The 55,450-nt window shown below is 65.0% G+C and carries 58 protein-coding genes and 1 pseudogene (2 of these 59 running past the window's edge); 5 read left to right on the top strand and 54 right to left on the bottom strand.

From position 1 onward, the window contains the following. Positions 1-660, bottom strand: partial view of a methyl-accepting chemotaxis protein gene (locus tag GV001_RS20355; RefSeq protein ID WP_372238583.1) — the 5' portion only. The gene continues 120 nt to the left of window position 1, outside the view; 660 of the gene's 780 nt are visible here — the first part of the coding sequence; it begins with the start codon at positions 658-660; its stop codon lies beyond the left edge, outside the window. A gap of 78 nt (positions 661-738) precedes the next feature. After that, positions 739-1,515, bottom strand: a pseudogene (locus GV001_RS20350) (MCP four helix bundle domain-containing protein); the annotation flags it as partial. Between the two features lie 137 nt (positions 1,516-1,652). Between GV001_RS20350 and GV001_RS09580 the strand changes: the two are divergent. After that, positions 1,653-2,285, top strand: coding sequence for a hypothetical protein (locus tag GV001_RS09580; protein ID WP_160079399.1), 633 nt, complete (start codon positions 1,653-1,655; stop codon positions 2,283-2,285). A 134-nt stretch (positions 2,286-2,419) separates the two neighbouring features. Continuing rightward, positions 2,420-2,704, top strand: coding sequence for an HU family DNA-binding protein (locus GV001_RS09575; protein WP_160079398.1), 285 nt, complete (start codon positions 2,420-2,422; stop codon positions 2,702-2,704). A 39-nt stretch (positions 2,705-2,743) separates the two neighbouring features. On the opposite strand, the gene GV001_RS09570 is transcribed toward GV001_RS09575, so the two are convergent. From GV001_RS09570 to GV001_RS09505, 14 genes are all read right to left on the bottom strand, one after another. Beyond that, positions 2,744-3,757 carry a lipopolysaccharide assembly protein LapB gene (locus tag GV001_RS09570; RefSeq protein WP_256664990.1) on the bottom strand — a complete coding sequence of 338 codons (1,014 nt, stop codon included), beginning with the start codon at positions 3,755-3,757 and terminating at the stop codon, positions 2,744-2,746. A 28-nt stretch (positions 3,758-3,785) separates the two neighbouring features. After that, positions 3,786-4,754 carry a type II secretion system F family protein gene (locus tag GV001_RS09565; RefSeq protein WP_160079396.1) on the bottom strand — a complete coding sequence of 323 codons (969 nt, stop codon included), beginning with the start codon at positions 4,752-4,754 and terminating at the stop codon, positions 3,786-3,788. Positions 4,755-4,766: 12 nt separating this feature from the next. Continuing rightward, positions 4,767-5,753, bottom strand: a complete 987-nt coding sequence (locus tag GV001_RS09560) for a type II secretion system F family protein (protein ID WP_160079395.1) — start codon at positions 5,751-5,753, stop codon at positions 4,767-4,769. Next, entirely contained in the window at positions 5,750-7,177 is a 1,428-nt protein-coding gene (locus tag GV001_RS09555; RefSeq protein WP_160079394.1) for a CpaF family protein, read from the bottom strand. Before GV001_RS09555 ends, GV001_RS09560 begins: the two co-directional genes overlap by 4 nt. Before the next feature lie 3 nt (positions 7,178-7,180). Continuing rightward, entirely contained in the window at positions 7,181-8,401 is a 1,221-nt protein-coding gene (locus GV001_RS09550; RefSeq protein WP_160079393.1) for an AAA family ATPase, read from the bottom strand. Next, positions 8,395-8,889 carry a TadE/TadG family type IV pilus assembly protein gene (locus GV001_RS09545; protein WP_160079392.1) on the bottom strand — a complete coding sequence of 165 codons (495 nt, stop codon included), beginning with the start codon at positions 8,887-8,889 and terminating at the stop codon, positions 8,395-8,397. Before GV001_RS09545 ends, GV001_RS09550 begins: the two co-directional genes overlap by 7 nt. Then, entirely contained in the window at positions 8,889-9,362 is a 474-nt protein-coding gene (locus tag GV001_RS09540; RefSeq protein WP_178091818.1) for a TadE/TadG family type IV pilus assembly protein, read from the bottom strand. The genes GV001_RS09545 and GV001_RS09540 overlap by 1 nt, the downstream gene beginning before the upstream one ends. Before the next feature lie 10 nt (positions 9,363-9,372). Then, positions 9,373-10,644 (bottom strand): Tad domain-containing protein, encoded by a 1,272-nt coding sequence (locus GV001_RS09535; RefSeq protein ID WP_160079391.1) that lies wholly within the window; start codon positions 10,642-10,644, stop codon positions 9,373-9,375. Positions 10,645-10,657: 13 nt separating this feature from the next. Beyond that, a complete protein-coding gene (locus GV001_RS09530) occupies positions 10,658-10,876 on the bottom strand; it encodes a hypothetical protein (RefSeq protein ID WP_256664893.1) in 219 nt (72 codons plus the stop codon). A gap of 64 nt (positions 10,877-10,940) precedes the next feature. Then, on the bottom strand, positions 10,941-12,410 hold the full coding sequence (locus GV001_RS09525) for a type II and III secretion system protein family protein (protein WP_160079389.1): 1,470 nt from the start codon (positions 12,408-12,410) through the stop codon (positions 10,941-10,943). Between the two features lie 70 nt (positions 12,411-12,480). Further along, positions 12,481-13,281 (bottom strand): Flp pilus assembly protein CpaB, encoded by an 801-nt coding sequence (gene cpaB / locus GV001_RS09520; protein ID WP_160079388.1) that lies wholly within the window; start codon positions 13,279-13,281, stop codon positions 12,481-12,483. A gap of 12 nt (positions 13,282-13,293) precedes the next feature. Then, the gene (locus GV001_RS09515; RefSeq protein ID WP_160079387.1) at positions 13,294-14,616 is read right to left on the bottom strand and encodes an AAA family ATPase; all 1,323 of its coding nucleotides are present in this window, start codon (positions 14,614-14,616) and stop codon (positions 13,294-13,296) included. 2 nt (positions 14,617-14,618) lie between these two features. Continuing rightward, on the bottom strand, positions 14,619-15,146 hold the full coding sequence (locus GV001_RS09510; RefSeq protein ID WP_160079386.1) for a prepilin peptidase: 528 nt from the start codon (positions 15,144-15,146) through the stop codon (positions 14,619-14,621). Positions 15,147-15,190: 44 nt separating this feature from the next. After that, positions 15,191-15,391, bottom strand: a complete 201-nt coding sequence (locus GV001_RS09505) for a Flp family type IVb pilin (RefSeq protein ID WP_160079385.1) — start codon at positions 15,389-15,391, stop codon at positions 15,191-15,193. Between the two features lie 415 nt (positions 15,392-15,806). On the opposite strand from GV001_RS09505, the gene GV001_RS09500 reads away from it, so the two are divergent. Beyond that, the gene (locus GV001_RS09500; protein ID WP_160079384.1) at positions 15,807-16,682 is read left to right on the top strand and encodes a response regulator transcription factor; all 876 of its coding nucleotides are present in this window, start codon (positions 15,807-15,809) and stop codon (positions 16,680-16,682) included. Positions 16,683-16,815: 133 nt separating this feature from the next. On the opposite strand, the gene ligA is transcribed toward GV001_RS09500, so the two are convergent. The 14 genes from ligA to ccmA all read right to left on the bottom strand — a co-directional run bounded on the left by ligA (position 16,816) and on the right by ccmA (position 32,199). Next, positions 16,816-19,197, bottom strand: coding sequence for an NAD-dependent DNA ligase LigA (gene ligA / locus GV001_RS09495; RefSeq protein ID WP_160079383.1), 2,382 nt, complete (start codon positions 19,195-19,197; stop codon positions 16,816-16,818). A gap of 62 nt (positions 19,198-19,259) precedes the next feature. Then, the gene (zipA, locus tag GV001_RS09490) at positions 19,260-20,072 is read right to left on the bottom strand and encodes a cell division protein ZipA (RefSeq protein WP_160079382.1); all 813 of its coding nucleotides are present in this window, start codon (positions 20,070-20,072) and stop codon (positions 19,260-19,262) included. Positions 20,073-20,253: 181 nt separating this feature from the next. Further along, positions 20,254-23,742, bottom strand: coding sequence for a chromosome segregation protein SMC (gene smc / locus GV001_RS09485; protein ID WP_160079381.1), 3,489 nt, complete (start codon positions 23,740-23,742; stop codon positions 20,254-20,256). Between the two features lie 307 nt (positions 23,743-24,049). Then, positions 24,050-24,751 carry a hypothetical protein gene (locus GV001_RS20010; RefSeq protein ID WP_178091817.1) on the bottom strand — a complete coding sequence of 234 codons (702 nt, stop codon included), beginning with the start codon at positions 24,749-24,751 and terminating at the stop codon, positions 24,050-24,052. A gap of 70 nt (positions 24,752-24,821) precedes the next feature. Then, entirely contained in the window at positions 24,822-25,151 is a 330-nt protein-coding gene (locus GV001_RS09475; RefSeq protein WP_372238521.1) for a hypothetical protein, read from the bottom strand. Further along, complete coding sequence (gene ccmI, locus GV001_RS09470; protein WP_160079380.1) at positions 25,148-26,347, bottom strand: c-type cytochrome biogenesis protein CcmI; 1,200 nt, start codon at positions 26,345-26,347, stop codon at positions 25,148-25,150. The genes GV001_RS09475 and ccmI overlap by 4 nt, the downstream gene beginning before the upstream one ends. Further along, on the bottom strand, positions 26,344-26,826 hold the full coding sequence (locus tag GV001_RS09465) for a cytochrome c-type biogenesis protein (RefSeq protein ID WP_160079379.1): 483 nt from the start codon (positions 26,824-26,826) through the stop codon (positions 26,344-26,346). Before GV001_RS09465 ends, ccmI begins: the two co-directional genes overlap by 4 nt. Continuing rightward, positions 26,823-27,356, bottom strand: a complete 534-nt coding sequence (locus GV001_RS09460; protein WP_160079378.1) for a DsbE family thiol:disulfide interchange protein — start codon at positions 27,354-27,356, stop codon at positions 26,823-26,825. The genes GV001_RS09465 and GV001_RS09460 overlap by 4 nt, the downstream gene beginning before the upstream one ends. Further along, the gene (locus tag GV001_RS09455) at positions 27,353-29,326 is read right to left on the bottom strand and encodes a heme lyase CcmF/NrfE family subunit (RefSeq protein WP_178091851.1); all 1,974 of its coding nucleotides are present in this window, start codon (positions 29,324-29,326) and stop codon (positions 27,353-27,355) included. Before GV001_RS09455 ends, GV001_RS09460 begins: the two co-directional genes overlap by 4 nt. Before the next feature lie 17 nt (positions 29,327-29,343). Beyond that, the gene (ccmE, locus tag GV001_RS09450) at positions 29,344-29,796 is read right to left on the bottom strand and encodes a cytochrome c maturation protein CcmE (RefSeq protein WP_021205092.1); all 453 of its coding nucleotides are present in this window, start codon (positions 29,794-29,796) and stop codon (positions 29,344-29,346) included. Continuing rightward, positions 29,793-29,969, bottom strand: coding sequence for a heme exporter protein CcmD (gene ccmD / locus GV001_RS09445; protein ID WP_160079376.1), 177 nt, complete (start codon positions 29,967-29,969; stop codon positions 29,793-29,795). Before ccmD ends, ccmE begins: the two co-directional genes overlap by 4 nt. After that, positions 29,966-30,721: a heme ABC transporter permease gene (locus GV001_RS09440; protein WP_021205094.1), complete on the bottom strand. Its 756-nt coding sequence runs from the start codon at positions 30,719-30,721 to the stop codon at positions 29,966-29,968. Before GV001_RS09440 ends, ccmD begins: the two co-directional genes overlap by 4 nt. A 159-nt stretch (positions 30,722-30,880) precedes the next feature. Continuing rightward, a complete protein-coding gene (gene ccmB, locus GV001_RS09435; RefSeq protein ID WP_160079375.1) occupies positions 30,881-31,552 on the bottom strand; it encodes a heme exporter protein CcmB in 672 nt (223 codons plus the stop codon). Further along, positions 31,549-32,199: a cytochrome c biogenesis heme-transporting ATPase CcmA gene (gene ccmA, locus GV001_RS09430; protein WP_160079374.1), complete on the bottom strand. Its 651-nt coding sequence runs from the start codon at positions 32,197-32,199 to the stop codon at positions 31,549-31,551. Before ccmA ends, ccmB begins: the two co-directional genes overlap by 4 nt. A 135-nt stretch (positions 32,200-32,334) precedes the next feature. Between ccmA and GV001_RS09425 the strand changes: the two genes are divergently transcribed. Both GV001_RS09425 and GV001_RS09420 read left to right on the top strand, forming a co-directional pair. Further along, positions 32,335-33,879: a flagellar hook-length control protein FliK gene (locus GV001_RS09425; RefSeq protein WP_160079373.1), complete on the top strand. Its 1,545-nt coding sequence runs from the start codon at positions 32,335-32,337 to the stop codon at positions 33,877-33,879. Next, a complete protein-coding gene (locus tag GV001_RS09420) occupies positions 33,876-34,202 on the top strand; it encodes an EscU/YscU/HrcU family type III secretion system export apparatus switch protein (protein ID WP_160079372.1) in 327 nt (108 codons plus the stop codon). Before GV001_RS09425 ends, GV001_RS09420 begins: the two co-directional genes overlap by 4 nt. Here GV001_RS09420 and GV001_RS09415 read toward each other — a convergent pair. From GV001_RS09415 to GV001_RS09300, 24 genes are all read right to left on the bottom strand, one after another. Next, complete coding sequence (locus tag GV001_RS09415) at positions 34,183-34,623, bottom strand: rhodanese-like domain-containing protein (protein WP_160079371.1); 441 nt, start codon at positions 34,621-34,623, stop codon at positions 34,183-34,185. The genes GV001_RS09420 and GV001_RS09415 overlap by 20 nt on opposite strands. A gap of 127 nt (positions 34,624-34,750) precedes the next feature. Continuing rightward, positions 34,751-35,155 carry a DUF2802 domain-containing protein gene (locus tag GV001_RS09410; RefSeq protein WP_160079370.1) on the bottom strand — a complete coding sequence of 135 codons (405 nt, stop codon included), beginning with the start codon at positions 35,153-35,155 and terminating at the stop codon, positions 34,751-34,753. Between the two features lie 3 nt (positions 35,156-35,158). After that, a complete protein-coding gene (locus tag GV001_RS09405; RefSeq protein WP_160079369.1) occupies positions 35,159-35,638 on the bottom strand; it encodes a chemotaxis protein CheW in 480 nt (159 codons plus the stop codon). Positions 35,639-35,733: 95 nt separating this feature from the next. After that, positions 35,734-36,573 carry a CheW domain-containing protein gene (locus GV001_RS09400; RefSeq protein WP_160079368.1) on the bottom strand — a complete coding sequence of 280 codons (840 nt, stop codon included), beginning with the start codon at positions 36,571-36,573 and terminating at the stop codon, positions 35,734-35,736. An 87-nt stretch (positions 36,574-36,660) separates the two neighbouring features. Next, a complete protein-coding gene (locus tag GV001_RS09395) occupies positions 36,661-37,449 on the bottom strand; it encodes a ParA family protein (RefSeq protein ID WP_160079367.1) in 789 nt (262 codons plus the stop codon). 52 nt (positions 37,450-37,501) lie between these two features. Then, positions 37,502-38,380 (bottom strand): flagellar motor protein MotD, encoded by an 879-nt coding sequence (gene motD / locus GV001_RS09390; protein WP_160079366.1) that lies wholly within the window; start codon positions 38,378-38,380, stop codon positions 37,502-37,504. 16 nt (positions 38,381-38,396) lie between these two features. Continuing rightward, a complete protein-coding gene (locus tag GV001_RS09385; protein WP_160079365.1) occupies positions 38,397-39,137 on the bottom strand; it encodes a flagellar motor protein in 741 nt (246 codons plus the stop codon). Continuing rightward, complete coding sequence (locus tag GV001_RS09380) at positions 39,137-40,258, bottom strand: chemotaxis response regulator protein-glutamate methylesterase (RefSeq protein WP_160079364.1); 1,122 nt, start codon at positions 40,256-40,258, stop codon at positions 39,137-39,139. The genes GV001_RS09385 and GV001_RS09380 overlap by 1 nt, the downstream gene beginning before the upstream one ends. Positions 40,259-40,298: 40 nt before the next feature. Further along, positions 40,299-42,512, bottom strand: a complete 2,214-nt coding sequence (locus tag GV001_RS09375) for a chemotaxis protein CheA (protein WP_160079363.1) — start codon at positions 42,510-42,512, stop codon at positions 40,299-40,301. 29 nt (positions 42,513-42,541) lie between these two features. Next, positions 42,542-43,330: a protein phosphatase CheZ gene (locus tag GV001_RS09370; protein ID WP_160079362.1), complete on the bottom strand. Its 789-nt coding sequence runs from the start codon at positions 43,328-43,330 to the stop codon at positions 42,542-42,544. Positions 43,331-43,349: 19 nt separating this feature from the next. Continuing rightward, positions 43,350-43,724, bottom strand: a complete 375-nt coding sequence (locus GV001_RS09365) for a chemotaxis response regulator CheY (RefSeq protein WP_178091816.1) — start codon at positions 43,722-43,724, stop codon at positions 43,350-43,352. An 81-nt stretch (positions 43,725-43,805) separates the two neighbouring features. Beyond that, the gene (gene fliA / locus GV001_RS09360) at positions 43,806-44,552 is read right to left on the bottom strand and encodes an RNA polymerase sigma factor FliA (RefSeq protein ID WP_160079361.1); all 747 of its coding nucleotides are present in this window, start codon (positions 44,550-44,552) and stop codon (positions 43,806-43,808) included. Next, a complete protein-coding gene (fleN, locus tag GV001_RS09355; protein WP_178091815.1) occupies positions 44,549-45,382 on the bottom strand; it encodes a flagellar synthesis regulator FleN in 834 nt (277 codons plus the stop codon). The genes fliA and fleN overlap by 4 nt, the downstream gene beginning before the upstream one ends. Before the next feature lie 96 nt (positions 45,383-45,478). Then, positions 45,479-46,804, bottom strand: a complete 1,326-nt coding sequence (gene flhF / locus GV001_RS09350) for a flagellar biosynthesis protein FlhF (RefSeq protein WP_160079360.1) — start codon at positions 46,802-46,804, stop codon at positions 45,479-45,481. A 12-nt stretch (positions 46,805-46,816) separates the two neighbouring features. Further along, entirely contained in the window at positions 46,817-48,940 is a 2,124-nt protein-coding gene (gene flhA, locus GV001_RS09345; protein ID WP_160083264.1) for a flagellar biosynthesis protein FlhA, read from the bottom strand. 137 nt (positions 48,941-49,077) lie between these two features. After that, positions 49,078-50,214 carry a flagellar biosynthesis protein FlhB gene (gene flhB / locus GV001_RS09340; protein ID WP_160079359.1) on the bottom strand — a complete coding sequence of 379 codons (1,137 nt, stop codon included), beginning with the start codon at positions 50,212-50,214 and terminating at the stop codon, positions 49,078-49,080. A 9-nt stretch (positions 50,215-50,223) separates the two neighbouring features. Beyond that, positions 50,224-51,000: a flagellar biosynthetic protein FliR gene (gene fliR, locus GV001_RS09335; RefSeq protein WP_160079358.1), complete on the bottom strand. Its 777-nt coding sequence runs from the start codon at positions 50,998-51,000 to the stop codon at positions 50,224-50,226. Next, a complete protein-coding gene (gene fliQ / locus GV001_RS09330; protein WP_160079357.1) occupies positions 51,000-51,269 on the bottom strand; it encodes a flagellar biosynthesis protein FliQ in 270 nt (89 codons plus the stop codon). The genes fliR and fliQ overlap by 1 nt, the downstream gene beginning before the upstream one ends. A 10-nt stretch (positions 51,270-51,279) precedes the next feature. Continuing rightward, complete coding sequence (fliP, locus tag GV001_RS09325) at positions 51,280-52,035, bottom strand: flagellar type III secretion system pore protein FliP (protein WP_160079356.1); 756 nt, start codon at positions 52,033-52,035, stop codon at positions 51,280-51,282. After that, the gene (fliO, locus tag GV001_RS09320) at positions 52,032-52,463 is read right to left on the bottom strand and encodes a flagellar biosynthetic protein FliO (protein WP_160079355.1); all 432 of its coding nucleotides are present in this window, start codon (positions 52,461-52,463) and stop codon (positions 52,032-52,034) included. The genes fliP and fliO overlap by 4 nt, the downstream gene beginning before the upstream one ends. A 7-nt stretch (positions 52,464-52,470) precedes the next feature. Continuing rightward, complete coding sequence (gene fliN, locus GV001_RS09315) at positions 52,471-52,944, bottom strand: flagellar motor switch protein FliN (RefSeq protein ID WP_160079354.1); 474 nt, start codon at positions 52,942-52,944, stop codon at positions 52,471-52,473. A gap of 61 nt (positions 52,945-53,005) precedes the next feature. Then, positions 53,006-53,977, bottom strand: a complete 972-nt coding sequence (gene fliM / locus GV001_RS09310; protein ID WP_160079353.1) for a flagellar motor switch protein FliM — start codon at positions 53,975-53,977, stop codon at positions 53,006-53,008. Positions 53,978-53,990: 13 nt separating this feature from the next. Further along, the gene (fliL, locus tag GV001_RS09305; protein ID WP_160079352.1) at positions 53,991-54,518 is read right to left on the bottom strand and encodes a flagellar basal body-associated protein FliL; all 528 of its coding nucleotides are present in this window, start codon (positions 54,516-54,518) and stop codon (positions 53,991-53,993) included. A gap of 213 nt (positions 54,519-54,731) precedes the next feature. After that, on the bottom strand, positions 54,732-55,450 hold the 3' portion of the coding sequence (locus tag GV001_RS09300; RefSeq protein WP_160079351.1) for a flagellar hook-length control protein FliK. It continues 595 nt past the right edge of the window; the window shows 719 of its 1,314 coding nt (coding positions 596-1,314); its start codon lies off the right edge, out of view — the gene reads right to left on this strand; the stop codon is at positions 54,732-54,734.

Below are 55,450 nucleotides of genomic sequence, written 5' to 3'. Positions count from 1 at the left end.
GCTGATGTTGCGCGCGATTTCCTCGGTCACGCTGCTCTGCTCTTCGCAGGCGGTGGCGATCTGCGCCGCCATGTCGTTGATCCGTGCCACCGAGTCGCCGGTGGCCGACAAGGCGCCATCGACACCGGCGGCACGCTCGACGCTGTCGCGGGCCTTCTCGCTGCCCGTGTGCATGGCCTTGACCGCATTCTGCACGCCGATCTGCAAGCGCTCGATCATCTGCTGGATGTCCTTGGTCGAGTCCTGGGTACGCGCGGCCAGCGCCCGCACCTCGTCGGCGACCACGGCAAAACCGCGGCCCTGCTCGCCCGCACGGGCCGCCTCGATCGCCGCATTCAAGGCCAGCAGGTTGGTCTGCTCGGCAATGCCCTTGATCACCGCGAGAACCGCACCGATGTTGGCCGTTTCCTGCTCCAGGGTCTGGATGGTGCTGGAAGCACTTTCCACCTCGTGGGCCAGCTGGCGGATGGCCTGGATGGTCGCACCGACCACCTGCGCCCCTTCGCGGGACTGGGTTTCGGCCGAGCGCGCCGCGTCCGCGGCCTGCTGCGCATTGCGCGCCACCTCATGCACGGCGCTGCTCATCTCGGTTGCCGCGGTGCTGACCTGATCCACCGCCGCGTGCTCGCTGCTGATCAGGCGATCATTGGCGGCGGCCATCCCGGCCAGGGTCTGCGCCGAATCGGCCACCTCGCCGGTGACCCGGCCGACCTCCTTGATCAGCGGCTGCAGCTTGTCGAGGAAGCGGTTGAAGGCATGGCTGAGCTTGCCCAGCTCATCGCGCGACAGCACATCCAGGCGCACCCGCAAGTCGCCGTCGCCGTCGGCAATCTGCTCGATGCGCTGCAACAGGTTATGCAAGGGGCGCGTCACCAGGATCGGGAATCCCAGCACCAGCACGACACAGACCGCCAGGCCGATGGCGATGGTCAGCCCTTGCTGCCAGCGCAGCTCCTCACCCAGGGCAATAGCCGCGGCGCCTTCGGCATTGGCCGCACCATCTTCCAGTTCGCCCAGCTTGTCGATCGAGTCGCGCATGGCTTCGAACTGCGCTTCGCTGTCGCCATAGCTGAGCGCCGAGGCCGCGGCCGGATCGCTGGCCAGCAACTGCAGAACCCGCCTGGAAGTCGCCTGCCATTGGCTAAAGCCACGGTCGAAATCGGCCACCAGCTTGAGCGCCTCGGCGCTGGGCTGCATTTCGGCGTACTTGTGCACTCGCTCGTAGGCCTGCTGGGCATTCTCGGCATGGGCGGCGCGCAGCGCAGCTGCATGTTCGCCGGCGCCCTCATCGAGCAGGCTGCGTTCGGCGACGAAGGCCTGGTACAGGTCACGGTCGGCATTCAGCAGCAGGCTGATGGCCGGCAGGGAACGATTGCTCAGGCGCGTGCTGGAATCGGCCACCTGGCTGATACCACGCATCCCCAGAAACCCCATGAGCACCAGCAGCACCGCCAGCAGGAGTATCGGCAGGGCAATCTTCCAGCGGAAGCCAAGGTCGGCGAAGAAACGCGGCATGGGGAAACTCCAGACAGGACGGCAACTTGTTGTTATGTCGGTAAGCATAGCCAGTTTCTTGAGCGCCCCGGCGCCCCGCCTGGCCGCGTCGGAGCGGCTCTGCTAGCCTGCGCGCCCCGGCACAGGAAAGGACTCGTATGCGCCGCTTGCCCTCTACATCAGCCTTGGCAGAGACCTGCGGCGATGAACGCCCGCTGAGCCGCACCTGGCTCTGGCACGGGCTCAGCCTGTTCAGCCTGCTGAGCTGTGCCGGCTGGGCGCTGCTCGGTGGTTTGTACACACTGCAGGTGCAGGATGTCGGCGGCACCCTGCTCGGCGGAATCGGCGGTGCCCTGGCGCTGCTGGCCTTGCTCGCAGCTCTGGCCGGCCTTGGCCTGGCCTGGCTGCTCGGCATGAGCGGGGCACGCCAAACCTGGGGGCTGACCTTCCTGCTGCTCGGCGGCCTGGCACTCAAGCAATGGCTGGGTTACCCGGCCGAGCATGTCGGCTACCTGATACTCTCGCCGAGCCGCGAGGAACTCAGTGGCTATGTGCTGATCTGTGCGATCGCCCTGTTCACCGCCGTGCTGCTTCCCAGGCGGCGGCTCGCCACGCCGGGCCGGCTGCGCTGGATGCTGGGTGCGGGCCTGGCGCTGAGCTGCCTGTACAGCCTGCTGCTGTTGCTCGGCCAGGTTCAGTCGAACAACCTGCCCTATTGCGCATTCGATGCCGACAGCGGCCAGCAGCTGACCATCTGCCTGGGTGATGAACCGCGCGTATTGATCGACTGAAACCGCGACACCCACTCGGCCCCTGCGGCAATCGGCCAATGCCGGCGTGACGATGCTTTGTGGTAGCGTGCCCGGCGAGTCACCCGTCAGCCAAGCTGCGCTGGCGGCCATTTCCCCTTTGCATGGAGTGCCCCATGGCCATTACCAAAGACCAGCTGATCGGCGATCTTGCCGAAGCCATTGACCTGCAGAAGAACGATGTGCGCGCCCTGCTCGAGCAGCTCGGCGAAATCGTCGCCGATGCCCTGGAGAACGACGGAGAAATCAGCCTGCCGGGTATCGGCAAGCTGAAAGTCAGCGAGCGTCCGGCACGCACCGGGCGCAACCCGCAAACGGGCAAGGCGATTCAGATCGCCGCGAAGAAAGTGGTCAAGCTGGTGCCCGCCAAAAGCCTGACCGACGCACTCAACCAGGCCTGATGCATCACGCCCCGGAGTCGCCACGTACTCCGGGGTTGCTCAGGGCCCTACCGTCACTTCGCCAGTGGGTACTACCGCGAACGCTTCGACCGCCGCCGCCCCCTGATTGACTCCATGCTCGCGAATGCGACGGATCTGCTCGATGCGCCGCAGGTTCTCCGAAGCCATCTCATAGTGCGCGGGCGATTGTTCGATCGCGCTGCGGAAGAACTGCTCGGCGACATCCAACTTGCCTTCGACCAGGCAGATATAGCCCACATCATTGCTCGCTTCCGCCCGGCTCTCGACCTGTTCGAAAGCCGACAAGGCGGCCTCGTAGCGCCCCATGCGCGCCAGCAACAGGCCATAGTTGCGCCACAGCGGCTGATAGCTGCTGTCGTAGCTCAAGCCAAGACGGTATTGCTGCTCGGCCTCCGCCCAAGCCCCGGTCAGGTAGAGGGAATAGGCCTTGCTGTTGGCCACCAGGGCCGAACGCGGGTCGATCTGCGCCGCCAGCCCATAGTAGGCCGCTGCCGTAGCGGCGTCGTTGCCCAGATCCGCCAGCACACCCATGCCGTTGTAGACCTTGAGCGGCGAAGCGGCATCCACCTTCAGCGCACCGACCTCGCTCCCGGTCGCATTGCCCAGACGCTTCTGGTCGGCGGCAATCGCCTTGCCCAGCAGCTCCCGGGCGCCATCCGGACGGCGCAAGGCCAGCTGCAGCAGGCCCATCTCGGTGAGCGCGGAGAGATTGTCCGGCTGATTCTTCAAGACATCGGCAAAGGCCATTTCAGCCAGGTGGTTGTTACCGCGGTCGCGATGAATACGGCCAACCGCAACCAGCGCCTCGTACTGTTCCGGATCCAGCTCGATGGCCCGCAGGTACTGGTACAACGCCTGATCCAGCGCCCCCGCCTGATAGGCCATGTCAGCCATGCGGATGGCCTGCTCGGGCGACTCGGCCTGCTCCTGTACCTGGTAGAGCACCGAGTTCTTGCCACCATAGATTGACGACTGGTCAACGCCACCTTGTTTCGAACCCATGTTCTGGCAACCGGAAACCGCAGCCAGCATGGCCAACAGCAGAATGTTCCTGTTCATTTCATAGTTTCCCGAAAGTCCTGAGGATCCCGACGATCACGGGGCCGATTGCCACGAGGAAGAAACTTGGCCAAAGGCAGAAAATCAGGGGAAATACCAGTTTAGTCCCCACTTTGGCAGCCTGCTCTTCCGCCGCCTGGGTACGCCGGTCGCGGAACTCTTCCGCATACACACGCAAGGTATCCGCCACGCTGGTGCCGAAACGGATGCTCTGTGCCAACAGACTGACCAGCCCTTGCACATCCTCCAGTCCGGTGCGTTCGGCCAGGTGCTTGAGCGCCTGGGTGCTGGGGATGCCGGCGCGGATTTCATTGTTGACCTGGGCCAGTTCCTCGGCCAGCTCCGGCTGGCTCACCAGCATCTCCTCGGCCACTCGCTCCATGGCTTGCGGCAAGGCCAGACCGGACTCCACACAGACCACCATCAGGTCCAGGGCATCCGGGAAAGCCCGCCGCAAACGCGTCATGCGCCCTTCCTTGCGTTTGTCCACATAGAGCGCGGGCAGCAGCCAGCCGATACCTGCAGCCACCGCAGCCATCATGAAACCGATGTTCAGGGACAGCTTAGGCAGAAACGGCAAGATGAGAAACACACTGGCCAGCGCCAGCAGAGGCAACAGCACGCGCACCGCCCAGTACACCTGCACCGCCGAAGGCGAACGATAGCCCGCATGGGTCAGCAGCTGGCGCGTTGGCGAGCTGCTCTGCCGATCATCCTTCACGAAGCGCTGACCGACCTGCTCCAGCAGCAGCTGCAGGTTGCCCGGCCCACCATAAGCGGCAGACGCGGCGCCGTGGCCGCGCTTGATCATGCCGAGGCGACGCTGCACCGGGTCCTGCAGGCCGATAACCAGCAGCGCCAGGGTTACCACCAGCAACACGGCACTCAAGGCGATGCCACCGACGAACAAGAGGCGGGCCAGTTCTTCGTTATCCACAACCCGATTGATCAAGCCGAGCAGATAGTCCATGACAACCTCCTTCTAGACATCGATCCGGATGATTTTGCGAATCCAGAAGATGCCCAGCAGCATGGCGATGAAGGCCGCGACCACCAGCTTGCGGCCGAATGGATCATTGACCAGCAGCGGGATATAGGTAGGCGATGTCACCACTATCGCGCCGGCCAGGACAAACGGGATGGCCACCAGCACCCAGGCCGACATGCGTCCTTCGGCGGACAGGGTCTTGACCTTGCGCTGGAAGCGGAAGCGACCGCGGATCAGACTGCCGATGCGCCCGAGCACCTCGGTCAGGTTGCCGCCGCTTTCGCGGTGAATCAGGATGGTGGTGACCAGCATCATCACCGTCATGCTCGGCATGCGTTCGAGCAGGCCGAGCATGGCACGGCGCACATCATTGCCGTAGTTGATGTCGGCAAAGGTCAGGCCGAACTCATGGGCCACCGGTCCCTGGTGTTCCTCGGCCACCAGGCGCAGGGTCTCGTTGAACGGATGCCCGGCGCGCAGGGCGCGCACCATGGCATCCAGCGCATCCGGCAGGCCCTCTTCGAAAGCAGCGAAGCGCTTGGCGCGGTCGCTGGAGATTTTCAGAAACGGAATGCAGAAGGCCATCGCGCCCAGGATCAGGGCGGCCCACCAGAGATTCAGCAGCAGCCACACCCCCGCGCCGGCGGACAACCCGAGCAGCAAGGCCAGAGCCACCACCCGATAGCTACGATACTCATGCCCGGCCTGCTCGATCATCTGCGCCAGCTTCTCGAACAAAGGCAGCTGCTCCAGGCTCGCCTCCAGCGGCGACAGGTGCTTGAGGTACTTCTGCCGCAGCACCGTCTGCATGTTCGGCAGGCTGTTGGCCCGTTCGAGCAGATGCAGGCGCGAACGGATGCGCTTGCGCATCTTGCCGGCCTCGCCGAATACCGGCACCACCACGCCCTGGCTGAGTAGGAACACGGCGGTGAAGACCATGCCGAGGAAGGCCAGGATGTATTCGCTGGGAATCTGGCTCATGACGGCAAGGCCTCCATCCAGTCCGGGCGGAACAGATTCAGCGGCAGATCGATACCACGCTTGGCCAAGGTGTCGCGAAACGCCGGCACCATGCCGGTGGGCCGGTAGTCGCCGAGCACTTCGCCATGCTCGCCGATGCCATGGCGCTCGAAGCCGAAGATCTCGGTCATGGTGATCACCTCGCCTTCCATACCATTGATCTCCTGCACGCTGACCAGGCGTCGCTTGCCGTCTTCCTGGCGCTCCAACTGGATCACCACGTCGATCGCCGAGGCCACCTGCTGGCGCATCGCCTTGATCGGGAAAGTCGCGCCGGTCATCGATACCATGTTCTCGATGCGGCCCAAAGCATCGCGCGGGGTGTTGGCGTGGATAGTGGTCAACGAACCGTCGTGCCCGGTGTTCATCGCGGTGAGCATGTCCAGCGCCTCGGCGCCGCGCACCTCACCGATGACGATGCGGTCCGGGCGCATGCGCAGGCTGTTGCGCACCAGCTCGCGCTGGTTCACTTCGCCGCGCCCCTCGATGTTCGACGGCCGGGTTTCCAGGCGCACCACATGCGGCTGCTGCAACTGCAGTTCGGCGGAGTCTTCGATGGTGACGATGCGTTCATTGTCCGGAATGAAGCTGGACAGCACATTGAGCATGGTGGTCTTGCCGCTGCCGGTGCCGCCGGACACCAGCACATTCAGGCGCCCGCGTACCACGGCCTTGAGCATCAGGGCCATGGCCGGCGTGAGCGTACCCATGCCGACCAGGCTCTCGGCATTGAGCAGATCCACCGCAAAACGGCGAATCGACAGGCTCGGGCCATCAATGGCCAAGGGCGGAATGATCGCATTGACCCGCGAACCGTCCTTCAACCGGGCATCCACCAGCGGCGAGGACTCATCGATGCGCCGTCCCAGGCTGGAAACGATGCGATCGATGATGTTCAGCAGGTGCTGGTCGTCGCGAAAGCGCACATCAGTGCGCTGCAGCTTGCCGAAGCGCTCGACATAGATCGAGGCGAAGCCGTTGACTAGGATGTCCGATACGCTGCGGTCGGCCAGCAGCGGCTCCAGCGGCCCCAGACCGAGCACCTCATCGGTGATCTGCTTGATGATCAGTTGCCGGCTCTGAGCCGACACCGGAGCGGAATGCTCGTCGAGCAGGCGCTGGCAGATCTCGCGAATCTGCCGGATCGCATCGCTTGGGTCCAGGGAGTCGAGCAGCGACAGGTCCATGACCTTGAGCAGTTGCTGGTAGACCTTCTCGCGCCACTCGCACTCCACGGGGTTGAGCTGGGTGCGGGTCTCATAGACCTCCGACGGCGTGGAAACCTCCCAGGCCATGACATGCGGCTCGGCCACCTCGGCGGCCGGCGCCTTGCTGGCAGCCGGCGCCGGCTGCAGGCGCAAGCGATTGCGGAATTCGCTCAACATGGCTCACCCCCTGAAAATGCGGCTGAAGGTACGTTTGAACAGGCCCCGCTCATCGGCTTCAGCACCCGCCAGCTCCTGTTTCAGCGTGCGCAGGGCCTGACTGATGGGCGCACGGGGCGCCAGCAGTTCCAGCGGCACGCCACTGTTCTGGCTCTCGCTGACGGCGGTGAAATCATTGGGCAGGCGCTGTATGTCGGGACAGCGCAGGGACTCGCCGATATCCTGCAAGCTGATCGGCGCGGCCTTGTTGTACCGATTGACCACGATGTGCAGACGATTGCTCTGTACGCCGAGGTCGTTGCGCAGGATATGCACCAGGCGACTGGCATCCTTGAGGTGGCTCAGGCTCTGCTGCAGCAGGATGTAGCAGTGGTCGGCCTGCTCCAGGGTGATGCCGGTCAGGTGATCGATCTGCCGAGGCAGATCCACCACCACCCAGTCGTAGCTGCTACGGGCCAGCTGCAGCAACGCCTCCAGCTGTTCCAGGCGCACGTCCTGGGCCAGGCACAGATCGTTGGTGCGCCCGCCCAGCACATGCAGGGTCGGGCTGAAGTGGCTGCAGAAACCGCGCAGGGCCACGCTGTCCATCTCGTCGATCTGCTGCATGACTTCGACATGGCTGTGGGCCGGGGCCATGTCCAGGCAATGGGCAACGCTACCGAACTGCAGGTCGAGGTCGAGCAGCAAGGTGCTGGCACCGCTGGCACTGAGCTGGTGGGCCAGGTTGCAGGCGAACATGGTGGCGCCCGAGCCGCCCTTGGCATTCATCACGGCAATCAGCTTGCCGGCACCAGCAGGGCCGGCATGGCTCTCGCGCAGCATGCGCTGCAGAGCCCCCAGCAACTCCGAGTCCACCACCGTGTCGGAGAGAAAATCACGCGCCCCGGCCTGCATGGCCATACGCATGCCTTCACGTTCCTCCAGTGGCCCGCATACCAGCAGTGGCGGGCGCTCATGCACCGGGTGCTGGAGCAGCGCCGAGAGCTCCTCACGCCACAAGTGGCTGACCCACAGCAGCAGGAAGTCCGGGAATTGCTCCAGGCCGTATAAAGGATCGGTGTGCCCATTGCTGACCAGGCGCGTAGTCACTTGCAAACCGGGCACTTGCTTGCAGATAGCCTGCAAACGCTGCAGGGCTGCTGCGTCGCGGCTGCTGATCAGAAGGTGCAAGCCTTGCTTGCCTGGAGTGCTGGACGGCGCGGGAGCTTCTCTTAGCTTTAACATGGTGTGGGTACCTCACTCTCGCCATCAGAGCCGAGACTTTCGCGGGGAATAGTCGACCTGAATACAGGCAGGGTGAACGCTCCGCGAAATCCAGGAATCAATAGTTCAAAGGGAAAATTCTCTACCCGCAGTTGCACATAGCGGATCGCACTGAAACCGCTGGCATTATCAAGATCGCCTGGGTTGGACACCGCCACGCCGTTCACGTCCAGGTAGACCAGGGTCAGGTCGGCGGTTTCCAGGCTACCGATCAACTGGCTGGCGCCTGCCTCGGTGGCCGCATTGAAAATCGCCCGGCGCAACACCACCGGATCCTGGATATTGCATACCGCTGCTAGGCGAGCGCCACGGCGCACCACCTCACCCAGGCCGTTGACCGTGAAATACAGCCGGCCCATCTCCAGCACACCGAACAGCAGGGTAAATAACAGCAGGCCGATGATGGCAAACTCGACCAGATACACCCCGCCCATGCGCTTTCTGTTCATCACAGAACCCTCATCACAATGGTCGCGACCAGGGGGAGATTCAGCGCAATCGCGTTACCGAAGAAGCCCGGCAGGCTACCGCCGCAACTGCCCGCACCGATCACCGGGCAGAAGGTGTAGGTGATGCTCACCTGCACATGCTCGGCGTCCGGCGTGGTCACCTGAACATTCTCAGGCGTCAGCCCAGGCACCACCGGCGTACCGGTAGCAGACGGCACGCCATAAACCGCAACATTCCTGATCTGCGCTTTCAACCCCTCACCCAGTTCGGTTTCGCCATTGTTCCAGGCTTCGCTGGCGGCATAACGGCTGGCATCGCGGCTGGCCTGCAGCAGGCTGTTGTACTGGAACAGCATGCGGCCGAACTCGGCGATGGCCAGCAACAGCAACAGCAACAACGGCAGGGCGATGGCGAACTCCACCATTGCCACGCCACGCTGAAACCTGAGCCGCCTGCCGCCATCTCTGCGCATCGCACACCTCCTAGGAGTCGTTGCTCGGGGTCTGAGCGTTATCGATATAGGTTTTGTAGAGTTGGATCGTCAGCTGATCAGACGACCCGCAATCCTCGACAAACTGGCCGAATACCTCCTTCACCGCGCCCTGCTCCACCTTCTGGAACAGATAGAAGCAACCCGTTCCAAGCACCGGCAGAGTAGTGGCCCCACTCCCCGCTGCCGAACAGTCTCCGATCACGACATTGAGAATGCGCCGCTCGCGCTTGCCCGTGCATGTTCCGGGGTTATTGGCGCAGGTTTCGCTGGCCTCCTGCCAATCCTTGATATCGACCAGATCCGCGGCACCGGCCCATAGGTCACCACGTTCACCACCATCGGAGACCCCCTCCCCCTGGTACGTCGGGGGATCGCCGGTCACCAGCGGCTCGCTGTAATTGGTGTACCAATCCGGCCGGCAAGCCTCACCGACAGGACCGCTGTACTGCCCCAAGCGGGTATTCAAGCCCTGGGCCACTGGGCCCCAACTCATACCGGGCTTGGTAACCACTGTCCCCCCCACGCACTGTTTGATTCCGTTGCAGAAAGCCTCGCGAATATCCGCAGCACCGGAAGCGCCGGGAAAATCCAACAACTGACAGTTGCCGGCGCTTGGGCTGCCGGGAGTACTGCACGTCAGCTTTACCAAATCACCAAATTCATACCCCCAGAAATTGCCATTCTCAGGATCGTGTTGAGCCTCATTGCCGCACACCATTATGGGCACGACCCCACACGGTGGCGGCCCGGCGGTAGCAATGGCCGCCACGGCCTTGTCGCCCATGCCACCATTGCCGAATGACTGGGCGAAACTCCAGAAGAAGCCGGTCAAGGAGTAACTCGGCACCGACACCCGGACAAAGCGGGCATCCACCGGTCCGGGGAAAGAGAACGGCCCATAGACGCTGTTCGACAGCTCCACGATGGCAAAGGCCCCAACCCCCTCGGTGCCGATGCCGCTGTCGAGTTCGCCGTTGCCGGCGGCATCGGCGTTCAGACGCAAAGTGTTCAGCGCCGCATCCCGAGCCTGAATGGAAGCACCACTGCTGCCCATCCCCAGCTGCAATGTCTTGGCGCCGCTCAACGCTGCGGCATCCACCGCATTCTGCAAGCGCGTCTTGTTGACCAGCATGTGGCCACCATCCAGCGCCAGAGCTGCCATCAACAGAATGGCAACCAGGGCAATGACGATCAGGACGATTACAGCTCCCCGCTGGCGTTGCGGCAGCGCGGTTGAGCGGCGCGGCTTGCGGAGGCTCATGATGCAGACTCCTCTAGTCGATATTGATCTGGATGGGCTGACCAATCTGGCTGGCATCGCCGGTCTTGCCGCGATAACCCTCCAGGGCCTTTTCCGTCACCGGCCCATCTACACCGGTTGGCGACACCTCGGTACCCGGGTTGGCAGCCAACTCCTTGTTGGCTATCTGCTCGTAGTTTGTGGCATAGATCGTCTGGCCCAGAGAGCCGACCCGTGCTTCTTCATAGGTCATGCAGCTACTCACGGCAGTGAGCACAAGGACCGGTAGAAATAGAGTTTTCATCGCATTGCCTTCCTTATCTGAGGTCGTGGCCGAAGCTGCTGCCGGTTACACCAAGGCTGACCGGCACGACACGCCCGGGCTGATCGCCCTTGGTCTTGCCCAGCAGGTAGAAATCCAGGTCACCGGGCTCGACGAATTTCTCCGTCGGCAGGCGCACCAGCTTGGCGTCCACGGGTTTGGCAATGTGCGGGGTGACCAGGATCACCAGTTCGGTCTCGCCCTTGATGAACTCCTGACTGCGGAACAGGTGTCCGATCACCGCGATATCGCCCAGGCCGGGGAAACGACTGACCAGATCGCGGGTGGTTTCGTTGATCAGGCCGGCGATGGCGATGGTCTGTCCGTCCGCCAGCTCTACGGTGGATTGGGCGCTGCGCTTGGTCAGCGAGGGAATGACTTGACCGACCCCATCACCCAAGGGGGTATCCAGACCGGTGTCCAGCACCAGGGCATTGGCGTTGGAAATCTCGCTGACTTCGACATTCAGGTTGAGGTTGATCCGCCCGGCATCCAGTACCACCGGCAGGAAGCGCACACCAACCCCGAACTCCTTGTATTCGATGGTGATGCCATCGTCCTCGGTGATGGGCACCGGGAACTCACCGCCAGAAATGAACTCCGCCTGCTGCCCGGTCAGGGTTACAAGAGTCGGCTCGGCCAACACCTTGGCCGAGCCATTGTCCTTGGCGGCGTCCAGCACCACATCGAAGAGAAAGCTGCCCGAGGCAAACTGAGCCAGAAAGCCCTTGCTGTCTCGCAACAGGCCGTTCTCGACCAGGGAAGAGCCGCCATTGAAGCTGCCGATTTCCCAATTGCCAGCGGAACCAATCGCCAGGAAATTCACGCCGAGGCGCTTGACCAGATTGCGCTGCATCTCCGCGACCTTGACCTCCAGCATCACCTGCTGGCCGCCACCGACGGTCAGCAGATTGATCACCTCCAGCGACTCGGTCGGCGCTGCCTCGGCGGCCTGGCCTTCGCCCTGGACGATGCTCGAAGTCTGCGCGGTGTAGGTCTTGGCCACCTTGACCGCGGTATCCATGGCCGCGGCGCTGCTCACCTGGCCACGCAGGACCAACGAGCCCTGGGCGCTGAATACCTCGATCGGCTCGTTGGGCAGCAGCTCGTGCAGCTTGGTCTTCAGGCCGCCAAGGTCATGCACCACCTCCAGATCGAGGCTGTCGATCAGCTTGTTACCGCCATCCCACAGCAACACATTGGTGCTGCCCAGGGAGCGGCCGAGCAGATAGAGCTGGGTCGGGCTGGTGATCAGGATGTCGGCGATTTCCGGGTTGCCGATCGAAATGCGCTTGACCGGGGCTCGCGTGCTGAGCACGCGAGACTTGTAGATCGGCACTTCGATGTTGCCGTTATTGGCCGCCGGCATGGCGGTCACCGCGGACTCCGCCGCCTGCGCCAGCGGCAGCGCCAGGCAGACACCGATTAACAGCAATGCTGAACTCATCACTCGAATGCTTCGCATGTCCCTCTCCTTGCTGAAAGGTCACCCGCTCCATGAGTCGGCGGGCTTGTCCTGGCGCCTGAGCCAGTGCCTAGAGCTGTACTTTCGCTACGTTCACATCGGTACCGCGAATGATGGTCACGCCACCGCCACCGCTGCTGCGGCGAACCACCGGAGGCTTCACGGGCTCAGGTGCCGGCGCTGGCTTTTCCACTACCGGTGCTTCCACCGGTTTCTTCTGATTGTCCAGCGGGTTGCGCAGCGCCAGTTGCAGGCGTCCCTCGGCCATGGCCTTGACCAGAATCTCGGCCTCCTTGGGCATCATTTCCAGGGTCACGGATCGCACCACCACCGGCTGGGTTTTGTCGGTACTGGCGGTCTGGTCGACGGCCAGCACGCGCAGATCCTCGAGGATGGTTTTCGATTCGGCTTGGTTACTACTACCTGTGCGCTTGGTTGCCAGCACGTCGACCCGGTTGCCCGGCAGCAGGAAGCCGGCTACCCCCACCACATCGTCGACCCGAACCGCGACGGCACGTTTTTCCGACTCGATCAGCGAAGCCAGGGTGCTGCCACCCAGGTGTTCGGCCATGCGTGCCCCACGAACGATGTCGCCGCGCAACATCTGAAAGGTGGCAATCTTGCCGATCACCTTCTCCGTTGCATCGAAGGCGTCGTCGGGCGCCGTCGCCTTGGGCATGCGCACCAGACTGACATGCTGCGCCTCGACCATGGTGCCGAAGGGAATTTCCACCGCGGCCACCACCACGTTCTGCGTGTTGTCGTCGGCGTTGGCATTGAGACGGCCGCTGAGCCAGTTGTTGGCCATCCAGGCGGCGCCCAGGCCCAAGGCCAGGGACAGCACTATCAGGGTGAGAGTACGAGAGCTCATGTCTGTATCTCCTTATCCAAGAAAGTCGAGCTGCACGAAGTAATTGCGCCAGGCCCACTCCAGTTCGCGCGGCGAGAGTGGGCCGGAGTCGTCGAGGTAGCGCTGACGGTCAAGCGCCATGCCCAGCAGGTCGCGGGGATGGCAAGGCACCAGGGGCATCCCCTCGGCCTCATACAGCCCCTGCAGCACATAGCGCAGCAGGACGGGATCGAAGGCGATCCCCAAACGCTCGCACTCCTGCCGCCAGATCCGCTCGTATTCCTCGGCTTTCAGGTACTTGAAGTGCAGCTTGTAGCCGATGCGCCGCAGGAAGGCCTCGTCGGCCAGCTCCAGCGGATTGAGGTTGGTGGAGAACACCAACACCAGATCGAACGGCAGCTCACAGTGCCGCCCACCACCGAGGTTGAGGAAGTCGCGGCGCTCCTCCATCGGCACGATCCAGCGGTTGAGCAGATCCGCCGGTGGCATGCGCTGACGGCCCATGTCGTCGATGATGAACATGCCATTGCTGGCCTTGAGCTGCAGGGGCGCCTGGTATTGGCGGCTGTAGGGGTCGTAGCGGATATCCAGCTGTTCCAGGCTCAGCTCACCGCCGGTAACCACGATCGGGCGCTTGCAGCACAGCAGGCGCCGGTCGATGCCTTCATCGAGCAGCAGATGGTTCTGCTGCAGATCTTCATCCAGGCGCTGATGCACCTGCGGGTCGTATATCTCGATCACCGACTCATTGATGGCGATGGCATAGGGCACCCAGATGGCCTCGGCGAACAGCCGGATCAGGCGGCTGCTGATATAGGTCTTGCCGGTACCGGCCGGCCCGTAAATCATGATGGCGCGGCCGGAGTTTAGCGCCACACCCAACTGGTCGAGCATGCCATCGGTCAGCACCACACTGCTGAATGCTGAGTGCATGTCGCGAGCGGTGATATTGCCGTGGTGGATGGTCTGGACTTTCAGTAGCGAGCGGTAGGCGCTGACCGGAAATGGTGCTGGGCCGAGGTAGCCGCTGCGTTCCAGGGCATCGCGCGCAGCCGTACGCCCCCGCTCGGTCAGGCCATAGCGCAATGCCTGCCCTCCCGTCTGCCCCAGCACTTCGACCCGGCCATGCTTGCGCAAAAACTGCAGCACCTCTTCCAGCACGGCCCCGGTCAGCGCCATACGCTCAACCAGCCTGGGCATATCCAGTACGCCGGCATCGTGCAGATGCTTGCAGAGCAAATCACCGAGGAAATTCTCGCTCAAACCGGTTTCACGGATGCTCTTCGGCTGAGGGGCCAGCCGCTGCACCGCCTCACGCTCGCTCGGGTAGGAGTTGCTATCGCTGATGGCGTACATGATTAGCCTCCCAAACTTCCAAACGGGTGCCAGAAGACAAACGCAAATGTGCCTAACATGATCGCCACCGCATAAGGAAATGGCTTAGCCGCTACCTCATCTGCTGCCGGAGGAAGATAAGAGCGGGCCCGCAACATCAGAAAATAACGCGATAAGGTTTGTAATGACTGACCGTGAACAAGAACAATCAAAAAGCCACAGAGCGCGCCAACCATCAAACTATAAGCAGCACTCCATATAGCGCCTTGTGCAGAGAGAAAACTCCCTACCATGGCCATCAGCTTTACATCGCCAGCAGCCATACCTCTGGCAATATAAAGCGGCAGAAAAACTGCCAGCCCCACCAACAAACCCAAACCACTGGTGGCTAGCCCAGCAAGGCCACTGCTGTAGACCTGGCTGGAAACACCTAAAGCCATACCCAACAAAACAAGAGAGTTAGGAATGCGGTGGCGGAAAATATCGCTCGCCACCGCAGCACTCAGCAGTCCAACTAACAAAGCAGAAAAAACCATCTGCTCCATGGACATAAATACCCCTACCTTAACATTGTCTATTAATCCGGGATGGCCGATTACGCTCCGCAACCCGCCGCTCCCATGACGCACTCCCCAAGCTCTGTGATTTGCGTAGCCACGTTATCCCCTAAAATAATAAACGCACCAACTGCGGCAAGTGTCACCAGCCCACCGGCTACGGCGTACTCGACGATAGTCAGCCCGTCTTCGTCTTTCAGAAACTTCACCACCGAAGTTTTGATAATTTCAAGTTTCATTTCGCCCACCTCACTCAACTAGTTGTTTGAAACAGTACTGCAACCAGGTTTCCCACCTAGCCTGTAACTCACCCTAGTAAGGCCCTGAAATATGGGTTAGGAGATTTTTGCCGAACGCTAGGATTTTTTTGCGCATGGCACGGCATGGCGGCCGGCGATGCGGCCGGCACCAGACAATAAGGAGGGGTTGCAAGGGCAGCTGAAAACGATTCGCAAGAGACAGACGGTCATCGACTGGCACATGCATGAACATGAGCCATACTCGCCTAAGTTACTTATGTATCAAGGAATTTACAGACTAGAGACGGCATAGACAAAAAGTGAATAAGCAATATGCACGTTGAGTATTGGAAATAGTGGCACCCTGACAATACTCATCACTTTAGAGAACAAGAACATGTGCCGAGATAAGTAGATGAAGTCTAACTCCGCCCCCCTCCAGCGAAAGCCATTGCTGCTATGGCTCGACCTTACCCATGATCGCTCGTCAGAGGAGCTGATCGCGCAGTTCCGCGCGACCTGCGATTGCCGGCTGGCCAGAGACTCCAGCCTGGCGGAGCGCGAACCCGGGCAGCAGCCGGACATGATCTGCATGCACTTCGACCGGCCGGACGCACTGGGCCTGAATCTGCTGCTCGAGGTCAAGCGCACCGCCCCCTCGATCCCCATCACCATGTTCACCGTGCAGCATTCCGAAGAGCTGGCTGTATGGGCCATGCGCGCAAAGGTCTGGGAATACATGGTGCTGCCACTGCCCGATAGCGAGAAAAAACGCTACCTGCATGCACTGGAGCAGCTCTGCCAGCTGCGCTGGAGTGAGGAGTTTCATACCAAGAAGCCGCTACTTGAACACGGCAACCGCCTGCCCGAGAGCATCCGCCTGACCAAGGAACACCAGAAGCATCAGGCGCTGCAGAAGGCACTGCAGCATATCGATCAGCACTTCCGTGAAAGCATCGACCAGAAGGACCTGGCCCAGCGCTGCGGCATGACCCCTTTTCGCTTCTGTCGCCTGTTCAAGGAGACGCTCGGCCAGGGCTTCATGGAGTACATCCTGCACAAACGCATGGATTTCGCCCGGGAGTTGCTGAGCAATAGCCAGATGCCGATAACCAACATCGGCTATGAAGCGGGCTTCAAAGACCCCTCCTACTTTGCGCGGGTCTTCAAGCAGCTGCTGGGCTGTACACCCAGCGAATACCGCAGCGAATGCCGGCCGGCGGCGATGCCCGGTGCAGCCGATGAGGGCATTGAGGAAATGGTGGGAGCCCGCAGCCATGCCCGGTATTGAGCGGAAGGCCAATACAGGCACGAGTGTCAAGGCTCGCTCACACGCTGCACTCAACAAGTAGAAGCGCCAACTGGCTAACCGGGCAACATGGATAGCAAGCTGACTGCCCTTGCACGCTGCGCTGCAAGCTCCGTTACAGCTGCCCCACCCCGTAATCGCTCAGCGCCGCAAGAAACTGCGTCTCATCCAGCACCCTGACCCCTAACTCGCTGGCCTTGGCCAGTTTGGAGCCGGCGCCCGGCCCGGCGACCACGCAGGTGGTCTTGGCCGAGACCGAACCGGCGACCTTGGCCCCGAGCCCCTCCAGCTTTTCCTTGGCGATATCGCGGCTCATCACTTCCAGGGTGCCGGTCAGCACCCAGGTCTGCCCGGCCAGCGGCAGGCCGGCGAGCTGTTTCTTCTCGCTGCCCCAGTGCATGCCGAACGCCAGCAGCTGCGCCTCGATGGCGCGGGCCCTGGCGACGTTACCTTCCACCGCGAAGAACTCGCGCAGCGACTGCTTGGCCTTCTCGTTGAGCCCCTTCATCACGCTCAGTTCCAGCCAGTCCTGGCTGAGGGCGATGACTGCGGCCAGGCTGCCGGCCTTGTCGGCCAGGTTGCGCGCCCCGGTGGCGGCAATGAACGGGATGTTCAAGCGATCGATGAACTCGCCCAGAGTGGCGCACGCGGCGAACTCGGCATGCAGCTCGCCCTCCTCCTGCAACTGCAGGCCGCGTTCCAGCAGCAGGGCGATGACGTTGCGGTTGTGCGCGTCCTCGAAGAAGCTGTGAATCTCGTGGGCCACTTCGCCGCCGACATCCGGCAGCCAGGTCAGCACTTCGGGCAGGGCCACCTGGATGCGCGCCAGCGAGCCCAGGGCGCGAGCCAATAGTTTGGCGGTTTCCTCGCCGACATCCGGAATGCCCAGGGCATAGATGAAGCGTGCCAGGGTTGGCCGCTTGCTCTCGGCGATCGCCGCCAGCAGGTTGCGCGTCGACAGGTCGGCAAAGCCCTCCAGAACCACTACCTGCTCGTAGGTCAGGGTGTAGAGGTCGGCCGGCGAGGCGACCAGGCCGCTATCCACCAGCTGTTCGACTATCTTGTCGCCCAGGCCTTCGATGTCCAGGGCGCGGCGCGACACATAGTGGATGATCGCCTGCTTGAGCTGGGCGCCGCAGGCCAGGCGGCCGACGCAGCGGTAGACCGAGCCCTCGCTGAAGGTCTCCCGGCCCTTGCTGCGCTTGACCAGCTGGGTGCGCTCCACCGCCGAGCCGCACACCGGGCACTGCTCGGGAATGTGCACCGGCCGCGCATCGGCCGGGCGGCGCTCGATGACCACCTGCATGACCTGCGGGATCACGTCGCCGGCGCGGCGGATGATCACCGTGTCGCCGATCATCAGCCCGAGGCGCTGCACCTCGTCCATGTTGTGCAGGGTCGCGTTGGACACCACCACCCCGGCCACCTTGACCGGTTTCAGCCGCGCCACCGGAGTCACCGCGCCGGTGCGGCCGACCTGGAACTCGACATCCAGCAGTTCGGTCAGCTCCTCGCTGGCCGGGAACTTGTGGGCGATGGCCCAGCGCGGCTCGCGGGCACGGAAGCCCAGTTCGCGCTGGTAGGCCAGGTCGTTGACCTTGAACACTACGCCGTCGATCTCGTAGGCCAGGCTGGCGCGCCGCTCACCGATATCGCGGTAGTAGGCCAGGCACTGGTCGGCGCCCTTGACCAGTTTCAGCTCGCGGCTGATGGGCAGACCCCAGACTTTCAGTTGCTGCAGGATGCCCACCTGGGTGGTCGGCAACTCGCCTTCGACCCGGCCGATGCCGTAGCAGCAGAACTCCAGCGGGCGGCTGGCGGTGATCCTGGGATCAAGCTGGCGCAGGCTGCCGGCCGCCGCGTTGCGCGGGTTGGCAAAGGGCTTGCCGCCGCTTTCCAGCTGGCGGGCGTTGAGCTGGTCAAACCCCTGTTTGGCCATAAACACTTCGCCACGCACCTCCAGCACGCTCGGCCAGCCCTCGCCCTGCAGCTTCAGCGGCAGGTTGCGGATGGTGCGCACATTGCTGCTGATGTCCTCGCCGGTGTTGCCATCGCCGCGGGTGGCGCCGCGTACCAGAAGGCCATTCTCGTACAGCAGGCTGACGGCCAGGCCGTCCAGTTTCGGTTCGCAGCAGTACTCGATCTCCGCACCGCCGCCGAACAGGTCGCCGGCCGGCAGGTCCAGCCCCTCGCGCACGCGGCGGTCGAAATCGAGCAGGTCGCTTTCCTCGAAGGCGTTACCCAGGCTGAGCATCGGCACTTCATGCTTGACCTCGCCGAAGGCGCTGAGCGCCGCGCCGCCGACGCGCTGGGTCGGCGAGTCGAGGGTGACCAGCTCGGGATGCTGGTCTTCCAGGGTCTTGAGCTCGTTGAACAGGCGGTCGTACTCGGCATCCGGGATGCTCGGCTCGTCCAGCACGTAGTAGCGGTGGCTGTGCAGATCCAGTTCGGCGCGCAGGGCGAGGATGCGGGCGGCGGCGAGGGTGGCGTCGGTCATGGCGGGCGGTCTCTCAAACGAAAAGAGCAGCCGGGGCTGCTCTTTCTGTGTCACGGCGGCGATTAGCGCTTGTGGGTCAGCTTCTTGCGCTCGAACTCGGCGATGCGCTGGCGGTAATGCTCGATGGTCTGCGCGGTCATCACGCTGCGCTGGTCATCCTTGAGCTCGCCGTTGAGTTCATGGGACAGCTTGCGCGCGGCGGCGACCATCACGTCGAAGGCCTGCTTCGGATGACGCGGCCCCGGCAGGCCGAGGAAGAAGCTCACCCCGCGGGTGCTGAACAGCTCGATGTCGTCCAGGTCGAAGGTGCCCGGCTTGACCGCGTTGGCCATGGAGAACAGCACTTCGCCGTTGCCGGCCATGCTTTCGTGACGGTGGAAGATGTCCATCTCGCCGAAACGCAGGCCGCTTTCCAGGATGTTCTGCAGCAGCGCCGGGCCATTGAACACTTCGCCTTCGCGGGCCACCACGTTGATCACCAGCACTTCCTCGACCGGCAAGGCTTCCTTGGCCGGGCTCGGCTCGGGTTCGGGGCCATCGTCGACCGGGTTGAGCAGGGTCGGCACCGGTTCTTCGGTATCCAGGTTGAGGTCGCCCTGCTGCGGTTCGATGTTGCGCCGGCGATTGAGCTCGGTGGCGCTCATCGACGGCATGTCTTCTTCGCTCAGGCCCGGCTCGCGCTTGCGGTCCAGCACCCGCGGCGGGCTGAGCAGATCCGGGTCGGAATCGTCGTCCGGCAGGTTGCTGAAGCTATGGTCCAGTTTGAACTTCAGTTTGCCCTTGCCGCCCCGCATGCGGCGCCAGCCGTCAAACAGAATGCCGGCGATAACGATGATGCCGATGACGATCAGCCATTCGCGCAGACCGATTTCCATGAAGTTTTCGAGCCCCTGAACCAGTAAATATGATGATGAAAAAGGGCTTCCTGCCCCTGAAAAACGCGGACAACTGTATGTTCTTACAGGTATTTTCCGCGTGTCACAAAATTGAGGCCTAAGCTAGCACGACGAACGGTAAATGTGCACCGTCAGCAGGCAATCTTGACCCAATAGACCGCTAAGCCTCGACCAGCGACAGCGCCTCCTCCACGTCCACCGCCACCAGGCGCGAACATCCCGGCTCGTGCATGGTAACCCCCATCAGCTGATCGGCCATTTCCATGGCGATCTTGTTGTGGGTGATGTAGATGAACTGCACCGTCTCCGACATTTCCTTGACCAGCCGCGCATAACGGCCGACGTTGGCGTCGTCGAGCGGCGCGTCCACCTCGTCGAGCATGCAGAACGGCGCCGGGTTGAGCTTGAAGATGGCGAACACCAGGGCCAGCGCGGTGAGCGCCTTTTCCCCACCGGAGAGCAGGTGGATGGTGCTGTTCTTCTTGCCCGGCGGCCGCGCCATGATCGCCACGCCGGTATCCAGCAGGTCCTCGCCGGTCAGTTCCAGGTAGGCATGCCCGCCGCCGAACACCTTGGGGAACAGCGCCTGCAGGCCGGCGTTGATCTGGTCGAAGGTGTCCTTGAAGCGGTTGCGGGTTTCCTTGTCGATCTTGCGGATGACGTTTTCCAGGGTCTCCAGCGCCTCGACCAGGTCGGCGTTCTGCGCATCCAGGTAGCGCTTGCGCTCGGACTGCTGCTGGTACTCGTCGATGGCCGCCAGATTGATCGGCCCGAGGCGCTGGATCCGCGCGGCGAGGCGCTCCAGCTCCTCTTCCCAGGCCTTCTCGCTGGCCTCAGGCGGTAGCGTGGCAAGCACGCCATGCAGGTCGTAGCCGTCTTCCAGCAGCTGATCCTGCAACGCCTTGCGCCGCACGCTGAGTTCCTGCCAACCCATGCGCTGCTGTTCCAGCTGGCTGCGCAGCAACTGCGACTGCTGCTCGGCCTGGCTGCGCCGTTTCTCGGCATCACGCAGCTCGCGGTCGGCGTCTTCCAGGGCCAGGCGCGCCAGCTTGAGTTCGTCCTCGACGCCCATGCGCTTGTCGAGCAGCTCTTCCAGTTTGATGCGCAGCTCTTCCAGCGGCGCCTCGCCCTCCTCCAGGTTGAGGCTGAGCTGCTCGCGGCGTTCGATGGCGCGCTCGAACTGCAGCTCCAGGCGTTCCAGGGCCTGGCGAGTGGATTCGTGCTGGGCGCGGATGCTGCCCAGGCGCACGGCCAGCTGGTGGGCATGGTCCTTGTGCGCCCGGGCTTCCTGGCGCATGCGGTCGAGGCGCTCGCGCAGCTGGTCGCGGCTGGCCAGCAGCTGTTCGCGCTGCTCGGTGTCGATGGCCATAGCATCCAGGGCTTCCTGCAGGATCAGGCGGGACTCGCCCAGCTGTTCCTGCTCCAGTTCGCGCTGCTCGGCCAGCTCGTGCAATTCGCCATCCAGACGGCGCCGACGCAGGCTCAGCTGCTCGGCCTTGGCCTGGCCGGCGGACAGTTGCGCCTTCAGCTCGCCCTGGCGGCGGGCCTGGTCCTGCACCAGGCGGCGCTGCTGCTCGCGGGCGTCTTCCTGCTGACGCTGGCCGGCCTGCAGCTGCCGCAGGCGCTCGTCCAGGTCGGCCAGGGCCGCTTCGCGTTCCTCGCGCTCCAGGCCCAGGCGCTCCAGCTCCTGGCCGCGGGCCAGCACGCCGCTCTCGGCGGCACTGGCGCGGCGCACCCGGAGGAAATGCCGGCCGACCCAGTAGCCGTCGCGGCTGACCAGCGACTCGCCCTCGCCCAGTTGCGCACGGTGCGCCAGGGCCTCATCGAGCGTCTCGACCGGGCGCACCTGGCCAAGCCAGGGCGCCAGGTCGAAGCCGGCTTCGACCTTGTCCAGCAGGCTGCCGGCCACTCGCGTACCGCCGGATTGCGGGCTGACCAGACGCAGCTCGCCCTGATCGAAGCCACTCAGGTCGAGCCCGGCGAAATCATCCAGCAACACCGCTTGCAGGTCGGCACCCAGCACGGTTTCCACCGCCAGCTCCCAGCCGGCTTCCACCCGCAAGCCTTCGACCAGGCGCGGACGGTTGCTCAGTTGCTGCTCGCGCAACCACTCGGCGGCGCCCTTGCCCGGGTTCAGCGCGGCCTGCTGCAGGGCCTCCAGGGAAACGATGCGGCCATTCAGGCGCTGCAGTTCGCCCTGGGCCTGCTGCTGCGCCTGGGTGGCCTGGCGCAGTTCGCCACGCAGCTGTTCTAGCCGCTCGACCAGGCCTTCTTCGACGGCGTGCAGCTCTTCGAGGTTCAGCTCGCTGGCGGCCAACTGCTCGGACAGTTCGAGGATCGCCGCATCTTCCGGATCGGCCGCCAGTTGCGCCAGCTCCTCGGTCAGCCGGCGCTGGCGCTCGGCCAGGCGCTCCAGGCTCTGTTCCAGTTGCTGGCTGCGCGACTGCTGCACTTCGGCCTGGCGACGCGGCTCGGCGCTGCGCTGGTTGAAGCCGTCCCACTGCTCCTGCCAGCCATGCATGGCGCCTTCGGCTTCTTCCAGGCCGGCGGCGGACTCCTCGGCCGCCGCCGCGGTCAGCTCCTGCTCGGGTTCGAGCATGGCCAGCTCTTCACCCAGGGTCGCCAGCAGGGTACGGTCGTGGCCCAGGTGCGACTCGGTCTCCAGGCGCGCGCGCTCAGCCTCGTTGAGGTCGTCCTGCAACTGGCGCAGGCGCTGCTGGCCGTGCTGGATGCTCTGCTCGACGCGGGCGATATCGCCGCCCACCGAGTAGAAGCGCCCCTGCACCTGGTTGAAGCGCTCGGACAGCTCATGGTGGCCGTCGCGCAGGCGCTCGATGCTGGCGTCGGCATTGCGCTGCTCGGCCACCAGGGCCTCGAAGGCCACCTCCTGATCGCCGATCACCCGCTCGCGGCTGCCGACCTGCTCGTTCAGCGCCTGCCAGCGCAGGGCCGACAGCTGGGCCTTGAGCTGGCGTTCCTCGGCCTTGTATTCCTGGTACTTCTCGGCGGACTGGGCCTGGCGGTGCAGGCGTTCGAGCTGACGCTCCAGCTCTTCGCGCAGGTCGGTCAGGCGCGCCAGGTTCTCGTGGGTACGGCGGATGCGGCTCTCGGTCTCGCGGCGGCGCTCCTTGTACTTGGAGATGCCGGCCGCTTCCTCGATGAAATTGCGCAAATCCTCCGGTTTCGCCTCGATCAGCTTGCTGATCATGCCTTGTTCGATGATCGAGTAGCTGCGCGGGCCCAGGCCGGTGCCGAGGAAGATGTCGGTGATATCGCGGCGGCGGCACTTCACGCCGTTGAGAAAATAGGTGTTCTGGCTGTCGCGGGTGACCCGGCGGCGGATGGAAATCTCGGCGAAGGCGGCATATTCGCCCGTCAGGCTGCCGTCGGAGTTGTCGAAGATCAGCTCGATGGAGGCCTGGGTCACCGGCTTGCGCGTGTTGGAGCCGTTGAAGATGACGTCGGTCATCGACTCACCGCGGAGGTTCTTCGCCGAACTTTCGCCCATCACCCAGCGTACGGCGTCGATGATATTGGACTTGCCGCAACCGTTGGGCCCGACCACCGCCGCCATGTTGCTCGGAAAACTGACGGTCGTGGGGTCTACGAAGGACTTGAAGCCGGCCAGCTTGATGCACTTCAGGCGCATGCCACGACCTTCGCCGGGACAAGCCCGGAAGACTGCAGAGCGCGGCTGTCCGCTGCCGTGAAGGTCATGTTTTTCCTTGGAATTCGGGGGTAAAACGCAAGATCGGCGGAGTTTACCACAGGGTATTTGCCGGCCAAGACTGCCGTTTGCCGGCCAGCGGTGCCAGCCCCTGCGAGGTACAAGCCCGCGCCAGACGCCCGGCTAGCGGAGCCCGGAGGCGGACCGGCGGTGAATAACGGCTTTTTCTGCGGTAGACCGGCAAACAGCGACGGCGATCCGTGGATCGCCGTCGACTCGTCCGAACGCGTCAGTACTGCGGCTTGCGCTGCCCCTGGGACTGAGCGCCCTGGCTTTGGCCCTGGCCCAGGCCTTTACCCGGCGCCTGGCCATGCACCTGCTTGGCCTGGCCTCCCTGGGCAGAGGATGGCGGGCCGTCCTTGCTGCCAGTCGACTGGGACTGGTAGTGCGGCTGACCTTGCTGACCCGATTGCTTGTTCTGACCTTGCTGACGTTGCTGGCCTTGGTAGTTCTGCTGACCTTGCTGACGCTGCTGGCCTTGGTAGTTCTGCCTGCCTTGCTGACGTTGCTGACCCTGGTAGTTCTGCTGGTCTTGCTGGTCTTGCTGGTCCCGGGGAGCGCGCCACTGTTCCTGGCCGGGGCCGGAATCATGGCGACCCGAGCCGCCCTGCCCGCCCTGGGAGCCGGAATGCGGATGTTCGCGGTACAGGCCCGGCGGCATGCTCCTGTGACCCTGCGGCCGCCAGGGACCGCCATGATGATCGCCCCAGTACCAGCCATGATCGTCCCAGCGGTAATAGATCCGATCGCGAAAATACAGGCGCGGATAGCCGATGCTCACATACACATCGAGGTCATCGTCCCAGCGCCACTGGCCATAGGGCGGCGGCACATGGTGCGGGTGGCGATAGCCATAGCCGTCCCCCAGGCTCAGGGTGCAGGCCGACAACGGCAACAGCAGGGCAAACAGCAGCAACGCACGCCGATACATGATGACGACCTCGATTGAAAGGCAACATGAAGTTGGACCGCGCGCCGGCGGCCAGGTTGCAGCCGCCCGGTCATGGGCGGGCGTAGCGCTGGCCCAGCCCCGCCGGCACGCCACTGCTGTCGGTCGCCTGCCAGGGCCCCTGCGGGTTGCTCGCCCAGCTCCAGCCGCCGCTCCAGCGGTAATAGGTGCGGTCGCGGTAGTACAGGTCGCGACCGCCTTTGAGCACATACACGCCCAGGCGGCCATCCCAGTAGCTGTTGCCCACCGGTGGCGGGGCGAAACGCGGATGGGTCTGCGCCGGCGCCGGCGCGGCGGGCGGCGACGGCGGGCGCGTGGCGTTCAGGCTGCAGCCGCCGAGCAACAACAGCACCAGCCAGGCATGGCGAACAGCGCCCATCATTTGGCCTGATCGGCGCTGTCGATGATCAGCTGCTGGCGCTCCAAGGTGCTGCTGGGGATCGGCTGGCCACGACCGATCCATTCCCCGGCCGTGGCATTGCCGGCGCGCGAGACACGCGCCACCAGTTGCACCTCGGGGAAGCTGGAGATCTTCAGCTGCGCCATCATCGCGTCGCTATCGCTCAGCTCGACCTCGACCGGCAGCTCGGCCACGGTCATGCGCTTGACCGCCAGCGGCATCGGCGGGCCCGAGGCCGCACGGGCGAAGACGAACACGCTGTCGCCCGGCTGCACCTTGCCCTGCAGGGCTGGCGCCAGCTCGACGCGCACCTTGAGCACCGGCATGGCCTTGGTCACGGCCTCGGGCACCGGCTGGCCCGCCGCCTGCAGGTTCTCGCGGGCCCGCTCGATGCCGACCTGGATCGAGGCGCGCGCCGGGTCTTGCGCCGGCATCTGGTCGACCAGGCGCTGCCAGTAGCCGATCGCCTCGGCGAAGCGCTCGCCTTCGAAGGCGGCGATACCGAGCAGGCCGAGGCTGGTGGCCTCCTGCGGGTCGGCCTTGAGCGCCTCGTCGGTCAGCGCCTGCAGCTGCGCCGACCACTGCTTGTTGCCGGCGAAGTACAGCGCCTGAGCCCACTGGCCGAGCAGCTCCGGCGGACGCCCGGCCAGCACGGCCGCGCGCTCGTAGGCGCTGGCCGCATCGCCGGCGCGTTCCTGGGCCATGTAGATGCGGCCGAGGAAATACCAGGACTCGGCCGACTGGGGATCGGCCTCGACGGCCCGCTCCAGCTTCGCGGTCATTTCGCCGATGCTCGGCTGGCGCTGGTCGCCCAGTTCGGCCAGCTGCTGGCTGGCGCCCCAGTGCAGGTACAGGCCCAGGCCGGCAAACGGCACCAGCAGGGCGGCGATCAGCGGCAGCGCCTTGCCCAGGCGCACCGCGCCAGCACGCTCGCTGCCTTCGGTATCGGCCAGCAGCTCGCGGGCGGCCTCGGCCTGCCCGGCCTGCAGCTGCTCGGCGGTCAGCACGCCGGCGGCCTGCTGGCCCTGCAGTTCGGCCAGGCGTTCCTGGTACAGGGCGACGTTGAGAGCGGTGCGATCCTCCTCGGCCTGGGCCTTGCGCCCACGCAATACCGGGATCAGCAGGAAAGCCAGGGCGACCAGCAACAGCAGGCCGGCAGCGAGCCAGAATTCGATCATTTGGGGTCCTGGGAATTTTGCTCAAGCAGCGTCTGCAGACGCTGGTTTTCACTGGCCGACAAGGCGACCTGCGCGGGATTGTTTTCCACCTTGCGCCGGCGCAGCACCAGCACCACGAGGCCCAGTGCGCCCAGGCCGAGCAAGGCGAACGGGCCGTACCAGAGCAGGTAGGTGCGGGTATCGACCGGTGGCTTGTAGAGCACGAAGTCGCCGTAGCGCAGCACCAGGAAGTCGACGATCTCGGCGTTGCTCTTGCCCTCTTCGAGCATGCGGAAGATTTCCCGGCGCAGGTCGGTGGCGATCGGCGCGTTGGAGTCGGCGATGTTCTGGTTCTGGCACTTGGGGCAGCGCAGCTCCGCGGTGAGGCTGCGGAAACGCTCGCGCTCGGCCTCGTCCTTGAACTGGTAGGTGTCGATGGCGGCTCGGGTTATGCCGACTAGGCTCAGGCCGAGCAGGCAGGCGATCAGCAGACGCTTCACGGCTTCTCCTCCAGCAGGGCCTGGTAGCGCGGCGCCAGCTCCTTGCGCCAGACGCCCTCGTCGATGGCGCCGACGTACTTGTGACGGATGATGCCCTGGGCGTCGATCAGGAAGGTTTCCGGAGCGCCGTAGACCCCCAGGTTGATGCCCAGCGAGCCCTGCGGGTCGGCCACGTTGACCTGATAGGGGTCGAGGTAGTCCTGCAGCCACTTACGCGCGGCCGCACCGTCATCCTTGTAGTTGACCCCGTGGATCACCACACCGGCCTTGGCCAGGCGATTGAGCATCTGGTGCTCGGCCTTGCAGGTCGGGCACCAGGTGGCCCAGACGTTGACCAGTGCCGGGCCCTTGAGATCCTTCTCGGTGATCAGGCGCTGCTCGTCCTTCAGATCCGGCAGGCTGAAGGCCGGCAGCGGCTTGTCGATCAACGCCGAGGGCAGCTCCTGCGGATTGAGGAACAGCCCGCGGTAGAGGAACAGCGCAATGCCGAGGAACAGCAGCAACGGCAACACCAGGATCAGACGCTTCATGCCGCCACTCCATTGAGGCCGAGGGCCTCACGCACGCGGGTCTTGACCTTGACCCGGTAGCGCGGATCGAAGGCCGCCAGCAGGCCGCCGAAGCCCATCATCAGGCCGCCGAACCAGATCCAGCGCACGTAGGGCTTGATGTGCACGCGCACGGCCCAGGCACCATCTTCCAGCGGCTCGCCGAGGGCCACATAGAGGTCGCGGGTGACACCGGCGTCGATGCCGGCCTCGGTCATCGGCATGTTCTGCACGCTGTACAGGCGCTTTTCCGGATGCAGCAGGGCGACTTCCTCGCCGTCTTCCAGCACGCGGATGCTGCCCTTGTCCGAGGTGAAGTTGGGCCCCTCGAAATGCTCGGCGCCCTCGAAGACGAAGCGGTAACCGCCCAGTTCCAGCGACTCGCCGGGGGCCAGGCGCAGGTCACGCTCGGCGCTGCCCTGGCTGACCAGCACCACGCCGATGGCACACACGGCAATGCCCAGGTGCGCCAGCTGCATGCCCCAGTAGCTGCTGTTGAGGCCCAGGATGCCCTTGACCAGGCCCTTGTGCCGGGTCTTGTCGAGCAGGTCGCGCACGCTGGCCAGCAGCACCCAGGCCGCCAGCAGGAATACCGCCAGCACCGCCCAGTTGAAGTCGCCGAACAGCCAGGTAGCCAGGCCACCCAGCGCGGCGCTGCCGAGCAGCACCGGGGTGAGCATGCCGAGCAGCCACTGCAGCGGCGTGTCCTTCCAGCGCACCAGCACGCCGACCGCCATCACCAGCATCAGCAGGGCCATCAGCGGCACGAACAGCGCGTTGAAATAGGGCGGGCCGACCGACAGCTTGGCGCCGCTCAGGGCATCCAGCACCAGCGGGTAGAGGGTGCCCAGCAGGATCATCGAGGCTGCCACCACCAGCACCAGGTTGTTGGCCAGCAGCAGGGTCTCGCGCGACCACAGGGCGAAGCCGACCTGGCTCTTGACCACCGGTGCGCGCACGGCGAACAGGGTCAGCGAGCCGCCGACCACCAGCAGCAGGAAGGCCAGGATGAACACCCCGCGCTCCGGATCGGTGGCGAAGGCATGCACCGAGGTCAGCACCCCGGAACGCACCAGGAAGGTCCCCAGCAGACTCAGAGAGAAGGCGGCGATGGCCAGCAGCACGGTCCAGCTCTTGAACACGCCGCGTTTCTCGGTCACGGCCAGCGAGTGGATCAGCGCGGTGCCGACCAGCCAGGGCATGAAGGAGGCGTTCTCCACCGGGTCCCAGAACCACCAGCCGCCCCAGCCCAGTTCGTAGTAGGCCCACCAGGAGCCCAGGGCGATGCCGATGCCGAGGAAGGCCCAGGCGATGATGGTCCACGGCCGCGACCAGCGCGCCCAAGCCGCGTCCAGCTTGCCGCCGAGCAGCGCGGCGATGGCGAAGGCGAAGGCCACGGAGAAGCCGACATAGCCCATGTACAGCATCGGCGGATGGACGATCAGGCCGATGTCCTGCAGCAGCGGGTTGAGGTCGCGGCCGTCCTGCGGCATGTCCGGCAGCAGGCGCTCGAAGGGGTTGGAGGTGACGATCAAAAACAGCAGGAAGCCGATGCTGATCATGCCCATCACCGCCAGCACGCGGGCCAGCATCACTTCCGGCAGCTGGCGGGAGAAGATCGACACGGCGAAGGTCCAGCCGCCGAGGATCAGTGCCCACAGCAGCAGCGAGCCCTCGTGGGCGCCCCACACGGCGCTGAACTTGTAGTACCAGGGCAAGGCGCTGTTGGAGTTGCTGGCCACGTAGGCGACGGAGAAGTCGTCGACCATGAACGACCAGGTCAGGCAGGCGAAGGCAAACAGCAGGAAGGCGAACTGGCCCCAGGCGGCGGGTTGCGCCAGGCTCATCCACTGGCGATCGCCGCGCCAGGCGCCGACCAGCGGCAGGCTGGCCTGCACCAGGGCCAGGCACAGGGCGAGGATCAGCGCCAGGTGGCCCAGCTCGGGCACGATCAGATTCAGGTTCATGCTCAACCCTCGCTCTTGCCGGGTTGCAGCTGGCCGCTGTCTTTCAGCGCCTTGGTCACTTCCGGCGGCATGTAGTTCTCGTCGTGCTTGGCCAGCACTTCGTCGGCGATCAGCACGCCGTCGGCATTCAGCTTGCCCAGGGCGACGATGCCCTGCCCTTCGCGGAACAGGTCCGGGAGGATCCCGCGGTAGCGGATGGTCACGCTCTTGGCGAAGTCGGTGACCACGAACTCGACGTCCAGCGAGTCGCCGCTGCGCTTGAGCGAGCCCTCGGCGACCATGCCACCGGCACGGATGCGAGCATCCTGCGGCGCCTCGCCATTGGCGATCTGCGTCGGCGTGTAGAACAGGTTGATGTTCTGGTTCAGCGCCATCAGCGCCAAGCCCACGGCGATGCCGGCACCGACCAGAATGGCGAGGACGATATACAGGCGTTTCTTGCGGACCGCGTTCACTGTTGTCTCTCCCGGCGCAAACGGCGCGCCTCGTCTTGCAGGTAACGCCGCCGTGCCATGATCGGCAAGGCTACGTTGAGGGCCAGTACGGCGATGCCGATGGCATAGGATGACCAGACATAGGGGCCATGGCTGCCCATGGCGATGAACTCGGCAAACGAGGCGAAACTCATGCCCTGCCCTCCGCCAGACGGGTCACTTCGGCCTTGGCCCAGCTGCTGCGGGATTCGCGTTTGAGCACTTCCAGGCGCATGCGCAGCAGCAGTACCGCGCCAAGGAAGCAATAGAAGCCCAGCACCGAGATCAGCAGCGGCAGCCACATTTCCGCGCTCATGCTGGCCTTGCCGGTGACCTTGAAGGTGGCCGGCTGGTGCAGGGTATTCCACCATTCCACTGACTTCTGGATGATCGGAATGTTCACCGCCCCGACCAGGGCCAGCACCGCGCAGGCCTTGGCCGCGCTGTCGCGGTTGCTGATGGCGCTACCCAGGGCGATCACGCCGAAATAGAGGAACAGCAGGATCAGCATCGAGGTCAGCCGCGCGTCCCAGATCCAGTAGGTGCCCCAGGTCGGCTTGCCCCAGATGGCGCCGGTGACCAGGGCGATGAAGCACAGCCAGGCGCCGATCGGCGCGGCCTGCTGCAGGGCCACATCGGCCAGCTTCATCTTCCAGATCAGGCCCACGGCACCAGCCACCGCCATCAGCAGGTAGCAGGACTGGGCGAGGAAGGCCGCCGGCACATGGATATAGATGATCCGGTAGCTGTTGCCCTGGTATTTCTCCGGCGGGGCGAAGGCCAGGCCCCAGACCAGGCCGACCACCAGCAGCAGCGCGGCGGCCACGGCCAGCCACGGCAGCCAGCGCCCGCTCATCTCGTAGAACCACTTGGGCGAGCCCCACTTGTGAAACCAGGTCCAGTTCATAAAAGCTGCCTCAAAACTACTGCGCTTGCCGATACGGCGTTGAAAACAGGCTCGGGCTGCTCATTTACCACACGTAAACTCCGCGCCCTCGCCTGTTCTCGCCTTGTCTCGGCGGCGCTCGCTACGTTTTTCAACAGCTTTTCCATCTTCATAAGCCTGTTATTCGCCGACGCTGATCTTCAGGCCGGCGGCTATTGCAAAAGGAGTCAGGGTGACCGCCATGGCGGTCAGGCTGGCCAGCCACAACAGGTGGCCGGCCGCCGGCAAGCCTTGCAGGGTCGCCTGCAGTGCCCCGCTGCCGAGGATCAATACCGGGATATACAGCGGCAGGATCAACAGGGCCAGCAGCAGGCCGCCACGCTTGAGGCCGACGGTCAGGGCCGCTCCCACCGCGCCGAGCAGGCTGAGCACCGGCGTGCCCAGCAGCAGCGACAGCAGCAGCACCGGCACGCAACGCGACGGCAAGCCCAGCATCAGCGCCAGCAATGGCGACAGGACGACCAGCGCCAATCCGGAAAAAGTCCAGTGTGCCAGTACCTTGGCCAACACCAGAAGAGGCAGGGGGTGCGACGAAAGGACCCACTGTTCCAAAGAACCATCCTCGAAATCGCTGCGGAACAGGCCGTCCAGCGAGAGCAGCACCGCCAGCAGCGCCGCGACCCAGACCAGCCCCGGCGACAGGGTCTGCAGCAGTTTCGACTCGGGTCCCACGGCCAGCGGGAACAGGGCGATGACGATGGCGAAGAACACCAAAGGATTAGCCAGCTCGGCCGGACGGCGGAACAGAAGGCGCGCCTCGCGGGCGACCAGTTGCAGGAATACGCTGCTCATGGCGTCGCTCGTCCGAGGTCGAGTTCGCGGTAGCCGGAAGGCTTCTCGGCGAGGTTGTGGTGGGTGGTCAGCACGATGATCCCGCCCTGCTCGCAATGGCGCGCCAGGTGGCTTTCCAGCTGGGCCACGCCCTGCTTGTCGAGGGCGGTGAAGGGTTCGTCGAGAATCCACAGCGGCGGCGCATCAAGGTGCAGCCGGGCCAGGGCCACGCGGCGCTGCTGCCCGGCGGACAGGGTATGGCAGGGCACGTCCTCGAAGCCGGCCAGGCCGACCGCCGCCAGCGCCCGCCAGATCGCCTCGCGCGAAGCCGGGCAATGCAGGGCGCAGAGCCAGGCGAGGTTTTCCTCGGCGCTGAGCAGGCCCTTGATCCCGGCAGCATGGCCGATCCACACCAGGCTGCGGCCCAGTTCGCCATGCTGGCGGGCCAGCGCCTTGCCATTGAGCAGCACCTCGCCGGCGGTGGGCTGCATCAGCCCGGCCAGCAGGCGCAGCAGGCTGGTCTTGCCGCTGCCATTGGGGCCGCTGACCTGCAGCAGGGTGCCGGCCGACAGGCGCAGATCGAGGCCGTCGAACAGCAGGCGCCAATCCCGCTCACAGGCGAGGTTGCGGGCTTCAAGAAGCAGACTGGTCACGGCATGGCTACCCATCGGGGGTTCAAGTCGGCAATATCCCGGCCGCTATACTGACGCAAGTAAACTGCACAGCCGGCCCGAACGGGGCGGCATTATACATGCCGGGCTCCGCCCTCGAAGCCGGCTTTTTCGACAGGGTGTAACCCGGCAATGGCAGAAATCAGCAGCCCTCGCCCGCTTCCGGCAACGCCGCCGCCCAGCCGCCCGCTGCCGCCCAGTGCCGACCTCGCGGTGAAGCTGCTGCAGCCGCTGGAAGGCCTGCTCGGCACCGGGCAGAGCGCCAAGGCCGAAGTGCTGGCCCTCAAGGAAGTGGCACAGAGCTTTCACCTGCTGCTCAAGCTGACCCTGGACAACGGCAAGCAGACCACCCTGGAGGCCAGCAGCTCGCGCCCCCTGGCCCAGGGCACGGCCCTGGCCGTGACCGCCCTGTCGGACACCCGCCTGGCCCTCGCCCTGCAGACCGGCAACAACAAGGTGCTGACCAGCCTCGACCTGCAGCAGCTGCCGGTCGGCACCCTGCTGCAGGGCAAGGTCGAAGCCCGCGAGCAACTGGTGCAGGCCAAGGCCCAACAGACGGTCTACAAGGTCCTGGTCAACCTGCTCAACACCCCGCTGGCCGGCAGCAAGCTCAGTGTGGAAACCCCGCTGCCGCTGCCCATCGGCAGCCTGCTCAGCGCCCAGGTACAGGGCAGCCAGGCGCTCGGCTTCCTGCCGCTCAGCGGACGTCTCGATCAGCTGGTGCTCGGCCAGCAGCTGGCCGCCCAGCAGGGACGCCAGGGCTCGCTGGAGGGTCTGTTCAAGAACTTGCAGGGGCTGAGCCAGCAGAGCGGCCTGCCGGACGAGCTGCGCGGCAGCATCGACAAGCTGCTCGGCCTGCTGCCCGAAGGCGGCCAGCTGGGCACCGCCAAGGGCCTGGCCCAGGCCATGGAAAACAGCGGCCTGTTCCTCGAGGCCAAACTGCTCGGCGGCCAGACCGCCAGCCTGCCCCAGGATCTCAAGGCCAACCTGCTGCGCCTGGTCGCCCAGCTGCTGCCCAACCTGCCCGGCGCCGCCCTGCCGCCTGGCGGGGCGGCAGCCACCGCGCTGGCCCAGGCCCTGCCGGCCTTCGTGCGCACTGCCCTAGGCAACCTGACCCAGGCCAACCTGCGCCAGCAGGGCCTGAGTTTCCCCCTGCCCGCGCGCCTGCTGCAGTCGCTGGAAGGCGAAGGCGATCTCGAAGCCCTGCTCAAGCTGGCCGCCGCGGCGGTATCCCGACTGCAAACCCACCAGCTATCGAGCCTGGCCCAGACCCAGGTCACGGCCGAAGGCTACCTGCAGACCACCTGGCAGCTGGAGCTGCCGATGCGCAACCAGCAGGACATAGTGCCGCTGCAGATCAAGCTGCAGCGCGAGGAGCCCCACAACGCCGGCAAGCAGGAACAGAAGGAACTGCTCTGGCGCGTCGAGCTGGCCTTCGACCTGGAACCCCTGGGGCCGCTGCAGGTGCAGGCCCAGCTGCTGCGCGGCAGCCTGTCCAGCCAGCTGTGGGCCGAGCGCTCGAACACCGCCGAGCTGATCGATCACGAACTGGGCCACCTGCGCGAGCGCCTGCTCGCCGCCGGCCTGGAAGTCGGCGAGCTGGCCTGCCGCCAGGGCATGCCGGTCCAGGGCCCGAAAACCCAGCTGGAACAGCGCTGGGTGGATGAAACCGCATGAAGCAGCAAGCCCCCCGCCAGGCCATCGCCCTCTCCTACGACGGTAGCCACGCCCCCAGCCTGACCGCCAAGGGCGACGACCAGCTGGCCGAAGCCATCCTCGCCCTCGCCCGCGAATACGAAGTGCCGATCTACGAAAATGCCGAACTGGTGCGCCTGCTGGCACGCATGGAGCTGGGCGATGCCATCCCCGAGCCGCTGTACCGCAGCATCGCCGAGATCATTGCCTTTGCCTGGTACCTCAAGGGCAAGTGCCCGCCCGGTTTTGACCAGGACCGCGACATCACCCCGCCCCGCGCGCTGCTCAATGCTCCCCCAGAGTGAAAGCGAACAGCTCGCCCTCGCGCCCCTTGCCCAGCGGGAAGTCCAGTAGCTGCCAGGCGAAATAACCGCTGCGGAAGTAGTACACGTGCTGGAAGCCCCAGCGCACCGCGCGTCGCGCCGCCTCGGCGCTCTGCGGGCACACCTCGCTGTCGCAATACAGGACAATGGGCATGCCGCGCGGCCAGTCGGTCTCGGCCAGCTCGATGAAGCGCCCGTCCAGCTCCAGGTGCAGGGCGCCATGCACATGGCCCCAGCTCCACTCCCGCATCGGCCGCACGTCGATGAACAGCACGCCGAATTCATAGAGTTGCCGCGCCTGCAAGGCATTGACCGTGGTTGCCCCCGCCACTTCCAGCGGTGCCTCGGCAGCCTGCACCGCGCCTGCCAGCAGCAGACACACCAAGAGCAAACGGCATCGCATGGCAGACCTCCACGGCAAGGCAACACCCCAAGATTGAGCTTAGGCAGACGAGCGGGCAGGCTTTGGAACCATTGGTGCGAGCGAGCAGCTCACTAAGATCGGGAGGGAGTAAAAGGCCGAACGGCCTTTAGGAACGCTGCTTGTGGGCCAATTGCAGCTTGCTGACCAGCTCGGCCTCGGCCTGGGTCAGCCCGCAGGAATGGGTCAGATCATCGACGCTGGCGCCCATCCCCGCCAGGCGGGCGGCCTGGGTGAAGGACAGGCTGGACGGATCGCGCTGCTCCATCTGGTTGAGCTTGTCCGGCAGCGGCGCCACCACCCGGCGCAGCTCATGCAGCTCTTCGCCCATGCGCACACTGCCGGCCAGGTAGGTGTCCAGGCGCCGGCTCAACTCGCGCAGGCGCTGGTCACGCGCGGCGTCGCGCTCGGCCTGCAGCTGTGCCTGCTGGCGCAGGTTCTTCACCAGCCAGAGGCAGGTTCCCGCAAGCAGCACACAGAACAGGCCGAGCACGGCCACCGCGATTACCAACATGGATCAGATACTCTCCAGCTCGGACCACTCTTCTTCGGACATCATCTTGTCCAGTTCGACCAGGATCAGCAGCTCGCCGTTCTTGTTGCACACGCCCTGGATGAACTTGGCGGACTCGTCGTTGCCCACGTTCGGCGCGGTCTCCACTTCGGATTGACGCAGATAGACCACTTCCGCCACGCTGTCGACGAGGATGCCGATCACCTGCTTGTCCGCCTCGATGATCACGATGCGGGTGTTGTCGGTCACCGGAGCCGAGTCCAGGCCGAAGCGCTGGCGGGTGTCGATCACCGTCACCACATTGCCGCGCAGGTTGATGATGCCCAGCACATAGGCAGGTGCCCCCGGAACCGGGGCGATCTCGGTGTAGCGCAACACTTCCTGGACCTGCATCACGTTGATGCCGTAAGTCTCGTTATCCAGGCGGAAGGTCACCCACTGCAGAATGGGATCTTCGGAACCTTGCGCAGACGTTTTCTTCATTTCCCTAGCCTCGTCTAGAACCGCTCTGGGCGGCATACGCGGGTGCACCCCGCTGTCATCACTATAGAGTCCCGCACCGGGCGGAACCGAGCAAATTAATGGATCTTGCCTTTCGCCGCATGCCGTGTGGCGCCGCTGGCGATCAGCTCGGCCAGCGCCGAGACATCGAGCAGGGCACACATGTGCTCGATCACCGTCCCCGCCAGCCAGGGCCGCTGACTGCGCTGGCTGCGCCACTTGATCTCGTCCGGCAGCAGGCGAATCGAACGGCTGACCTGATGCACGGCCAGGCCCCACTCGTAGCCTTCGACCGAGATCACATACTGCAGGCCCTCGCGAAAATCGTCACGGTAGCGCTCGGGCATCACCCAGCGTGCCGTATCCAGGACCTTCAGGTTGCCGGCCTGGCTCGGCAGTATGCCAAGGAACCAGTCCGGCTGGCCGAATAACGGCGTCAGCTCGGCATTGGCCAGCGGGTAGATCGAACCCAGGCAGACCAGCGGCACCGCCAGGGTCAACCCGGCCACGTCGAACAACAGGCACTCGAAAGGCTCTGCGGCCCAGCTCGGCCGGCCGTCGTAGCCGAGCTTCGGCGGTTCGCCCGCCTTGCCTGGGGCCTGCAGCTCGGCAACCGCCTCCACCACCACGGGCGGGGCAACCGGCGCCTCGGCCACCACCACGGGCGGTGGCAGCTCGACCGTCGGCAACACCAGCGGTCGCGCCTCGGCCAGCACCGGCGGCCGCTCGAGCACGGGCGCCAGCACCGGCTGCGGCGCCTGACGCGCATCGCGGACCTGCTCTTCGAGCACGGCGGCCTCGAACTCGTCGAGATTGACGCTCTGCTCCAGTTCGACAGCCGCCTCCTGCAGCAGGGCGTCCAGGTAGGACTGCAGCGCCTGCTGGGGGCGAGTGGCGGTGGCGACAGTACGGCTCATGACGGGTTTCCGCAGAAAAGGGTTCTACAGCCTATCGGCCGACTGCTTGCCGGACTTGAACCGGCATTTTCAGCATAGGCCAGCATGTCAGGCGACCTGGGCGGCGGGCGATGCCGCCAGCAGATGCTTGAGCAGGGCCCGGTAGGCGATCACCCCGCGGCTCTTGCCGTCGAACTGCGAGGGCGTCAGGCCGGCCCGGCTGGCATCGCGCAGACGCGTGTCCACCGGCACGTAGGCCTGCCACAGGTGCTCGGGGTAGGTGTTGCGCAGCACCCGCAGGGTATTCAGCGAGGCCTGGGTGCGCCGGTCGAACAGGGTCGGCACTATGGTGTAGGGCAAGGCCTGCTTGCGCGAGCGGTTGATCATGGCCAAGGTGCTGACCATGCGCTCCAGGCCCTTCACCGCGAGGAACTCGGTCTGCACCGGGATCACCAGCTGCTGGCTGGCCGCCAGCGCGTTGACCATCAGCACGCCGAGCAAGGGCGGGCTGTCGATGATCGCGTGATCGAAGCGCCCCCACAGCTGCGCCAGGCTCTTGGCGATCACCAGGCCCAGGCCGCTCTGCCCCGGCGACTGGCGCTCGAGGGTGGCCAGCGCGGTGCTGGATGGCAGCAGGGCGATCTGTTCATTGCTGGTGGGCAGCAACAGGCGCGCCGGCAAGCCGTCGGGCACCGTGCCCTGGTGCAGGAACAGGTCGAAACAGCTGTGTTCGAGGCTGTCCGGATCGTGCCCGAAATAACTGGTCATCGATCCGTGCGGGTCGAGGTCGACGATCACCACGCGCTTGCCCGCCTCCGCCAGCAACCCGGCCAGGGCAATGGATGTAGTGGTCTTGCCGACCCCACCTTTCTGATTGGCTACTGCCCAGACTTTCATCTTCATCGTCCTCCCGGCATGTCTGCGACCTTACCGAGAACTGATTGCCGCCTCATGGCGCAGGCGGCGGAATATTGGCGGAGCCCGCTGCGGGCGCCGTGTCCGGGGTCGCCGCTGCAGGTTGCGTGCCAGCCCGCTGCAAGGCGGCATCCGGCTGGGCATTGCCACTGCCGACAGCACTCAGACTGCGCCTAACCTCAAGATTACGCGAGATCACCAGCACCACCCGCCGATTGCGCGCGCGCCCTTCGGCGGTGGCGTTGTCCGCCACCGGCTGGAATTCGCCATAGCCCACCGCGGCCAGCCGCCCCGGGTTGACCCCGTCCATCGCCAGCATGCGCACGATGCTCGCCGCGCGGGCCGTGGACAGCTCCCAGTTGCTGGGGAACTGGGCGGTGCTGATCGGCAGGTTGTCGGTGAAGCCCTCGACATGCACCGGGTTCTCGTAGGGCGCGAGGATCTTCGCCACCTTGTCGATCAGGGTGAAGGCCAGCTCGTTGGGCACCGCATCGCCGCTGGGAAACAGCAGGCTGGAATTCAGCTCGATCTCGATCCACAGCTCGTTGCCGCGCACGGTCAGCTGCTCGCTGCTGATCAGGTCACCGAAGGCGCCGCGCACGCTCTCGGCGATCTCCTGCAGCGGGTCGGTGGCCGTGGCCGCGGCGCTGATCGGATTGTCTTCGCTCATCGAGCGATCCGGTTCGGTGGTGCGCGGGCGCTCGTCGCCGATCGGGATCGGCTTGATCGCCCGCTCCGGCTCGCTGAACACGCCCACCAGGCTGTCGGAGAGGACCTTGTACTTGCCTTCGTTGATCGAAGAGATCGAGTACATCACCACGAAAAAGGCGAACAACAGGGTGATGAAGTCCGCGTAGGACACCAGCCAGCGTTCGTGATTCTCGTGTTCTTCGTGGTTGCGTCGCCGGGCCATGTCGGTCCCCTGCCCCTCAGTCCATGAAGCCTTGCAGCTTCAACTCGATGGAGCGTGGGTTTTCACCCTCGGCGATGGACAGGATGCCTTCCAGCAGCATTTCGCGATAACGCGACTGGCGCACGGCGATGGCCTTGAGCTTGTTGCCCACCGGCAACAGCAGCAGGTTGGCGAAGGCCACGCCGTAGATGGTGGCGACGAACGCCACTGCAATCCCGCTGCCCAGCTTGCTCGGGTCGGCCAGATTGCCCATCACGTGGATCAGGCCCATCACCGCGCCGATGATACCGATGGTCGGCGCGTAGCCGCCCATGCTCTCGAACACCTTGGCGGCCTGGATATCGCGGCCTTCCTGGGTGTACAGATCGACTTCGAGGATGCTGCGGATCGCCTCCGGCTCGGCACCGTCGACCAGCAACTGCAGGCCCTTGCGCGCATAGGGATCCAGCTCGCTGTCGGCGACCGGCTCCAGGCCCAGCAGGCCCTCCTTGCGGGCGGTCATGCTCCAGCCCACCACCTTGGTGATGCCGCCGGCCAGATCGATGTGCGGCGGGAAGAGGATCCAGCGCAGGATGGTCAGGGCGCGCTTGAACACATTGATCGGCGCCTGCAGGAACGCCGCCCCCAGCGTGCCGCCGATCACGATCAGCGCCGCCGGGCCATTGAGCAGAGCCCCGACATGGCCACCCTCCAGGTAATTGCCGCCGATGATCGCGACAAACGCCAGGATGACTCCGACCAGGCTCAGTACATCCATCAGACGCAGGCCTCGGCCAGGTGCCGGCCAATGTCGTCGAGGCCGTACACCGCATCGGCCAGGTTGGCCTTGACGATGGCCATGGGCATGCCATAGATCACGCAGCTGGCCTCGTCCTGCGCCCACACCTGGCTGCCGCCCTGCTTGAGCAGGCGCGCACCTTCGCGGCCGTCGGCCCCCATGCCGGTGAGCACTACCGCCAGCACCTTGTCGTTGAACGACTTGGCGGCGGAACCGAAGGTGATGTCGACGCAAGGCTTGTAGTTGAGGCGCTCGTCGCCCGGCAGGATGCGCACCGCACCACGCGGGTCGATCATCATCTGCTTGCCGCCCGGCGCCAGCAGGGCCAGGCCGGGGCGCAGGACGTCGCCATCCTCGGCCTCCTTGACGGAAATCCGGCACAGCTTGTCCAGGCGCTCGGCAAAGGCCTTGGTAAAGGCCGCCGGCATGTGCTGGATCAGCACGATCGGCGTCGCAAAACCGGCCGGCAGCTGGGTCAGCACCCGCTGCAGGGCCACCGGGCCACCGGTGGACGTGCCGATGGCCACCAGCTTGTACGCCTTACGCTTTGGGGCGGGGGAGTTCCCCGCGGCAGGAACGGCAGGCGCCGGCACGGCGCCGGGGCTGCGCGGCGCCGCTGCCGGGGCGCTGGCCCTGGGTGCCGGCGTGCTGCTGGGCGCAGCCACCGGGCTCGGCGTCGGGCTGTAGCCACTGTAGCGGCGGTTGCTGCGGGCGATGCTGTGAACCTTCTCGCACAGCAGTGCCTTGACCTTCTCCGGATTGCGCGAGATGTCTTCGAAGTTCTTCGGCAGGAAATCCACCGCCCCGGCATCCAGCGCATCCAGGGTCACCCGGGCGCCTTCGTGGGTCAGCGAGGAGAACATCAGCACCGGCGTCGGACAGCGCTGCATGATGTTCCGCACCGCGGTGATGCCGTCCATCATCGGCATCTCGTAGTCCATGGTGATCACGTCCGGCTTCAGTGCCAGCGCCTGATCGATGGCCTCGCGCCCATTGGTCGCGGTGCCGACTACCTGGATATTCGGGTCGGCGGAGAGAATTTCCGATACCCGGCGGCGAAAGAAGCCGGAATCGTCCACCACCAGGACCTTGACAGCCATAAACACTCCTGAGCGGCTGGCCATGCCAGACCGCAGTCAATCAGATGCGACGTGCGTAGCGCTTGAGCATGCTCGGCACGTCGAGGATCAGGGCGATGCGCCCGTCACCGGTAATGGTGGCGCCGGACATGCCCGGAGTGCCTTGCAGCATCTTGCCCAGCGGCTTGATCACGACTTCCTCCTGGCCCACCAGCTGGTCGACCACGAAGCCGATGCGCTGGCTGCCGACCGTGAGGATCACCACATGGCCTTCGCGCTGCTCTTCGCAGCTCGCCCCGCGCACCAGCCAGCGCTTGAGGTAGAACAGCGGCAGCGCCTTGTCGCGCACTATCACCACTTCCTGGCCGTCGACCACATTGGTGCGCGACAGGTCGAGGTGGAAGATCTCGTTGACGTTGACCAGCGGGAAGGCGAAGGCCTGGTTGCCCAGCATGACCATCAGGGTCGGCATGATCGCCAGGGTCAGCGGCACCTTGATGACAATCTTCGAGCCCTGGCCCTTGGCCGAATGCACGTTGATGATGCCGTTGAGCTGGGAAATCTTGGTCTTCACCACGTCCATGCCGACGCCGCGGCCGGACACGTCGGAAATCTCGGTCTTGGTCGAGAAGCCCGGGGCGAAGATCAGGTTGAAGCACTCGGTCTCGCTCAGGCGATCGGCCGCATCCTTGTCCATCAGGCCCTTTTCCACGGCCTTGGCACGCAGGATTTCCGGATCCATGCCCTTGCCGTCGTCGGAGATCGACAGCAGGATGTGGTCGCCTTCCTGCTCGGCCGACAGCACCACCCGGCCACCGCGCGCCTTGCCCGCGGCCTCGCGCTCTTCCGGCATCTCGATGCCGTGATCGACCGCGTTGCGCACCAGGTGCACCAGCGGATCGGCCAGGGCCTCGACCAGGTTCTTGTCGAGATCGGTTTCTTCGCCGACCAGTTCCAGGTTGATCTCTTTCTTCAGCTGCCGGGCCAGATCGCGGACCAGGCGCGGGAAGCGGCCGAAGACCTTCTTGATCGGCTGCATGCGGGTCTTCATCACAGAGGTCTGCAGATCGGCGGTGACCACGTCGAGGTTGGACACGGCCTTGGCCATGGCCTCGTCGCCGCTGTTCAGGCCCAGGCGTACCAGGCGGTTACGCACCAGCACCAGTTCGCCGACCATGTTCATGATCTCGTCCAGGCGCGCGGTATCCACGCGCACCGTGGTCTCCGCTTCGCTGGCCACCGGGGCGGCCTTGTCCGCGACCGCAGCGGCCGGCGCAGGCGTGGCGGCCTTGACCGGCGCGGGCTTGGCAACCGGCTTGAGCGCCGGCTTGGCGGCAGCCGGCTTGGCCGCCACGGCAGCAGCCGGCGCCGCGGCAACGGCCGCTACGGCCGGCTGTACGGCGTTCTCGTCGAACTTGCCTTTGCCGTGCAACTGGTCCAGCAGTGCTTCGAACTCGTCATCGGTGATGTTGTCGCCCGCCGCGGCAGGCGCTGCCATGGCGGCGGTTGGCGCAGGCGCTTCCTCGGCCGCGACGAACTTGCCCTTGCCATGCAGCTGATCGAGCAGGGCCTCGAACTCGTCGTCGGTGATTTCGTCATTGCCGCCGACGTTCGCTACCGCGGCAACCGCCGCGACCGGTGCGGGAGCCGCAGCGGCCGTTTCGCTGAACTTGCCCTTGCCGTGCAACTGGTCGAGCAGCGACTCGAACTCGTCATCGCTGATCTCATCCGAGCCCGCCGCGGCAGGCGCCGGGCTCTCGCCCGCCGGCTCGCCGATGGCTTGCAGCAGCTGTTCGAACTCGCTGTCGGTGATGTCGCTGCCCGCCACCGGCGCCGGCTCGGACGCCGCCTCGACGACGGCGACCTCGACCTGCTCGTCCGCACTCTCCGGCTCGGCCAGGCGGGCCAGCGCCGCCAGCAATTCGGGAGTAGCCGGGGTGACCGCGGCGCGCTCGCGCACCTGGCTGAACATTTCGTTGACGGCATCGAGGGCCTGCAGCACCACGTCCATCAGCTCGGCGGTCACCCGCCGCTCACCCTTGCGCAGGATGTCGAAGACGTTTTCCGCAATGTGGCAGCATTCCACCAGCTCGTTCAGCTGAAGGAAGCCGGCGCCCCCCTTGACCGTGTGAAAGCCACGGAAAATCGCATTGAGCAGGTCCGTGTCATCCGGCCGGCTTTCCAGCTCGACCAGTTGTTCGGACAGCAGTTCAAGAATTTCGCCGGCCTCTACCAGGAAGTCCTGGAGGATTTCTTCATCGGCGTCGAAGCTCATCGGTGCGCTCCAAAGGCTCTGTTAGAGCCTTAAAATCCCAGGCTGGACAGCAGATCATCGACATCGTCCTGACTGGACGCGACGTCTTCACGCTTATCGGCATGAATCTGCGGACCTTCACCCCGGGAAGGCTCTTTTTGTTGTTCTTGCTCGGCGCGTAGCACGTCGTGGTCATGCTGGATGCCCGCAAAACGATCGACATGACTGGCCATCAGCACCAGCTTGAGCAGGTTGCTTTCCACTTCGGTGACCAGCTGGGTCACGCGCTTGATCACCTGACCGGTCAGGTCCTGGTAATCCTGGGCCAGCATGATGTCGTTGAGGTGGCCGGAGAGTTTCTGGCTGTCGCGCTCGCTACGGGCGAGGAACAACTCGATACGCTTGGCCAGCTCGCGGAAGGCGTCGGCCCCCAGCTCGCGACGCATGAAGCGCCCCCAGTCGGCATTCAGGCTCTGCGCCTCGTCACCCAGGTCGTTGACCAGCGGCGCGCTCTGTTCGACCAGATCCATGGTGCGATTGGCCGCTTTCTCGGTCATCTGCACCACGTAGGACAGGCGCTCGGTGGCGTCGCTGATCTGCGAGACCTCCTGGGCGTGCGGATTGCGCGGATCGATCTGGAAGTTGACGATGGCGTTGTGCAGTTCGCGCGTCAGCCGGCCGACTTCCTGGTACAACCCGCGGTCGCGGGTCTGGTTGAGTTCGTGGATCAGTTGCACCGCTTCGCCAAAACGACCTTTTTCCAGGCTGTCGACGAGTTGCGTTGCATGCAGCTTCAGGGTCGATTCAAGCTCGCCCAGAGAGGAGTCATCGTGTGCCATAGCGCCCTCGTGGCGAACATCAGCCGTTAACCCGTTCGAAGATCTTCTCGATCTTCTCCTTGAGCACCTGGGCCGTGAACGGCTTGACCACGTAACCATTCACCCCGGCCTGAGCGGCCTCGATGATCTGGTCACGCTTGGCCTCGGCGGTCACCATCAGCACCGGCAGGGTTTTCAGGCGTTCGTCGGCGCGTACTGCGCGCAGCAGGTCGATGCCGGTCATGCCCGGCATGTTCCAGTCGGTCACCAGGAAGTCGAAGCTGCCGCTCTGCAGCATCGGCAGCGCGGTGACCCCGTCATCCGCTTCGGCGGTATTGGTGAAACCCAAATCACGCAAGAGGTTCTTGATGATCCGTCGCATCGTCGAAAAGTCGTCAACGATGAGGATTTTCATGTTCTTGTCCAAGTCGACCTCCGTACAGTCCTAAACGCCCTCGGCCCCCGGGGACGTCGCAATCGTGAAACCGGTTGCCCTTCAGCTCGCCCGCCACTCGCCCAGCCGTGCGCGCAAACGCGCGGCGCACTGGCTGTGCAGCTGGCTAACACGGGACTCGCTGACTCCCAGGACCTCGCCGATTTCCTTGAGATTCAGTTCTTCGTCGTAATACAGCGCCAGAACCAGACGCTCGCGCTCCGGCAGGTTGGCGATGGCATCGGCCAGCGCCGCCTGGAAGCGTTCATCTTCCAGTTCATGCAGGGGTTCGGTCTGGGTGCTACCGGTGTCTTCATGGATGCCGCCATGCTCGCCGTCCTGCACCAGGTCGTCGAAGCTGAACAGACGGCTGCCCAAAGTGTCGCCAAGGATGCCGTAGTAATCCTCGAGACTCAATTGGAGTTCGGCCGCAACCTCTTGATCTTTAGCGTCTCTGCCGGTTCTCGCTTCAATCTTTCGGATCGCGTCGCTGACCATGCGGGTATTGCGGTGCACCGAACGCGGCGCCCAGTCGCCCTTGCGCACCTCGTCGAGCATGGCGCCGCGGATGCGGATGCCGGCATAGGTTTCGAAACTGGCGCCCTTGCCGCCGTCGTACTTTTTCGAGGCTTCGAGCAGGCCGATCATGCCGGCCTGGATCAGGTCATCCACCTGTACGCTGGCGGGCAGCCGCGCCAGCAGGTGGTAGGCAATGCGCTTGACCAGAGGCGCGTGGCGCTCGATCAACTGGTGCTGGGAGTCCTGCGCCTGGGCCTTGTTGTACATACGGAGTCCACTGGCTGCTGTCATACCGCGGAACCCGCGACCGGCTGCTGCACCAGACGCTCGACGAAGAATTCCAGATGGCCGCGCGGGTTGGCCGGCAACGGCCAGGTGTCGACTTTCTGGGCGATCGCCTTGAACGCCAGTGCGCACTTCGAGCGCGGGAAAGCTTCATAGACCGCGCGCTGCTTCTGCACGGCTTTGCGCACCGACTCGTCGTACGGTACGGCGCCCACATACTGCAGGGCCACATCGAGGAAGCGGTCGGTGACCTTGGTCAGCTTAGCAAACAGGTTGCGGCCTTCCTGGGGACTGTGGGCCATGTTGGCCAGCACACGGAAACGGCTCATGCCGTAGTCGCGGTTGAGCAGCTTGATCAGGGCGTAGGCGTCGGTGATCGAGGTCGGTTCGTCGCAGACCACCACTATCACTTCCTGGGCGGCGCGAACGAAGCTGACCACGCCATCGCCGATCCCCGCGGCGGTGTCGATCACCAGCACATCGAGGTTTTCGCTGATATCGCTGAACGCCTGGATCAGCCCGGCATGCTGCATGGGAGTCAGCTGCACCATGCTCTGCGTGCCGGAGGCGGCCGGCACGATGCGGATGCCGCCCGGCCCCTGGATCAGCACGTCCTTGAGGTCGCACTCGCCGGAAATCACATCGGCCAGGGTGCGCTTGGCGGTCAGGCCGAGCAGCACGTCGACATTGGCCAGGCCCAGGTCGGCGTCCATCAGCATGACCCGGCGACCGAGGTCGGCCAGGGCCAGCGACAGATTCACCGACACGTTGGTCTTGCCGACGCCACCCTTGCCGCCGGTTACGGCGATCACCTGTACGGGATGCATACTACCCATGTTCTCTACACACCTTGTCTTGCCTGGACTGGGCTGGTCGGGCAACTCCACCGACCGCTCCTCAACACTAGAACGCCTTGCTCAGCACCGCTCGCCCTAACCCGCCCGGCGCGCCGGATTCTGGTACAGGCCGGCGAATACGTCCGCCATGGCTTCCTCGCTCGGATCTTCCGCGCTTTGCAGGCTGACCGCCCGGCTCACCAGCTGGTGGCTGCGCGGCAGTTGCAGATCGTCCGGAATCTTAGGCCCATCAGTCAGATAGGCTACCGGTAGATGCTGGCTGATAGCCAGCCCTAAAACCTCGCCGAGGCTGGTGGCTTCATCCAGCTTGCTCAGGATGCAACCCGCCAGACCGCAGCGCTTGTAGCTGTGGTAGGCAGCCTTGAGCACCTGGCTCTGGCTGGTGGCGGCCAGCACCAGGTAATTCTTGGCATTCACGCCGCGCCCGGCGAGGCTTTCCAGCTGCATGCGCAGGGCCGGATCATTGGCCGGCAGACCGGCGGTGTCGATCAGCACCACGCGCTTGCGCGCCAGCGGCGCCAGGGCCTGGACCAGCGACTGACCGGGATCGACCTGGGTCACCGACACATCGAGGATGCGCCCAAGGGTCTTCAGCTGCTCCTGGGCGCCGATGCGGAAGCTGTCCATGCTCACCAGGGCGATGCTCTGCGGGCCGTACTTGAGCACGTAGCGCGCGGCCAGCTTGGCCAGGGTGGTGGTCTTGCCCATGCCGGCCGGACCGACCAGGGCGATCACCCCGCCCTCCTCCAGCGGCTCGACCTTCGGCGTGCGGATCGCGTGGGCCAGGTGCGCCAGCAGCATGCGCCAGGCCTGGCGCGGCTCGGCGACCTTGCCGACGCGCTCCAGCAGCGCCTTGGAAATCTCGGCGGACAAGCCCATGCGCTGCAGGCGACGCCACAGGTTGGCCTGTTCCGGCTTGCGGGTCTGCATCTGGCCCCAGGCAATCGAGCCCAGTTGCACTTCGATCAGTTCGCGCAGGCCATTGAGTTCGAAGCGCATGGCATCGATGGCGCCCTGGTCGGCGCCGGCCCGCTGCGGCGCCGCTGCCACTGGCGCCGGTGCCGGGCGCTGAGCCTTGACGGCAGTGGCCGGCAGCTCGGGGGCGATCAGCGACTCGTTGGCGAATAGCTGGCGGTCCTTGCGCTCGTCGGCCACGGCGCGGCTGGCCAGGTCGGCCTGGGCATTGGCGATCTTCGCCTGGGTCTTGCGCAGCTCGGCTTCCAGCGCCGGATTGGGCTGGCGCGCCGGCTCGGCGGGCAGCTGATAGTCCAGCGCGGCAGTCAGCTCGACCCCGCCGGCCACCCGGCGATTGCCGATGATGGCGGCATCGGCGCCCAGCTCGTCACGCACCAGTTTCATGGCGGTACGCATATCGGCGGCGAAGAAGCGTTTGACTTGCATGGCTTAGAACCCTCAGTTCTGGCCCACCGTCGCAACGATGGTGACCTGCTTGTTATCCGGTATTTCCTGGTAGGCCAGGACATGCATGCTCGGTACGGCGAGTCGCGCAAAGCGCGAGAGCATCGCCCGAACCGGGCCGGCCACCAGCAGGATCACCGGTTTGCCGAGCATTTCCTGGCGCTGCGCCGCATCCACCAGGGAGCGTTGCAGCTTTTCAGCCATTCCGGGTTCGAGGAGGATGCCGTCCTCGGAGCCCTGACCGGCCTTCTGCAGGCTATTCAGCAAAATCTGTTCCAACCTGGGCTCCAGAGTGATCACAGGCAGCTCCGGCTCTAGTCCCACAACGCTTTGCACGATTGCGCGGGCCAGCGCGACGCGTACCGCGGCGACCATCGCGGCGGGATCTTGACTCTTTGGCGCCACGTTGGCGATGGCTTCGGCGATGGTGCGGATGTCGCGCACCGGCACCTGCTCCTGCAGCAGCGACTGCAGCACCTTGAGCAGGGTCGACAGCGATACCAGCCCCGGCACCAGCTCCTCGGCCAGCTTCGGCGAGCTCTTGGCCAGCAGCTGCATGAGCTGCTGCACTTCCTCGTGGCCGAGCAGCTCGTGGGCGTGCTTGTGCAGCACCTGGTTGAGGTGGGTGGCGACCACGGTGCTGGCGTCGACCACCGTGTAGCCGAGCGACTGCGCCTGGTCGCGCTGGGTCGAATCGATCCACACCGCCTCCAGGCCGAACGCCGGATCCTTGGCGGCGATGCCGTTGAGCGGGCCGAATACCTGCCCCGGGTTGATCGCCAGCTCACGCTCGGGATAGACCTCGGCCTCGGCCACGCTGACGCCCATCAAAGTCAAACGGTAGGCATTGGGCAGCAGATCGAGGTTGTCGCGGATATGCACCGAGGGCATGAGGAAGCCCATTTCCTGGGACAGCTTCTTGCGCACCCCCTTGATCCGCGCCAGCAACTGCCCGCCCTGAGCCCGGTCGACCAGCGGAATCAGGCGGTAGCCGACCTCCAGGCCGACCATGTCCACCGGGGTCACGTCGTCCCAGCCCAATTCCTTGACCTCCTGGGCCTTCTGCGCCGGCAGCAGCTCCTGCTGGCGCTGGACTTCCTTGACCTCCTCGGCCTTGACCTTGCGCTGCTTGTTGGCGATCCAGTACGCCGCGCCGGCGGCGATCAGGCCCAGGCTGATGAAGGAGAAATGCGGCATGCCCGGCACCAGGCCCATGGCGATCATGATTGCCGCAGCCACGGCCAGCGCGCGCGGCGAGGCGAACATCTGCCGGGTCACCTGGGCGCCCATGTCTTCCGCGGTCGATACCCGGGTCACCATGATCGCCGCGGCGGTGGACAGCAGCAGCGACGGGATCTGCGCCACCAGGCCGTCACCGATGGTCAGCAGGGTGTAGATGCGCCCGGCCTCGGCGAAGGGCAGGTCGTGCTGCAGCATGCCGATGGCGATGCCACCGATCAGGTTGATGAACAGGATCAGCAGGCCCGCCACCGCGTCGCCGCGGACGAACTTGCTGGCACCGTCCATCGAGCCGTAGAAGTCGGCTTCCTGGGCCACTTCGACGCGCCGCCGCTTGGCTTCCGGCTGATCGATCAGGCCGGAGTTGAGGTCGGCGTCGATGGCCATCTGCTTGCCGGGCATGGCGTCCAGGGTGAAACGCGCGCTGACTTCGGAAATCCGCCCGGCACCCTTGGTGACCACCACGAAGTTGATGATCATGAGGATGGCGAACACCACGATACCGACCACGTAGTTGCCGCCGATCACCACCTCGCCGAAGGCCTGGATCACCTTGCCGGCGGCGTCGTGGCCGTCCTGGCCGTGCAGCAGCACCACCCGGGTGGACGCCACGTTCAGCGCCAGGCGCAGCAGCGTCGCCGCCAGCAGGATGGTCGGGAACACGGCGAAATCCAGCGGGCGCAAGGCGTAGATCGCCACCAGCAGGACCACGATGGACAGCGCGATGCTGAAGGTGAACAGCACGTCGAGGAGGAACGCCGGAATCGGCAGCATGACCATGGCGAGCATGACCAGCAACAGCAGCGGGATGCCCAGGCTGCCATGGCGCAATCCCGAGAGATTAGTGCGTACGTCACCGATGATTTGTGCGCGATCCAGTGCCACGTGTGTTCCCCAGCCCATTCAATCTTTTGACGCGAAAGCACGTCCTGGCCGGGGTATCGCAAGAAGCGTTCCAGAACGGCCGCAACACGTGCTGCGGCGCTCGGTTTTTCGCCTGTGGCCTGCCGCTGCCGCTATTCGTCGCGGCGCAGGTCCGGCGGAATCGGCAGCTCCGGCAGCGGCCCGGGGCGCTTGCCCTTGCCGGCGCGGAACTGCTTGAGCTGGTAGACGTAGGCCAGCACCTGGGCCACCGCCAGGTACAGACCGGCGGGGATCTCGTGGTCGATTTCGGTGGAGAAGTACACCGCCCGCGCCAGGGCCGGCGATTCCAGCAGGGTGACCTTGTGCTCCTGGGCGATCTCGCGAATCTTCAGTGCCAGGAAGTCGCCGCCCTTGGCCAGCAGCACCGGCGCATTGCCCTTGGCCGGGTCGTACTTGAGGGCCACGGCGAAGTGGGTCGGGTTGGTGATCACCACGTCGGCCTCCGGTACCGCCTGCATCATGCGCCGCTCGGCCATCTCGCGCTGCAGCTGGCGGATCTTCGACTTGACCTCGGGCTTGCCCTCGCTGTCCTTGTACTCGTCGCGCACTTCCTGCTTGGTCATCATCAGCTTCTGCTTGGCGTCCCACAGCTGGAACGGCACGTCCACCGCGGCAATCAGGATCAGCCCGCTGGCCAGCCACAGGGCGCTCCAGCCGACGATCCGGGCGCCGTGCAGGATGGCCGAGTCGATCGGCTCATTGGCCAGGGCCAGCAGGTCGTTCTGATCGGCCGAGAGCACGGCGAGGCCGACCAGCAGGATGACGATGAACTTGGCCAGGGCCTTGAGCAGCTCGATCAGGGCCTTGGTCGAGAACATGCGCTTGAGCCCTTCCCAGGGGTTCATCCGGCTGGCCTTGGGCTGCAGCGCCTCGGCGGAAAACAGCCAGCCGCCCAGGGCGATCGGACCGACGATGGAGGCGATCAGCAGCACGATGAGGAACGGCTGCAGCAGCACCAGCGCATCCTTGCCGGCCGCCAGCAGGTACAGGGCCATCGAGCCGTCGTCCAGCAGCACCTCACGTGGCAAGGCGAAGTTGCTGCGCATGATGCGCAGCAGGCCATCGCCCATCTGCGCGCCATACATCAGCAGGGCGATGGCGCCGGCGAGGGTCACCGCCAGGGTATTGAGCTCGCGCGAGCGGGCGATCTGGCCTTTCTTGCGCGCCTCCTCCAGGCGCTTGCTGGTGGGTTCCTCGCTCTTGTCGGCACCGCTTTCGCTTTCCGCCACGCTGCCTCCTTAGCTCGCCTGCGCCAGTTCGCGCAGCAGTTGCAGGGCGTCGCTGGTCAGCGCCTGGAAATGGGCGAGGAAATCGGCGATGCCCAGCCAGAAGATGAACAGGCCCAGCACCAGGGTCAGCGGGAAACCGATGGAGAAGATGTTCAGCTGCGGCGCCGCACGGGTCATCACGCCGAAGGCCAGGTTGACCACCAGCAGGGCGATCACCACCGGCAGGGCCAGCAGCAGGCCGGCGGCCAGCACCCAGCTGAGCTTGCCGGCCAGTTCCCAGTAGTGATCGAGCAGCAGGCCCTGGCCCACCGGCAGGGTCACGAAACTCTCGGCCAGCACCTCGAACACCACCAGGTGGCCGTTCATGGCGAGGAACAGCAGGGTCACCAGCATCAGCAGGAACTGGCCGAGCACCGGCACCGACACGCCATTGGCCGGGTCGACCATGGAGGCGAAGCCCAGGCCCATCTGGATGGCGATGATCTGCCCGGCGATCGAGAACAGGTGGAAATACAGCTGCAGGACGAAGCCGAACATCACCCCGATCAGCACCTGCTCGCCGATCAGCAGCATGGACTGCAGGCTCACCGAATCGACCTGCGGCATCGGCGGCAGATTCGGCGCCAGCACCAGGCAGATCGCCAGCGCCAGGTACAGGCGCACCCGCGTCGGCACCAGCTGGGTGCCGATCACCGGCATGACCATCAGCATCGAGGCGATGCGAAACAGCGGCAGGAGGAACTGGCCGACCCAGCCGCCGATCTGCGCATTGGTCAGTTCGAACATCAGCCGATCAACAACGGGATGTTCTGGATCAGGTTCTGGGTGTACTCCATCAGCTGGCGCACCAGCCAGGGACCGGCCCAGATCAGGGTGAGCAGCATCACCAGCAGGCGCGGGACGAAGCTCAGGGTCTGTTCGTTGATCTGCGTGGCGGCCTGGAACATGGCCACCAGCAGGCCCACCAGCAGGCTGGGCAGGACCATCAGGCCAACGATCATGGCGGTCAGCCAGAGCGCTTCGCGGAACAGGTCGACGGCTATTTCCGGAGTCATCTGAACCTCGCTACAGGGTGCCGAAACTGCCGGCCAGGGTACCCATGATCAGCGCCCAGCCATCGATCAGGACGAACAGCATGATCTTGAACGGCAGGGAAATGATCAGCGGCGAGAGCATCATCATGCCCATGGCCATGAGGATGCTGGCCACCACCATGTCGATGATCAGGAACGGGATGAAGATCATGAAACCGATCTGGAACGCGGTCTTCAGCTCGGAGGTGACGAACGCCGGGATCAGGATGGTCAGCGGCGCCTGGTCCGGCGCGGCGATGTCGGTGCGCTTGGACAGGCGCACGAACAGCTCCAGGTCCGAGGCGCGGGTCTGCGCCAGCATGAAGGCCTTGATCGGCACCTCGGCCTTGCCGATCGCCTCCTGCGCCGGCAGCTGCTCGTTGAGGTAGGGCTGCAGGGCCTCGCGGTTAATCTGCTCGAACACCGGAGCCATGATGAACATCGTCAGGAACAGCGCCAGGCCGATCAATATCTGGTTCGACGGCGTCTGCTGCAGGCCCAGGGCCTGGCGCAGGATGGAGAACACGATGATGATCCGGGTGAAGCTGGTCATCAGCATGACGAAGGCCGGGATGAAGCTCAGCGCCGTCATGATCAGCAGGATCTGCAGGCTGACCGAATACTCCTGCTGCCCTTCGGCATTGGTGCTCAGGGTGATGGCCTTGAGCGACAAGGGGTCATCGGCGCCGAACGCCAGCGGCGCGGCCAGCGCCAGCAGCAGGGTCAGCAGAATGCGCCAGGCGCTCATGTCTTGTCCTTATTGTCCTTGCCGAGCAGCTCCATCAGACGCTGGGCGAACTCCGGGGTGGCCGGCTCGGCCTCGCCCAGGGCGACCGGTTCCTTGAGCACATGCAGCGGGCTGATGCGCCCGGCGCTGATGCCCAGGAGGATCTGCTCGCCGCCCACCTGCACCAGCAGCAGCCGGTCGCGCGGGCCCAGGGCCTGGCTGGCCACCAGCTTGATCACCTGGCCGCCGCGCGGGCCGAACTGCTGCACCCGGCGCATGACCCAGGCCAGGGCGAAGATCAGGCCGACCACCAGCAGCAGGCCGAGCAGCAGTTGCACCAGCTGGCCGCCGATGCCGGAACCGGCCAGCGGAGTCGCCGCGGGCGCCGCGGCGGTGTCGGCCAGCGCGCTCAGCGGCAGGGCCAGCAAGAGGCTGAAGAGTCTGCGCATGGTCGCCTCAGCGCAGCTTCTTGATGCGTTCGCTGGGGCTGATCACGTCGGTCAGGCGGATGCCGAACTTCTCGTTGACCACCACCACCTCGCCATGGGCGATCAGCGTGCCGTTGACCAGCACGTCGAGCGGCTCGCCGGCCAGGCGGTCGAGTTCGACCACCGAGCCCTGGTTGAGCTGCAGCAGGTTGCGGATGGAGATATCGGTGCTGCCGACTTCCATGGAGATCGACACCGGGATATCCAGGATCACGTCCAGGTTCGGCCCGTCCAGGCTGACCGGGCCGTTGCTGAACTTGGGGCCGCTGCCGAATTCTTCCATCGCCACCCGCGGTGCCGCCGGTTGTGCCATGCCGCCCCCCTGCGCCATCAGCGCATCGATGTCGTCCTGGTTGGTGTCATCACCGGCCTCGGCCAGCGCCGCGGCCCACTCATCGGCCAGTGCCTGTTCCTCGGGGGAGGTACCTTGTTCGTCTGCCATCGCTATTCCTCGGCGGGCTGTTGTGTGGATGAGCCCGCTCGTGGCGGGCCCTGGCGCTTGCTTAACGCAAACGCTCGATCGGTTCGATGACCTGCATGGCCAGGTTGCCCTTGTGCGCCCCCAGCTTGACCTTGAACGCCGGCACGCCGTTGGCGCGCATGATCACGTTTTCCGGCAGCTCCACCGGGATCACGTCGCCCGGCTGCATATGCAGGATGTCGCGCAGCTTGAGCTGCCGGTGGGCCACGGTGGCGCCCAGGGGCACATTGACGTCGAGGATGTCCTCGCGCAGGGCCTTGATCCAGCGCTCGTCCTGGTCGTCGACATCGGACTGGAAGCCGGCATCGAGCATTTCCCGGATCGGCTCGATCATCGAGTAGGGCATGGTGATGTGCAGGTCGCCGCCACCGCCATCCAGCTCGATATGGAAAGTCGACACGACTATGACTTCGCTGGGACTGACGATGTTGGCCAGCGCCGGGTTCACTTCCGAGTTGATGTACTCGAAGTTGACGTCCAGCACCGCGTGCCAGGCCTCCTTGAGGTCGACGAAGGCCTGGTCCAGCACCATGCGCACCACGCGCAACTCGGTCGGGGTGAATTCGCGGCCTTCGATCTTGGCGTGGCGGCCGTCGCCGCCGAAGAAGTTGTCGACCAGCTTGAACACCAGCTTGGCATCCAGGATGAACAGGCCGGTGCCGCGCAGCGGCTTCATCTTCACCAGGTTGAGGCTGGTCGGCACGTACAGCGAATGCACGTACTCGCCGAACTTCATCACCTGCACCCCGCCCACCGCCACATCGGCCGAGCGGCGCAGCAGGTTGAACATGCTGATGCGGGTGTAGCGGGCGAAACGTTCGTTGATCATCTCCAGGGTCGGCATGCGTCCGCGGACGATGCGATCCTGGCTGGTCAGGTCGTAGCTCTTGACGCTGCCGGGCTCGGCGTCGTCCTCGGTGTCGACCAGACCATCGTCGACGCCGTGCAGCAGCGCGTCGATTTCGTCCTGTGACAGCAGGTCTTGTACGGCCATGGCTGACTCCTGCCTACTGCAACACGAGATTGGTGAACAGCACCTGTTCGACCACCATCTTGCCGGTCTCCTTCTGTGCCAGCTCCTGCACCGTGGTGGTCGCCTGCTGGCGCAGCATTTCCTTGCCCACCGGGGTGATCAGCGCGGCGTAGTCCTGGCCGGAAAACAGCATCACCAGGCGGTTGCGCAGCACCGGCATATGCACCTTCAGGGCATCCAGCTCGGCCTGGTCGCGGGCCATCAGGGCCACGCTGACCTGCATGTAGCGCTGACGCCCCTGGTAGTTGAAATTGACGATGAAGGCCGGGGCAATCTGCTCGTAGATGGCCGCTTTCTTGACGGACGTGGTCTCGGCCGCCTGTTCCGCGTCGGCCGCAGGCTCACCATCATCCTTCTTGCCAAGGAAGAACAGCGTGGCGCCGACGGACAGGCTGACGGCCAGCAGCAGCGCCACCACAATCAGGATGATGAGCTTGAGCTTGCTCTTGCCGGCGGGCTTGTCGCCTTCGGTTGGAGGTTGCGGCGCTTGTTTCTTTGCCATGCCAAAAATCCGTCGCTGATCTGGGTTTTGTCTGCGGTCCAAGGCTTAGAGCAAGTGTTATGCCACCTTGCAAACAAAGTGGCCGCTCCAGCGCCCGCGACACGGCCTGCCGATATACCAAGGCGCAGACCCGCTGTCACCCGAAAACGACTGCGCCCGGTGCTTTTCTTGGCACCGGGCGCAGCTGATGACCCTGAATCAAGCGACCACGACTCAGGCGTAGTAGTCCACCAGGCCACGCGGCGCGGCACCGGCCGCCCCGCGCAGCTCGCTGACGCCGGCGAGCGACTCGCCCTCACCGCCTTCGCCGCGCCCACCACCCGAGCCGGCCTGGCGCCGCCCGTCATCGCCACCGCCCTGCCAGCCGCGGGCCAGCGACTGGTCGGATACGTTGACGTCGAGCTGGCCCATGCCCTGCTGGCTGAACATGTCGCGCAGGCGCTGCAGCTGGCCTTCGAGCTGGTCACGCACGTTGGCGTTGGCGCTGACGAAGGTGACCTGGGCGGCCTGGTCCTTGTTCAGCTCGATGCGCACCTCGAGGCGCCCCAGCTCCGCCGGATCGAGCTGGATCTCGGCCGACTTGAGGTTCTGGCTGGACAGCCACATGACCCGGTCGACCACCGCCTCGCTCCAGGCGCCCTGCTGCATCGGCACCGGCTGCCCGGGCACCAGCGGCAGGCGCTGAGCCACGCCGGTCTGCTGGGCGATGGCCTGGCTCAGGGCACTGAGCTTGCTGGCGAGCGCATCGGCGCGGGCATCGACCTGGCCTTCACGCACGCCGGGCAGGCTGTTCTCCAGCCCTTCGGCCAGCAGCTCGGCGCTGTCGAAGGCCTCGTCGCCGCCCTCCTCGGCGGGCACGGCATCCCCGGCCAGGGCGGCCAGGGCATTGGCGAAACCTTCCTCGGGCTTGGCCGCCTGCTGCGCCGCCAGCG

Source organism: Pseudomonas sp. 8AS (assembly GCF_902506505.1).
In the GTDB taxonomy this organism is placed as follows: Bacteria; Pseudomonadota; Gammaproteobacteria; order Pseudomonadales; family Pseudomonadaceae; genus Aquipseudomonas.
The sequence above is the reverse complement of the archived record's forward strand: the minus strand, read 5'-3'. Positions and strand labels throughout refer to the sequence as shown.

What these genes read in the sequence shown, in the direction of transcription:
- GV001_RS09440 (WP_021205094.1), bottom strand. Translation starts at nt 30,721, where the DNA reads ATGAACTGGACCTGGTTTCACAAGTGGGGCTCGCCCAAGTGGTTCTAC.
- fliM (WP_160079353.1), bottom strand. Translation starts at nt 53,977, where the DNA reads ATGGCCGTACAAGACCTGCTGTCACAGGACGAAATCGACGCGCTGCTG.
- GV001_RS09365 (WP_178091816.1), bottom strand. Translation starts at nt 43,724, where the DNA reads ATGAAAATCCTCATCGTTGACGACTTTTCGACGATGCGACGGATCATC.
- GV001_RS09460 (WP_160079378.1), bottom strand. Translation starts at nt 27,356, where the DNA reads ATGAAGCGTCTGATCCTGGTGTTGCCGTTGCTGCTGTTCCTCGGCATT.
- GV001_RS09425 (WP_160079373.1), top strand. Translation starts at nt 32,335, where the DNA reads ATGGCAGAAATCAGCAGCCCTCGCCCGCTTCCGGCAACGCCGCCGCCC.
- fliN (WP_160079354.1), bottom strand. Translation starts at nt 52,944, where the DNA reads ATGGCAGACGAACAAGGTACCTCCCCCGAGGAACAGGCACTGGCCGAT.
- ccmI (WP_160079380.1), bottom strand. Translation starts at nt 26,347, where the DNA reads ATGATCGAATTCTGGCTCGCTGCCGGCCTGCTGTTGCTGGTCGCCCTG.
- GV001_RS09550 (WP_160079393.1), bottom strand. Translation starts at nt 8,401, where the DNA reads ATGTTAAAGCTAAGAGAAGCTCCCGCGCCGTCCAGCACTCCAGGCAAG.
- fliP (WP_160079356.1), bottom strand. Translation starts at nt 52,035, where the DNA reads ATGAGCGCCTGGCGCATTCTGCTGACCCTGCTGCTGGCGCTGGCCGCG.
- GV001_RS09405 (WP_160079369.1), bottom strand. Translation starts at nt 35,638, where the DNA reads ATGAAGAAAACGTCTGCGCAAGGTTCCGAAGATCCCATTCTGCAGTGG.
- GV001_RS09530 (WP_256664893.1), bottom strand. Translation starts at nt 10,876, where the DNA reads ATGACCTATGAAGAAGCACGGGTCGGCTCTCTGGGCCAGACGATCTAT.
- GV001_RS09380 (WP_160079364.1), bottom strand. Translation starts at nt 40,258, where the DNA reads ATGGCTGTCAAGGTCCTGGTGGTGGACGATTCCGGCTTCTTTCGCCGC.
- GV001_RS09420 (WP_160079372.1), top strand. Translation starts at nt 33,876, where the DNA reads ATGAAGCAGCAAGCCCCCCGCCAGGCCATCGCCCTCTCCTACGACGGT.
- GV001_RS09555 (WP_160079394.1), bottom strand. Translation starts at nt 7,177, where the DNA reads ATGTTGAGCGAATTCCGCAATCGCTTGCGCCTGCAGCCGGCGCCGGCT.
- GV001_RS09385 (WP_160079365.1), bottom strand. Translation starts at nt 39,137, where the DNA reads ATGGATGTACTGAGCCTGGTCGGAGTCATCCTGGCGTTTGTCGCGATC.
- GV001_RS20010 (WP_178091817.1), bottom strand. Translation starts at nt 24,751, where the DNA reads ATGTATCGGCGTGCGTTGCTGCTGTTTGCCCTGCTGTTGCCGTTGTCG.
- GV001_RS09545 (WP_160079392.1), bottom strand. Translation starts at nt 8,889, where the DNA reads ATGAACAGAAAGCGCATGGGCGGGGTGTATCTGGTCGAGTTTGCCATC.
- flhF (WP_160079360.1), bottom strand. Translation starts at nt 46,804, where the DNA reads ATGCAAGTCAAACGCTTCTTCGCCGCCGATATGCGTACCGCCATGAAA.
- GV001_RS09540 (WP_178091818.1), bottom strand. Translation starts at nt 9,362, where the DNA reads ATGCGCAGAGATGGCGGCAGGCGGCTCAGGTTTCAGCGTGGCGTGGCA.
- GV001_RS09565 (WP_160079396.1), bottom strand. Translation starts at nt 4,754, where the DNA reads ATGGACTATCTGCTCGGCTTGATCAATCGGGTTGTGGATAACGAAGAA.
- fliQ (WP_160079357.1), bottom strand. Translation starts at nt 51,269, where the DNA reads ATGACTCCGGAAATAGCCGTCGACCTGTTCCGCGAAGCGCTCTGGCTG.
- ccmA (WP_160079374.1), bottom strand. Translation starts at nt 32,199, where the DNA reads ATGGGTAGCCATGCCGTGACCAGTCTGCTTCTTGAAGCCCGCAACCTC.
- GV001_RS09515 (WP_160079387.1), bottom strand. Translation starts at nt 14,616, where the DNA reads ATGTACGCCATCAGCGATAGCAACTCCTACCCGAGCGAGCGTGAGGCG.
- GV001_RS09375 (WP_160079363.1), bottom strand. Translation starts at nt 42,512, where the DNA reads ATGAGCTTCGACGCCGATGAAGAAATCCTCCAGGACTTCCTGGTAGAG.
- GV001_RS09370 (WP_160079362.1), bottom strand. Translation starts at nt 43,330, where the DNA reads ATGGCACACGATGACTCCTCTCTGGGCGAGCTTGAATCGACCCTGAAG.
- GV001_RS09580 (WP_160079399.1), top strand. Translation starts at nt 1,653, where the DNA reads ATGCGCCGCTTGCCCTCTACATCAGCCTTGGCAGAGACCTGCGGCGAT.
- GV001_RS09415 (WP_160079371.1), bottom strand. Translation starts at nt 34,623, where the DNA reads ATGCGATGCCGTTTGCTCTTGGTGTGTCTGCTGCTGGCAGGCGCGGTG.
- GV001_RS09570 (WP_256664990.1), bottom strand. Translation starts at nt 3,757, where the DNA reads ATGCTGGCTGCGGTTTCCGGTTGCCAGAACATGGGTTCGAAACAAGGT.
- GV001_RS09395 (WP_160079367.1), bottom strand. Translation starts at nt 37,449, where the DNA reads ATGAAAGTCTGGGCAGTAGCCAATCAGAAAGGTGGGGTCGGCAAGACC.
- smc (WP_160079381.1), bottom strand. Translation starts at nt 23,742, where the DNA reads ATGCGCCTGAAGTGCATCAAGCTGGCCGGCTTCAAGTCCTTCGTAGAC.
- GV001_RS09535 (WP_160079391.1), bottom strand. Translation starts at nt 10,644, where the DNA reads ATGAGCCTCCGCAAGCCGCGCCGCTCAACCGCGCTGCCGCAACGCCAG.
- GV001_RS09560 (WP_160079395.1), bottom strand. Translation starts at nt 5,753, where the DNA reads ATGAGCCAGATTCCCAGCGAATACATCCTGGCCTTCCTCGGCATGGTC.
- GV001_RS09505 (WP_160079385.1), bottom strand. Translation starts at nt 15,391, where the DNA reads ATGAAACTTGAAATTATCAAAACTTCGGTGGTGAAGTTTCTGAAAGAC.
- fliR (WP_160079358.1), bottom strand. Translation starts at nt 51,000, where the DNA reads ATGTTCGAACTGACCAATGCGCAGATCGGCGGCTGGGTCGGCCAGTTC.
- GV001_RS09475 (WP_372238521.1), bottom strand. Translation starts at nt 25,151, where the DNA reads ATGATGGGCGCTGTTCGCCATGCCTGGCTGGTGCTGTTGTTGCTCGGC.
- motD (WP_160079366.1), bottom strand. Translation starts at nt 38,380, where the DNA reads ATGGCCCGGCGACGCAACCACGAAGAACACGAGAATCACGAACGCTGG.
- fliO (WP_160079355.1), bottom strand. Translation starts at nt 52,463, where the DNA reads ATGCGCAGACTCTTCAGCCTCTTGCTGGCCCTGCCGCTGAGCGCGCTG.
- GV001_RS09410 (WP_160079370.1), bottom strand. Translation starts at nt 35,155, where the DNA reads ATGTTGGTAATCGCGGTGGCCGTGCTCGGCCTGTTCTGTGTGCTGCTT.
- GV001_RS09510 (WP_160079386.1), bottom strand. Translation starts at nt 15,146, where the DNA reads ATGTCCATGGAGCAGATGGTTTTTTCTGCTTTGTTAGTTGGACTGCTG.
- GV001_RS09500 (WP_160079384.1), top strand. Translation starts at nt 15,807, where the DNA reads ATGAAGTCTAACTCCGCCCCCCTCCAGCGAAAGCCATTGCTGCTATGG.
- fliA (WP_160079361.1), bottom strand. Translation starts at nt 44,552, where the DNA reads ATGACAGCAGCCAGTGGACTCCGTATGTACAACAAGGCCCAGGCGCAG.
- GV001_RS09525 (WP_160079389.1), bottom strand. Translation starts at nt 12,410, where the DNA reads ATGCGAAGCATTCGAGTGATGAGTTCAGCATTGCTGTTAATCGGTGTC.
- cpaB (WP_160079388.1), bottom strand. Translation starts at nt 13,281, where the DNA reads ATGAGCTCTCGTACTCTCACCCTGATAGTGCTGTCCCTGGCCTTGGGC.
- zipA (WP_160079382.1), bottom strand. Translation starts at nt 20,072, where the DNA reads ATGGAAATCGGTCTGCGCGAATGGCTGATCGTCATCGGCATCATCGTT.
- fliL (WP_160079352.1), bottom strand. Translation starts at nt 54,518, where the DNA reads ATGGCAAAGAAACAAGCGCCGCAACCTCCAACCGAAGGCGACAAGCCC.
- GV001_RS09575 (WP_160079398.1), top strand. Translation starts at nt 2,420, where the DNA reads ATGGCCATTACCAAAGACCAGCTGATCGGCGATCTTGCCGAAGCCATT.
- GV001_RS09400 (WP_160079368.1), bottom strand. Translation starts at nt 36,573, where the DNA reads ATGAGCCGTACTGTCGCCACCGCCACTCGCCCCCAGCAGGCGCTGCAG.
- ligA (WP_160079383.1), bottom strand. Translation starts at nt 19,197, where the DNA reads ATGACCGACGCCACCCTCGCCGCCGCCCGCATCCTCGCCCTGCGCGCC.
- fleN (WP_178091815.1), bottom strand. Translation starts at nt 45,382, where the DNA reads ATGGGTAGTATGCATCCCGTACAGGTGATCGCCGTAACCGGCGGCAAG.
- ccmD (WP_160079376.1), bottom strand. Translation starts at nt 29,969, where the DNA reads ATGAGTTTCGCCTCGTTTGCCGAGTTCATCGCCATGGGCAGCCATGGC.
- ccmB (WP_160079375.1), bottom strand. Translation starts at nt 31,552, where the DNA reads ATGAGCAGCGTATTCCTGCAACTGGTCGCCCGCGAGGCGCGCCTTCTG.